Annotated in this window: 60 protein-coding genes (2 of these 60 only partly in view); 17 read left to right on the forward strand and 43 right to left on the reverse strand. The window is 42.6% G+C overall.

Annotation, left to right across the window (positions count from 1 at the left end; translation table 11 throughout):
- The 4 genes from I595_RS05765 to I595_RS05780 all read right to left on the reverse strand — a co-directional run.
- Positions 1 to 155, reverse strand: the 5' portion of a protein-coding gene (locus tag I595_RS05765) for a type II toxin-antitoxin system HigB family toxin (protein WP_054558697.1). Its footprint begins 139 nt before the window's first position; the window shows 155 of its 294 coding nt (coding positions 1-155); the start codon lies at positions 153 to 155; its stop codon lies beyond the left edge, outside the window.
- Between the two features lie 64 nt (positions 156 to 219).
- Positions 220 to 885 carry a leucyl/phenylalanyl-tRNA--protein transferase gene (aat, locus tag I595_RS05770; protein WP_245628231.1) on the reverse strand — a complete coding sequence of 222 codons (666 nt, stop codon included), beginning with the start codon at positions 883 to 885 and terminating at the stop codon, positions 220 to 222.
- A gap of 36 nt (positions 886 to 921) precedes the next feature.
- Positions 922 to 2,292 carry a short-chain fatty acid transporter gene (locus I595_RS05775; protein ID WP_054558427.1) on the reverse strand — a complete coding sequence of 457 codons (1,371 nt, stop codon included), beginning with the start codon at positions 2,290 to 2,292 and terminating at the stop codon, positions 922 to 924.
- A 3-nt stretch (positions 2,293 to 2,295) separates the two neighbouring features.
- On the reverse strand, positions 2,296 to 2,673 hold the full coding sequence (locus I595_RS05780) for a DUF3127 domain-containing protein (RefSeq protein ID WP_054558428.1): 378 nt from the start codon (positions 2,671 to 2,673) through the stop codon (positions 2,296 to 2,298).
- 126 nt (positions 2,674 to 2,799) lie between these two features.
- Between I595_RS05780 and I595_RS05785 the strand changes: the two genes are divergently transcribed.
- Both I595_RS05785 and I595_RS05790 read left to right on the forward strand, forming a co-directional pair.
- A complete protein-coding gene (locus I595_RS05785; RefSeq protein ID WP_054558429.1) occupies positions 2,800 to 3,948 on the forward strand; it encodes a sensor histidine kinase in 1,149 nt (382 codons plus the stop codon).
- A gap of 4 nt (positions 3,949 to 3,952) precedes the next feature.
- Entirely contained in the window at positions 3,953 to 4,315 is a 363-nt protein-coding gene (locus I595_RS05790; protein ID WP_054558430.1) for a hypothetical protein, read from the forward strand.
- Here the strand turns inward: I595_RS05790 and I595_RS05795 are convergent.
- Both I595_RS05795 and greA read right to left on the reverse strand, forming a co-directional pair.
- A complete protein-coding gene (locus I595_RS05795; RefSeq protein ID WP_054558699.1) occupies positions 4,296 to 4,688 on the reverse strand; it encodes an HIT family protein in 393 nt (130 codons plus the stop codon). The two genes, I595_RS05790 and I595_RS05795, sit on opposite strands and share 20 nt — an antisense overlap.
- A 552-nt stretch (positions 4,689 to 5,240) precedes the next feature.
- Entirely contained in the window at positions 5,241 to 5,717 is a 477-nt protein-coding gene (gene greA / locus I595_RS05810) for a transcription elongation factor GreA (protein WP_054558433.1), read from the reverse strand.
- 161 nt (positions 5,718 to 5,878) lie between these two features.
- Here greA and I595_RS05815 point away from each other — a divergent pair, with 161 nt between their 5' ends.
- A complete protein-coding gene (locus I595_RS05815; RefSeq protein WP_054558434.1) occupies positions 5,879 to 6,316 on the forward strand; it encodes a Rieske (2Fe-2S) protein in 438 nt (145 codons plus the stop codon).
- A 133-nt stretch (positions 6,317 to 6,449) separates the two neighbouring features.
- Here the strand turns inward: I595_RS05815 and I595_RS05820 are convergent, their stop codons facing one another.
- From I595_RS05820 to I595_RS05855, 8 genes are all read right to left on the reverse strand, one after another.
- Positions 6,450 to 7,358: an ABC transporter substrate-binding protein gene (locus I595_RS05820; RefSeq protein WP_054558435.1), complete on the reverse strand. Its 909-nt coding sequence runs from the start codon at positions 7,356 to 7,358 to the stop codon at positions 6,450 to 6,452.
- A gap of 2 nt (positions 7,359 to 7,360) precedes the next feature.
- Positions 7,361 to 9,520 (reverse strand): TonB-dependent receptor, encoded by a 2,160-nt coding sequence (locus tag I595_RS05825; RefSeq protein WP_054558436.1) that lies wholly within the window; start codon positions 9,518 to 9,520, stop codon positions 7,361 to 7,363.
- A 322-nt stretch (positions 9,521 to 9,842) separates the two neighbouring features.
- Complete coding sequence (locus tag I595_RS05830; RefSeq protein ID WP_157449654.1) at positions 9,843 to 10,145, reverse strand: hypothetical protein; 303 nt, start codon at positions 10,143 to 10,145, stop codon at positions 9,843 to 9,845.
- Between the two features lie 374 nt (positions 10,146 to 10,519).
- The gene (locus tag I595_RS05835; RefSeq protein ID WP_157449655.1) at positions 10,520 to 10,714 is read right to left on the reverse strand and encodes a hypothetical protein; all 195 of its coding nucleotides are present in this window, start codon (positions 10,712 to 10,714) and stop codon (positions 10,520 to 10,522) included.
- A 125-nt stretch (positions 10,715 to 10,839) separates the two neighbouring features.
- Positions 10,840 to 12,939, reverse strand: a complete 2,100-nt coding sequence (locus tag I595_RS05840; RefSeq protein ID WP_054558439.1) for a DUF4301 family protein — start codon at positions 12,937 to 12,939, stop codon at positions 10,840 to 10,842.
- A complete protein-coding gene (gene pnuC / locus I595_RS05845) occupies positions 12,894 to 13,628 on the reverse strand; it encodes a nicotinamide riboside transporter PnuC (protein WP_245628232.1) in 735 nt (244 codons plus the stop codon). The genes I595_RS05840 and pnuC overlap by 46 nt, the downstream gene beginning before the upstream one ends.
- Positions 13,612 to 13,872, reverse strand: coding sequence for a thiamine-binding protein (locus tag I595_RS05850; RefSeq protein WP_054558440.1), 261 nt, complete (start codon positions 13,870 to 13,872; stop codon positions 13,612 to 13,614). The genes pnuC and I595_RS05850 overlap by 17 nt, the downstream gene beginning before the upstream one ends.
- A gap of 127 nt (positions 13,873 to 13,999) precedes the next feature.
- Positions 14,000 to 14,632, reverse strand: a complete 633-nt coding sequence (locus I595_RS05855) for a 4'-phosphopantetheinyl transferase family protein (RefSeq protein WP_054558441.1) — start codon at positions 14,630 to 14,632, stop codon at positions 14,000 to 14,002.
- A gap of 62 nt (positions 14,633 to 14,694) precedes the next feature.
- Here I595_RS05855 and ahcY point away from each other — a divergent pair, with 62 nt between their 5' ends.
- Positions 14,695 to 16,011 carry an adenosylhomocysteinase gene (gene ahcY / locus I595_RS05860; protein ID WP_054558442.1) on the forward strand — a complete coding sequence of 439 codons (1,317 nt, stop codon included), beginning with the start codon at positions 14,695 to 14,697 and terminating at the stop codon, positions 16,009 to 16,011.
- 84 nt (positions 16,012 to 16,095) lie between these two features.
- Positions 16,096 to 17,199 (forward strand): SDR family oxidoreductase, encoded by a 1,104-nt coding sequence (locus I595_RS05865; protein ID WP_054558443.1) that lies wholly within the window; start codon positions 16,096 to 16,098, stop codon positions 17,197 to 17,199.
- Here the strand turns inward: I595_RS05865 and I595_RS05870 are convergent.
- From I595_RS05870 to I595_RS05890, 5 genes are all read right to left on the reverse strand, one after another.
- Complete coding sequence (locus I595_RS05870) at positions 17,171 to 18,214, reverse strand: phytase (protein WP_054558444.1); 1,044 nt, start codon at positions 18,212 to 18,214, stop codon at positions 17,171 to 17,173. The two genes, I595_RS05865 and I595_RS05870, sit on opposite strands and share 29 nt — an antisense overlap.
- A gap of 70 nt (positions 18,215 to 18,284) precedes the next feature.
- On the reverse strand, positions 18,285 to 21,128 hold the full coding sequence (locus tag I595_RS05875; protein WP_054558445.1) for a TonB-dependent receptor: 2,844 nt from the start codon (positions 21,126 to 21,128) through the stop codon (positions 18,285 to 18,287).
- Positions 21,129 to 21,316: 188 nt separating this feature from the next.
- The gene (rpmA, locus tag I595_RS05880; RefSeq protein ID WP_054558446.1) at positions 21,317 to 21,577 is read right to left on the reverse strand and encodes a 50S ribosomal protein L27; all 261 of its coding nucleotides are present in this window, start codon (positions 21,575 to 21,577) and stop codon (positions 21,317 to 21,319) included.
- A 39-nt stretch (positions 21,578 to 21,616) separates the two neighbouring features.
- Positions 21,617 to 22,276: a 50S ribosomal protein L21 gene (gene rplU, locus I595_RS05885; protein WP_054558701.1), complete on the reverse strand. Its 660-nt coding sequence runs from the start codon at positions 22,274 to 22,276 to the stop codon at positions 21,617 to 21,619.
- Between the two features lie 100 nt (positions 22,277 to 22,376).
- Entirely contained in the window at positions 22,377 to 22,823 is a 447-nt protein-coding gene (locus tag I595_RS05890) for a DUF4199 domain-containing protein (RefSeq protein WP_054558447.1), read from the reverse strand.
- A gap of 165 nt (positions 22,824 to 22,988) precedes the next feature.
- On the opposite strand from I595_RS05890, the gene I595_RS05895 reads away from it, so the two are divergent.
- Both I595_RS05895 and I595_RS05900 read left to right on the forward strand, forming a co-directional pair.
- On the forward strand, positions 22,989 to 24,311 hold the full coding sequence (locus I595_RS05895) for a M16 family metallopeptidase (protein WP_054558448.1): 1,323 nt from the start codon (positions 22,989 to 22,991) through the stop codon (positions 24,309 to 24,311).
- 1 nt (position 24,312) lies between these two features.
- On the forward strand, positions 24,313 to 26,391 hold the full coding sequence (locus tag I595_RS05900; RefSeq protein ID WP_054558449.1) for a M16 family metallopeptidase: 2,079 nt from the start codon (positions 24,313 to 24,315) through the stop codon (positions 26,389 to 26,391).
- Between the two features lie 23 nt (positions 26,392 to 26,414).
- On the opposite strand, the gene I595_RS05905 is transcribed toward I595_RS05900, so the two are convergent.
- Positions 26,415 to 27,308 carry a DMT family transporter gene (locus I595_RS05905; protein ID WP_054558450.1) on the reverse strand — a complete coding sequence of 298 codons (894 nt, stop codon included), beginning with the start codon at positions 27,306 to 27,308 and terminating at the stop codon, positions 26,415 to 26,417.
- Positions 27,309 to 27,746: 438 nt separating this feature from the next.
- On the opposite strand from I595_RS05905, the gene I595_RS05910 reads away from it, so the two are divergent.
- Positions 27,747 to 28,073, forward strand: coding sequence for a heavy-metal-associated domain-containing protein (locus I595_RS05910; protein WP_054558451.1), 327 nt, complete (start codon positions 27,747 to 27,749; stop codon positions 28,071 to 28,073).
- Between the two features lies 1 nt (position 28,074).
- Positions 28,075 to 28,503, forward strand: a complete 429-nt coding sequence (locus I595_RS05915; RefSeq protein WP_054558452.1) for a hypothetical protein — start codon at positions 28,075 to 28,077, stop codon at positions 28,501 to 28,503.
- A 197-nt stretch (positions 28,504 to 28,700) separates the two neighbouring features.
- Here I595_RS05915 and gldD read toward each other — a convergent pair whose 3' ends face one another.
- Genes gldD through mutY form a run of 4 tightly spaced genes read right to left on the reverse strand, consistent with a single transcriptional unit; the run spans position 28,701 to position 32,118 of the window.
- On the reverse strand, positions 28,701 to 29,261 hold the full coding sequence (gldD, locus tag I595_RS05920; protein WP_054558453.1) for a gliding motility lipoprotein GldD: 561 nt from the start codon (positions 29,259 to 29,261) through the stop codon (positions 28,701 to 28,703).
- The gene (locus I595_RS05925) at positions 29,254 to 30,582 is read right to left on the reverse strand and encodes a gliding motility-associated protein GldE (RefSeq protein WP_054558454.1); all 1,329 of its coding nucleotides are present in this window, start codon (positions 30,580 to 30,582) and stop codon (positions 29,254 to 29,256) included. Before I595_RS05925 ends, gldD begins: the two co-directional genes overlap by 8 nt.
- Before the next feature lie 24 nt (positions 30,583 to 30,606).
- Complete coding sequence (locus I595_RS05930; RefSeq protein WP_054558455.1) at positions 30,607 to 31,071, reverse strand: single-stranded DNA-binding protein; 465 nt, start codon at positions 31,069 to 31,071, stop codon at positions 30,607 to 30,609.
- A 15-nt stretch (positions 31,072 to 31,086) separates the two neighbouring features.
- On the reverse strand, positions 31,087 to 32,118 hold the full coding sequence (gene mutY, locus I595_RS05935; protein ID WP_054558456.1) for an A/G-specific adenine glycosylase: 1,032 nt from the start codon (positions 32,116 to 32,118) through the stop codon (positions 31,087 to 31,089).
- A gap of 112 nt (positions 32,119 to 32,230) precedes the next feature.
- On the opposite strand from mutY, the gene I595_RS05940 reads away from it, so the two are divergent.
- From I595_RS05940 to I595_RS05950, 3 genes are all read left to right on the forward strand, one after another.
- A complete protein-coding gene (locus I595_RS05940) occupies positions 32,231 to 32,521 on the forward strand; it encodes an HU family DNA-binding protein (protein WP_054558457.1) in 291 nt (96 codons plus the stop codon).
- 249 nt (positions 32,522 to 32,770) lie between these two features.
- The gene (locus I595_RS05945; RefSeq protein WP_054558458.1) at positions 32,771 to 34,321 is read left to right on the forward strand and encodes an Rne/Rng family ribonuclease; all 1,551 of its coding nucleotides are present in this window, start codon (positions 32,771 to 32,773) and stop codon (positions 34,319 to 34,321) included.
- Positions 34,322 to 34,853: 532 nt separating this feature from the next.
- Positions 34,854 to 35,336 (forward strand): regulatory protein RecX, encoded by a 483-nt coding sequence (locus tag I595_RS05950; protein ID WP_245628233.1) that lies wholly within the window; start codon positions 34,854 to 34,856, stop codon positions 35,334 to 35,336.
- Here the strand turns inward: I595_RS05950 and I595_RS05955 are convergent.
- The 6 genes from I595_RS05955 to I595_RS05980 form a co-directional block, all read right to left on the reverse strand.
- Positions 35,326 to 35,823, reverse strand: a complete 498-nt coding sequence (locus I595_RS05955) for a DUF6646 family protein (RefSeq protein WP_054558460.1) — start codon at positions 35,821 to 35,823, stop codon at positions 35,326 to 35,328. The genes I595_RS05950 and I595_RS05955 overlap by 11 nt on opposite strands.
- A 26-nt stretch (positions 35,824 to 35,849) precedes the next feature.
- On the reverse strand, positions 35,850 to 36,722 hold the full coding sequence (locus I595_RS05960; RefSeq protein ID WP_054558461.1) for a cupin-like domain-containing protein: 873 nt from the start codon (positions 36,720 to 36,722) through the stop codon (positions 35,850 to 35,852).
- Between the two features lie 36 nt (positions 36,723 to 36,758).
- Positions 36,759 to 37,862, reverse strand: coding sequence for a biotin synthase BioB (gene bioB / locus I595_RS05965; protein WP_054558462.1), 1,104 nt, complete (start codon positions 37,860 to 37,862; stop codon positions 36,759 to 36,761).
- Between the two features lie 180 nt (positions 37,863 to 38,042).
- Positions 38,043 to 39,473 carry a flotillin family protein gene (locus tag I595_RS05970; RefSeq protein ID WP_054558463.1) on the reverse strand — a complete coding sequence of 477 codons (1,431 nt, stop codon included), beginning with the start codon at positions 39,471 to 39,473 and terminating at the stop codon, positions 38,043 to 38,045.
- 4 nt (positions 39,474 to 39,477) lie between these two features.
- Positions 39,478 to 40,056 (reverse strand): hypothetical protein, encoded by a 579-nt coding sequence (locus I595_RS05975; RefSeq protein ID WP_054558464.1) that lies wholly within the window; start codon positions 40,054 to 40,056, stop codon positions 39,478 to 39,480.
- A 149-nt stretch (positions 40,057 to 40,205) separates the two neighbouring features.
- The gene (locus tag I595_RS05980; protein WP_316934160.1) at positions 40,206 to 41,423 is read right to left on the reverse strand and encodes a beta-ketoacyl synthase N-terminal-like domain-containing protein; all 1,218 of its coding nucleotides are present in this window, start codon (positions 41,421 to 41,423) and stop codon (positions 40,206 to 40,208) included.
- An 11-nt stretch (positions 41,424 to 41,434) separates the two neighbouring features.
- Here I595_RS05980 and I595_RS05985 point away from each other — a divergent pair, with 11 nt between their 5' ends.
- Positions 41,435 to 41,872: a cytochrome c oxidase assembly factor Coa1 family protein gene (locus tag I595_RS05985; RefSeq protein ID WP_054558465.1), complete on the forward strand. Its 438-nt coding sequence runs from the start codon at positions 41,435 to 41,437 to the stop codon at positions 41,870 to 41,872.
- A 273-nt stretch (positions 41,873 to 42,145) separates the two neighbouring features.
- On the opposite strand, the gene I595_RS05990 is transcribed toward I595_RS05985, so the two are convergent.
- Both I595_RS05990 and bioA read right to left on the reverse strand, forming a co-directional pair.
- Entirely contained in the window at positions 42,146 to 43,039 is an 894-nt protein-coding gene (locus tag I595_RS05990; protein ID WP_054558466.1) for an SMP-30/gluconolactonase/LRE family protein, read from the reverse strand.
- Between the two features lie 74 nt (positions 43,040 to 43,113).
- A complete protein-coding gene (bioA, locus tag I595_RS05995; RefSeq protein ID WP_054558467.1) occupies positions 43,114 to 44,409 on the reverse strand; it encodes an adenosylmethionine--8-amino-7-oxononanoate transaminase in 1,296 nt (431 codons plus the stop codon).
- A gap of 40 nt (positions 44,410 to 44,449) precedes the next feature.
- Between bioA and I595_RS06000 the strand changes: the two genes are divergently transcribed.
- Positions 44,450 to 45,952: an ArnT family glycosyltransferase gene (locus I595_RS06000; protein WP_245628234.1), complete on the forward strand. Its 1,503-nt coding sequence runs from the start codon at positions 44,450 to 44,452 to the stop codon at positions 45,950 to 45,952.
- Here I595_RS06000 and bioD read toward each other — a convergent pair.
- The 4 genes from bioD to I595_RS06020 are packed head-to-tail and all read right to left on the reverse strand — an operon-like array spanning position 45,938 to position 48,500.
- Complete coding sequence (gene bioD / locus I595_RS06005; RefSeq protein ID WP_054558468.1) at positions 45,938 to 46,555, reverse strand: dethiobiotin synthase; 618 nt, start codon at positions 46,553 to 46,555, stop codon at positions 45,938 to 45,940. The two genes, I595_RS06000 and bioD, sit on opposite strands and share 15 nt — an antisense overlap.
- Complete coding sequence (locus I595_RS06010; RefSeq protein ID WP_054558469.1) at positions 46,552 to 46,965, reverse strand: hypothetical protein; 414 nt, start codon at positions 46,963 to 46,965, stop codon at positions 46,552 to 46,554. Before I595_RS06010 ends, bioD begins: the two co-directional genes overlap by 4 nt.
- Positions 46,966 to 46,975: 10 nt before the next feature.
- Complete coding sequence (locus I595_RS06015; protein WP_054558470.1) at positions 46,976 to 47,359, reverse strand: putative signal transducing protein; 384 nt, start codon at positions 47,357 to 47,359, stop codon at positions 46,976 to 46,978.
- A complete protein-coding gene (locus I595_RS06020; RefSeq protein ID WP_054558471.1) occupies positions 47,352 to 48,500 on the reverse strand; it encodes an aminotransferase class I/II-fold pyridoxal phosphate-dependent enzyme in 1,149 nt (382 codons plus the stop codon). Before I595_RS06020 ends, I595_RS06015 begins: the two co-directional genes overlap by 8 nt.
- 370 nt (positions 48,501 to 48,870) lie before the next feature.
- Here I595_RS06020 and I595_RS06025 point away from each other — a divergent pair, with 370 nt between their 5' ends.
- Positions 48,871 to 49,386 carry a DUF2975 domain-containing protein gene (locus tag I595_RS06025; protein ID WP_054558472.1) on the forward strand — a complete coding sequence of 172 codons (516 nt, stop codon included), beginning with the start codon at positions 48,871 to 48,873 and terminating at the stop codon, positions 49,384 to 49,386.
- 2 nt (positions 49,387 to 49,388) lie between these two features.
- Entirely contained in the window at positions 49,389 to 49,592 is a 204-nt protein-coding gene (locus tag I595_RS06030; RefSeq protein WP_054558473.1) for a helix-turn-helix domain-containing protein, read from the forward strand.
- A 17-nt stretch (positions 49,593 to 49,609) separates the two neighbouring features.
- On the opposite strand, the gene I595_RS06035 is transcribed toward I595_RS06030, so the two are convergent.
- From I595_RS06035 to I595_RS06055, 5 genes are all read right to left on the reverse strand, one after another.
- Positions 49,610 to 50,155: a hypothetical protein gene (locus tag I595_RS06035; RefSeq protein WP_157449656.1), complete on the reverse strand. Its 546-nt coding sequence runs from the start codon at positions 50,153 to 50,155 to the stop codon at positions 49,610 to 49,612.
- Between the two features lie 141 nt (positions 50,156 to 50,296).
- Positions 50,297 to 51,628, reverse strand: coding sequence for a hypothetical protein (locus I595_RS06040; RefSeq protein WP_157449657.1), 1,332 nt, complete (start codon positions 51,626 to 51,628; stop codon positions 50,297 to 50,299).
- A 279-nt stretch (positions 51,629 to 51,907) separates the two neighbouring features.
- Complete coding sequence (locus tag I595_RS06045) at positions 51,908 to 52,552, reverse strand: response regulator (protein WP_054558476.1); 645 nt, start codon at positions 52,550 to 52,552, stop codon at positions 51,908 to 51,910.
- A gap of 52 nt (positions 52,553 to 52,604) precedes the next feature.
- Complete coding sequence (locus I595_RS06050) at positions 52,605 to 53,306, reverse strand: hypothetical protein (protein ID WP_157449658.1); 702 nt, start codon at positions 53,304 to 53,306, stop codon at positions 52,605 to 52,607.
- A 10-nt stretch (positions 53,307 to 53,316) separates the two neighbouring features.
- Complete coding sequence (locus I595_RS06055; RefSeq protein WP_054558478.1) at positions 53,317 to 53,670, reverse strand: hypothetical protein; 354 nt, start codon at positions 53,668 to 53,670, stop codon at positions 53,317 to 53,319.
- Positions 53,671 to 53,748: 78 nt separating this feature from the next.
- Between I595_RS06055 and I595_RS06060 the strand changes: the two genes are divergently transcribed.
- Complete coding sequence (locus I595_RS06060; RefSeq protein ID WP_172675910.1) at positions 53,749 to 55,821, forward strand: tetratricopeptide repeat-containing sensor histidine kinase; 2,073 nt, start codon at positions 53,749 to 53,751, stop codon at positions 55,819 to 55,821.
- Here the strand turns inward: I595_RS06060 and I595_RS17335 are convergent.
- Together I595_RS17335 and I595_RS06070 are read right to left on the reverse strand one after the other, a co-directional pair.
- On the reverse strand, positions 55,805 to 56,356 hold the full coding sequence (locus I595_RS17335; protein WP_157449659.1) for an HTTM domain-containing protein: 552 nt from the start codon (positions 56,354 to 56,356) through the stop codon (positions 55,805 to 55,807). The two genes, I595_RS06060 and I595_RS17335, sit on opposite strands and share 17 nt — an antisense overlap.
- 355 nt (positions 56,357 to 56,711) lie before the next feature.
- On the reverse strand, positions 56,712 to 57,105 hold the 3' portion of the coding sequence (locus I595_RS06070) for a hypothetical protein (protein ID WP_157449660.1). It continues 209 nt past the right edge of the window; only the last 394 of its 603 coding nucleotides appear in the window; its start codon lies beyond the right edge, outside the window — the gene reads right to left on this strand; the stop codon is at positions 56,712 to 56,714.

Here is a 57,105-nt window from a genome sequence, read left to right on the forward strand (position 1 = left end):
TTCAATATGCTTGCGCTTGGATACTCTAATTTAAGCTCATTTAAATTTTTAAACCCTGATTTCTCGGTTTCCCTATACCAAGCAGTCAATTGTTGTTCACAGTCGTTATGGTTTGTCCAAAAGTCTCTTAATGTCCCTGTCGCAATTACTCTCAATTCAAATTGATTTAAAACAAACATACAAAAAAAAGTTACCAAAACGGTAACTTTTATTATTTTTTCAGCTTGTGCTTAACAATTGAATAAATGTAGTTCTCGGAACCTCCTCTGCACCTAAGCTTTCCAAATGTTTGGTATGTACCTGGCAATCTATGGCTTTATAGCCGGATGCACCCAACTCCCGTACCATTTTAATAAACGCAAATTTGGAGGCATTGGATACTAAGGTAAACATACTTTCACCACAAAAGACATGACCCAAATCTATGCCGTAGAGGCCACCGACCAAGTCTGTCCCAGCCCAAACTTCATAAGATTTTGCAAAACCTTTTTGATGGAGCTGCAGGTAAGCCTCTTTTATCTTTGGTGTGATCCAAGTTCCTACTTGGTCTTTTCTTTTTTGCTTGGCACAATGATCTATCACACGTTCAAAACAAGTGTTCTTGGTTAGCCTAAATTGTTCCCTTTCCAAAACTTTTTGCATGCTTTTGGATACTTTCAATTTCTCGGGAAAAAGCACCATGCGCGGGTCTGGGCTCCACCACATGACCAAATCGTCTTCATTGAACCACGGAAATATGCCGTTTTGATACGCTAGCAACAGCCTTTCTGGTGAGAGATCACCACCAATAGCCAATAGACCTTCTTCATTGGATTCTTCAACGGAAGGAAATTCTAGCCTATCGCCTAAAAAGAACAAGGGCTTGTTTTTACCTTTGTTTTTCACGTAAGCAATTTTTTCTTAAAATTAGGGATTATTTGGTTACAAAACCAGTAGCCCAAAGAGATAGATAAGCGCCCCAACTACCATAAAAATCAAGGTATAGGGTAAAATTTCCTGAGCTTTGAGCTTGGTAATCCCCAACAGGGGCAGGGCCCAAAATGGCTGTAGCATATTGGTTATCTGGTCTCCATAGGCCAATGCAAGGACAACCTTAGCGTAAGGAACCCCCAAGGCTGCCGCAGATTGTAATACCAATGGCCCTTGAACCGCCCACTGACCACCGCCACTTGGTACAAAAATATTGACCAAGCCCGCACTAAAAAACGTAAATATGGGCAAGGTGGTAGGCGTGCTTACGGATACAAAATAGTCCGATATCTGACCTATCATCCCACTGCTGGACATCATACCCATAATACCAAAATAAAGCGGAAACTGAATAAGAATCCCAGAAACATCCCCAATAGCGGCTTCCACGGCGTTTAAAAAACTTTGGAAACTACCATGCAATAAAATGGCCATGCCCAACATAAAAAGATTCAAGGTATTTGGTGTAATGTGAAACTTTTGTACCGCGGGAAGGTACTGCACGGCAAAAGCCAAAAAAATGATGGTAGCAAAAAGGATACTGAGTCCTTGTGAATAGTTTAAACGATCCGCGCCTTTAGGCCGGACAGATGTATTGGGTTGAAAACGATAGGGAGCTAAGGTGAATTTGGTAGGCTTGGTTCTTTTGCCCAAAACAAACGCCACCACTCCTACCGTCACAAGGACCATGGCAAAGAGTACAAGATTGGAGGGACTAAAAATGGTTTCCGATGTTGATAGTACATCTGGCACCATAAATTGTTGCGCGGCACCGGCCGACATTAAGCTCTTAATATGGCCCGCCTCGGCTACCTTTAGGGGGGCAGAACCACTAATGCCCCCATGCCAGACCATAAGGCCTACATAACCACAAGCCCCGATCAATGGGTAATTTAAAGGCTGTTGATTGCTTTGGGCATGTTCCGCAATCTTACGGGCCAATAAAGCGCCAAAAATAAGGCCCAGTCCCCAATTGCAGAAAGAAACCAACATGGTGGACACCGCAACCAGTACTGCTGCAGTGGCCGTATTACTGGCAAACCGGGTCACTTTAACCATTAGCCGTTCCATGGGTCTGCTGAGTACCAGTACATGTCCCAAAACCAAGATGAGCATCATTTGGTAGGCAAAAACCAACAGGCCGGTGTTCCAGATACCCTGCTCCCAGTAAGAAAGGATGGTAAAGAAATAAGGGCTTTGGGAAGGATTGTCCGTAAAAAAGAAAACCATTGCCATGGTGAACAAAGTCAAAACCACGGCAATGGTGAACGGTGAAGGCAAAAACCTTTTAAAAAATAGGCTTATCGCTTTAGTGATATGCATTCCTTAGAACGGAAGGTCATCATGATCTTCATCATTAACATCATCTGCAGGCTCAAAAGCCTCCATGGGAGGCACTGGTGGCATCCCCTCAGCCGGTGCTTCCTGCTGTACGTTTTCAATCCTCCAACCTTGGATAGAGTTAAAGTACTTGGTTTCGCCTTGCGGATTTACCCATTCCCTGCCCCTTAGGTTGATGCTGATTTTAACAGTCTGCCCAACGCTATAGTTGTTTAACAAGTCGCATTTGTCTTGTACAAATTCCACCATAATATGCTGCGGGTACTGCTCTTCCGTGGTCACTACGACCTCTCTTTTTCTAAACCCATTGTTTCCATAGGTTTTGGTTTCATCAATGACTTTTATCTTACCCTGAACTTCCATTTGATTCGGTTTTGTTTAACGCTTCAAAAATACATAAAATCACTAGTGATATTTAGGATAAGTAGTCTGTGTTTTCAACAATTGGATTGATTTTGCGTTATCTTTAAAATACCGATTGTCACTATAATGAACTTCCATCCCAAACAACGGACACCTAAGCTAATTCTATTGGTCTCTGCCTTTGTTATCGTTAGCCTGATCCTCTGGAACACCAATATCTTTTTTGAAAAGTTCAAACAAGAGGAACGGTTAAAGATGGAAGTGTGGTCATCTGCCTATTCTGAACTTTCCAATGCGGAACTCGATCAAGAGCTTGGCACCTTGCCCCTCACCGTAATGGGGAACAACACCTCTACCCCTATGATATTGGTGAACTTGGATAGCACTATAAAGACCCATAATTTCCCCACGGGACTGGAAAACGATAGTTTGTACATCGCCAAGAAAATTAATCAGTTTTCCAATGAAAATGATCCTATATCCATAAGTTTTAAAGGGGAAAAACTGGCGACGCTCTATTACGGTAATTCAGAGGTGCTTAACAAACTTAAATATTACCCTATAGCCCTGCTCTTAATCATCCTATTGTTTGGTGCCGTCATCTTCTTTTTTTTTAAAACAAATAAAGCATCGGAACAGAACAAGCTCTGGGCGGGCATGGCCAAAGAGACGGCGCATCAAATTGGTACACCATTGACCTCCTTATTGGGCTGGAACGAGCTTTTAAAATCGGAAAACATCAACCCAGAAATCACCAGGGAAATTGAAAAGGATATCGATCGCTTGCAGACCATTACAGAACGGTTTTCCAAAGTAGGCTCCGTACCGGAACTAAAGGTGTACGACATTGTTTCAGAAACCCAAAAGGCTTTTGAATACCTAAAACGAAGAAGCTCCAAACTTATTCATTTCTCTTTTGATGCAGACACCCCACAACTTCCCGTGCCGTTAAACCTGCCCCTGTACAACTGGAGTATAGAAAACCTGGTAAAAAACGGGATAGACGCCATGAAGGGTAAGGGCAATATTGCCATTCAAATAGAAAAACATGGACAATATGTGCACGTCTTGGTCTCCGATACGGGACATGGCATACCCAAAGGGGATTTCCAAAATATTTTTAATCCAGGGGTAACCTCAAAAAAAAGAGGTTGGGGATTGGGGCTTTCCTTGGTGAAACGAATCATAGAAGAATACCATAACGGCAAGGTAAAAGTGCTCACCAGCAACAAGGCAGGCACCGTAATGCAGATTTCCCTAAAGACCAAAGCATAACCATATGGCAAAACAGCAAATGATGTTACTAAAAGAGGCAGAAATCACCAACAATTGCCCAGTATGTTTTAACCAAGAGCTAAAACTCTCTTTCTACCAAAAACACACCGAGGGTATTTTTGTAAAAAAAGTAACTAATCAGGTAGTTCATGAAATAAAATGTAAGACCTGTTTTTCCCTGATCTATCCCGTTAATTGGACTCCGGACATTGAACGTGTTTTTGACTACTACAACAAATTAGTGGTTCCAAAAAAGGCATCTACCCAGTTTAAGCCCTTGTTGTTTGTGGTTATCCTATTGGCGGTTGCCGCTGTAGGTGGTGTACTCTATGCCTTAATGAAAGGTATTATTCAAATGCCGCACTGATCGCTTTTGCGGTTACCTCAAACTCCGTACTGGACAAGGTCACTTTTTTTTGGAAGGTGGCATCTTCCATGTAGCTTAATGGAATAAGGTGTACGTGGACATGGGGCACCTCCAGGCCAATGACCGTTATCCCTACGCGTTTACAATCCACGGCCTTTTCTATGGCGATGGCCACCCTTCTGCTAAACGCCATTAACCCCAAATAGGTAGTTTCATCCAAATCCGTAATCTTGTCCACCTCTTTTTTGGGAATACAAAGCGTATGCCCCTTGGCGTTTGGACTGATATCCAAAAAGGCAAAAAAATCTTGGTCCTCTGCAATTTTATAACAGGGTATTTCCCCTGCCACGATCTTGGAAAAAATACTTGCCATATGGTGTTTGGTTATGCGTGGTTCTGTATTGCCCCAAATGTAAACAAACCCGTGGTGCATTTTGAATGCTTTTTAGATTTAAAACCGTCAGTTCGAGTTTTTTCTGGAAGAAAAAGTATCAAGAAGAAGGTTTCAATGCTAAAATTCTCATTCTCGATACTATTTTTCCGATACTTCGTATCAAAAAATCACTCGAATTGACGAATTTTCATCAGAATGCAAAATGGGTTAAACAAGTATTTTTAGTAATGGTCGTTAGCGGCTGTTGTTTACACGTGTAAACTGGCTTGGCCTTTGTTTTAAATAGTACCCTATACGTGCCATGCTACTGAAAATGCACCTACCCCTCAAAAAAACAACTATTTCCCCGGTGTTTTGGGGGTGTGTCCACCTAAATAACGATTTTCCAAGATTTGGCTTTTTTGCAGTAACACCTTGTGAATTTTTGTGCTGTTTACTTTTTGCACCTCTGGGCAATGGGGCTAGGGTACGCAATAAAAAATCCCGACTTGATCATAGCCGGGATTTCCTTTTTTCTGAAAGCGCTTTTGCTTAGGACCTTGTAATCTCTAGAACATCAAATTTAAGGGTACCGTTGGGGACGTTTATTTCTGCGGTATCCCCCACTTTTTTTCCAAGCAATCCTTTACCTATTGGAGAATTCACGGAAATTTTTCCGGCTTTTAAGTCCGCTTCGGATTCTGCCACCAAGGTATACTTCATTTCCATACCATTGGTTTGGTTTTTAAGCTTTACAGTAGACAAAATCAATACTTTTGAGGTGTCCAACTGGGATTCATCAATTAACCGGGCATTGGCCAAGGTCTCTTCCATTTTAGAGATTTTCATTTCCAACAACCCCTGTGCTTCCTTGGCGGCATCATATTCCGCATTTTCGGAAAGGTCTCCCTTATCACGTGCCTCGGCAATGGCCTCTGAGGCTTTTGGCCGCTCCACATCCCGTAAATGGTCCAATTCTTCCCTTAATTTTTTTAGTCCCTCCGGGGTATAATAAGATACTTTGCTCATTTTGTTTGCGTTTATGACATGGCCACTCTAGGTATACAACAACCTCTTGTGGACATTATTTAATGGAAAAATCCTCTACTAAGGCTTTTACACGGCCTTTTAGCGAGGATTTAACGCAAAGATAGCTAATTTTAAATGATTTTTGCTGCAAATTTTGCTTTATGAAAACACGTTTGTACTTGATTTTGATGGTGTTATGCCTTGCTTGTGATAGTGAAACCCAAGTACGGAACCCCTTTTTACAAGAAGTGAATTTTAGTTTTGACCTGAATTTAAACCTGCCCCTCTACAATAACCTCAATAATATTGGCAATCCGGTATACGTGGGCAATGACGGGGTTGGCACACGGGGCGTCTTTGTGATGCGCACCAGCCTAGATAGTTTTTTTGCCTTTGAGGCCAGCTGTCCCAACCACGCCCCAAATACATGCTCCACCATGACCATGGATGGGCAAGAGGTCACTTGTGCTTGCGAAGATTTTACCTACAGTTTGTTTACTGGACAGCTGTTAAACAGACCTGCCGATGGCAACCGCTATTACGACCTGCTATTTTACAACACTAGGGTAAGCGGCAATACTGTGGTGGTGTTTAATTAAGGCCCCACAGCCCCCAAAGGGGGTACTTATGCTAGTCCCCCAAAAAGCTATTCGCTACATACCATTAACTTGTTCTGCAAATTAGAATGTTCATTTAGCCATTCTCAGGGATGAAGAAACATACGGTAAATGGCTACGGCTGCGTAAAGTCAAAAACCAACTTTTGATATCCTAGTTGTGAATTCTCCAAACCATTCTTTCTTAACCACCCCAAAAATTCGTTCACATTGTCCTTTTCCAATACCCCCCAATTGTTAACATCGCCATAAAACGGATTGGTATACTCTTGACTCTTTAGAAGGTCGATACCATGGTCACCTATTGCGATATGTGGTTCAATACAGCTTACTGCCGCTTCAGGATGTTCTTGTGCGTATAGAAATCCCTTTTTGGTGGCTTCCAAAAAAGCCTTGTACTGTTTATGATTGCCTTCAACCTGGTTTTTATTGGCCATCAACACAGGGGAATAACTATAGGGAATATCATAATCCGCCATTTTAAATGAGCGCAATTTCACCCCTTTGGCTTCTGCATGGATTCCTTCCCAATTGGTAAATATCCAAGTGGCATCCTGTTTGCCCGACAGTAAGGTTTCCCAAATCCCTAATTTATTGGGATAGGTGATCTGTAAGTTGCCTTTGCCTCCATCATTTTTTATCATTTGCGCTACAATATGGTCTTCATAACGCGCCTTGTAAGAAGCATAACTTTTGCCATCCAGGTCTTTTGGGCTTTGGATGGTGCTGCTTTCCAAAACGGTTATAGCACTGATATCTTCCCTAAAGATGGCGGCAATGGCCACTGCATTAAATGGATTGGATTTAGTATGGTAACTAATGATACTTTCAAAAGGGCACAGAGCCACATCTGCCAGCCCCAACTCAACTTTTTTGGCTGGTGTTACGGCATAATTATCTTCATCTGGGGTAATCAAGGAAACCTCCAGCCCGGCTTTTGCATAAAATCCTTTGGCCTTTGCCACATAAAAACCCGTATGGTTGGTATTGGCGGTCCAGTCCAAGGCTACTTTAAATGTTTGCATACCTAAAAGTTTAAGGTTGCCCCAAGAAGGAAGTTAATTCCCGCTTGCGGATAGAAAAAAGATTCCTCAAAGAACACATATCCGTTATTTTCATACTCCAAATCAAAAATGTTATTTACCTGGGCGGTAAATACAACAGATTTCAATAAGGATAGCTTGTTAATAGTGTATTGCAAGTTAACATCGTTCACAAAATAAGCATCTATGGCATTACTATCCGTATTGGTCATAAACTGCTCACCAACATATTTGGAAAAGAAGCTGGCGTTAAAAGAATCCGTGAAAGCGTAAGTGATGACATTGCCCACCACAATATCCGGGGAAAATGAAATATTGGTGTTTCCTAAATTGGTAAAGCCCCCCTGTCCATCTTCCTGCAGAAAATCTATATTCCTGTTGGTACTCAAGGCGATGTTTGGTCTAAAATTCCATTTATTAAGATTAAGATTTGCATCAACTTCCAAACCAAACCTATAACTCTGTCCGCTGTTGGTACGTATGGGGAATCCTACCTCGTCCAATTCTCCCGTTAATACCAATTGGTTTTCAAAATCCAAATAGTAGAGGTTGGTGTTCAACTGAAAATTAGTGGAGACATAGCGCCAGCCCAACTCAAAATCATTGAGGCTTTCCGGTTCTGGATCGCCCGTTTCAAAATCTACCCGTGCCGGTTCCCTATTGGCACGGGCGTAAGAGAAATAAAGGCTATTCTGGTTGTTGGGCCTATAGGTAAGACCTGCCTTTGGGTTAAAGAAAGTAAAGTCTTGATTTACCGCCAAGGCTACGGATGGATCAAAAAGTGGTCCGTTGGCCTCATAACTGATATGGCGCAGTTGTAGGTCCCCAAAAAGGGATAGTTTATCATTCAGCTGGTAAGTGGCCTTCACATAGCTATTAAAATCCCGTTTATCACTTTCATTCTCATAGAACCGGAAAGGAAAACTGGGCAACGGGGCAAATTCCGTTGCGGTCACTTCACCAAACTGTTCACCATCATACCTATTGAAACCACCGCCTATGACTGCGTTCCAATTAGCATCCGTATAATTTAAACTAAAAACAGTACCATAAAAATCGCTGTTCAAGTGCCTACGGGTAGTTAAATCCGATCGTTCTATGGTTTGCCCGTTGGCCTCAAAAGGCTGCAAACGGTAAAAGGCCAGATCGCCATTGAAAAAACTGGGGTCAGACTCAATGTACTGCTCAAAAAACCCACGGCTATTGGTGTAGTGAAATGAGACGTTGCCCACCCAATGATCACTAAAGCGCTGGGTAAGGTGCAATTGGTAATGGTCTTGTTTGTAATTGTCCGTCTGGCGATCGTAGAACTGTGGGTTCCCGTCCGCATCCAAGTACAGTCCGTCATCATTAAAGGTGCGATCAATGTTCAACCTTTCCCTGTTCAATCCAAAAAAGGAAAGCCCGGCAATTTCCTCACCCCCAAATACAACGGCCTTGATCAAGGTATTGTCATCCTTATAGATGCCATCAAAAAAATAGGAGCGCAGGTCAGAAAAGGCGCGGTCCACAAAACCATCGGATTTAATTCTTGAAAGCCTACCGGAAAAGGCAAAGTGATCGTTAAGCATACCGGTTCCAAAACGCAGGGTATGCTTTCTGGCTCCAAAACTACCAATGCTATTGGCTATTTGGGTAAAGGGCTCCTCCGTATGGGTATCCGTCAGAATATTGACAGAGGCTGCAAAGGCACCCGCCCCGTTGGTTGATGTACCCACGCCACGCTGTACTTGGATATTTTCTATGGAAGATGCAAAATCCTGAAGGTTTATAAAGAACGATGTCTGGCTATCGGCATCATTATAGGGTATACCATTGATGGTGACATTGATGCGGGAATTATCGGAACCACGAATCCAAAAATCGGTGTAACCGATGCCCGTACCATCAAAACTGGTGGTCACTACGTTTGGAAGGTAATTTAACAATATGGGAATATCCTGCCCTAAGTTAACCTTCTGAATCTGTTCCTTTTTAAGATTGGTAAAGGTGACCGGAATTTTGGTAGTTGCCCTGGATGCGGACACTACCACTTCATCCAAGGTAACTTTTTTGTTTTGAACGGTATCCTGCTGTTGGTTTTGTGCAGTTACCGATAACGCAAGCCCAAAAAGGGCTAAAATAGAGAACATAGAGTGTTTCATTCGTAAGAAATTATTACGAATAAAAGGGGCTATTATTCAAGGTTAACAATTAATTTTTGTCAGCTATCTGACAACCCGGATTGAAGTTGATGCCAAAACCAGCGCACCGTCTCACTCCTCATAAAAAGACCTACCGGACCTTTTTACTCGTCTGTCCCTTGGCGGCATTACCCGCCCAGGTTCTTTGGGTATAATCTCAGCTTTATCCTGGTGGTTGACCAAAACTCCGCACCCCTTTGAGATGGGACAAATGTAATGTTGTTTTTATAATACCGCAATGCTTTTTTTAAGTTTGCGGAAAATAAAAATTTAGGCGTTTGGTTTAGTGGCTCTTAGGTTTAAACCAACGACCATATTGATCAATATACACCGTTCTCCTAGTCCCGCTTTGCAAGACCATAATAAGCTTAAATTGATTCTTTGAGTTTTTATAGACAGCCGCCAACTTAGAGGTAGGGTACTGTTTTAGAATTTCCTCGACTACTGGGGGCGTAAGTTCACTGGAATCTACCTTTTTAAATTCTTCTGTGGTTATCTTAAAATTAACCCCATCTCCTTTATTGGGAGTCATTTCCACATTGGTAAAGGATGTTAACAAGACAAGTGCTAAGAGTTTAAACGTCATTTTTATGTTTTTTTCTTCTCTATGTACGGGCAAGAGTGGGTCTTTAGTTGTTGTATGTACCAAAAAAAAAGACTGCTTTCGCAGTCTTTTCAAAATCCGTTGTAACCCTAGTATTCGGGGGGAACTAAAAGTTACAAGGGGTTTAGATAGCTAATGGTTATTGTAAAGTACTACCTATGGCTTTGTTTTAGTTTACCTACTTTATAAAGGGTAATGACACTTATGGCATACCCAAAACTTAAAATTGCGATGAGCACCATGGCCCACATTATATTTGACAACATTATTTTTTTCTTTTTTTAAAAAAGGGCCGTAATCAAGAAAACGGCCCTTTCAACCAAATCAACCAACCAAAGGTCTTTCTACAAAGTAGTTTAAGACCTATTCTTCTGTTTTGTAATATCTTTTTTATCGGTATCAACAATATTGTCATTTACGGAAATCTGCTTTTTGATGTTTAGCGACTTTTCCAAAGCGGTTTCCTCACTTTCACTTACCACATGTGCTCCAACAAGTAGCATGGTGATCGTTGCTATTCCGTAGATTGATGTTTTTACTATATCGTTCATCCTATAATTTGTTTTCATAAGTAAGACACCAGTGTTTTTACAAAGTCACTTTTGGGCACAAAAAAACCGTTACCTGCTCTTATAAAAAGCTTAGATAACGGTTTTATTTATTGAATTTCAATACCTTACGGCTGATGAGATTTTTTTAGTAAATCGTTGACTGTTTTAACGGGATTAAAGGTCACTAAGGGTACTTCCACGAAAATAGTGTTCCAAAATGCCATGGCCCCGTTCCAAAGACCAGGCAGTTCCAAAGCTTTTAAGGATTTACCCTCTTTTGTTTTTTCCGTGATAAAACCTTGTTTGCTGTCCACAAACTCCAATAAATTATATTTTTCCCCTTTATGGTTGCGAACGGCACATACCAAATCTACCGGGTTAAAGTGCGTGGAGTTCTTTAAAATGGATTGCTGTTCCGCATTCTCCATGTCTATTTGGGCAGATTCTATGATCTGCAAGGAAACCTTGTCCTGCGAATTCCTGATATAGAAAGGACCACCTCCAGGTTCACCTTCGTTTTTAACCATTCCGCAGACACGTATGGGTCTGTTCAGTAGATTTTGTAACTGCGAGATACGATCATTATGGTTTAGACCATCAAAATCCGTGGAAAAACTGGCATTCAACTCATTTTCCAAAAAGCTTTTGACCACATTCACTTCATTTTCCGTAATACTGGCAGACTCTAACTTTGTTGCATATTCAAAAGCCTTTGCCTGTACCTTTAATAAGAGGCCAGCCAACATTTTTTTGCTGTTGGCCACCGCAGGCAGGTTGTCATCCACCACTACATTATCAATATTCTTGATAAAAATGATATCTGCGTCTTGATCGTTCAGGTTTTCTATAAGGGCACCATGGCCGCCAGGCCTAAACAATAACGTACCATCATTATTTTTAAAAGGGGAATTGTCCATATTCACCGCAATGGTGTCTGTAGATGGCTTTTGGTTGGAGTATGAAATATGAAAATTGGTATGGGTACTTTCTCCTATTTTTGGAACCGTTCTTTGTGCTTCGGCCTTGAACATGGCATCATGTTGTTCAGAAATGGTAAAGTGCAACTTTGCGTCACCACCGCTCTTGGCATACAGTGCCGCTTCCTTTAAATGCTCTTCAAAAGGGGTGGCGGCACCATTGGCATAATTATGGAAGGGAAGCAATCCTTTTGGGAAAAACCCATAGTTAAGCCCCGCCTCAGTTAGCATCTCCGTTACAAACATATGCGCTTTTTCTCCCTCAGTCTTAAATTGACCTCCGATTCTTTCCATTATTTGCTGGTAGAATGGTAAATTTTGTAGGCCGGCAACAAATTGTTGTACTGCGCTGTCACCGGTGCGCTCACAGTAGGCCTGTAATGTCTCCGTAGATGGATCATAGGCGTCCATAAAATTGAACATGGCTTTGAACATACGGGAAGCCGCGCCAGAGGCAGGAATAAATTTTAAAAGTGATACATGTTCACGGTTCAACTCAAAATGCTCAATCAAGTCTTGCTGTTCTTGCTCGGTAAACTTAGAGATTCCTCTGCCTACTACTGCAGCTTTTTCAAGATTTACAAAGGGAATTCCTGCCTTAAATGTTTCTATCTGATGCAGCACCTTTTCCTTTGGGATTCCTTTGGATGCAAGCTGTTCCATATCTTGTTTGGTCAAATCCATATTCATTCTTCTTAACTTATCTATCTGTTCTACGGCTTTTCTAAAGCGTGTTTGCTTATCTCCGCTTAAAGTAATAAAATTCTTATGATATTTCTCAAGGGCTTCTTTGAAATATGCGAACATCTTTTGGCGTTCATTTGGCTTGTCCCGCAGATCGTCTGCCTCCCAGGGAATATCAATATTGGTCAACAAATACAGGTCATAGGTGTTCTGTAGCGCATATTTTTCTAAAATAGGATCGCAATGTCCAACATAATAAGCCTCTGAATATACCTTGGTCTCCAATAGATCCGTATCACAGATCAACAACTCATGGGCCGTTTGGCCCAGTTTGTTTTCCAGTTGAATTTGCCCTACAGCTATGGGCAGCAGATCCTGGGGTTCACAGGTTTTTTGGCAGGCATCCCACTTCTTCTGCAAATATTCGCGGGCATATTCTGGCACCCAGTGCGTTTTGTAATGTGCAGCCAACTGTTGGGCCAATGTGGTCTTCCCAGTGGATTCCGGACCAAAGAGTACTATTTTAATAAGGTCTGAGGGCTCTTGTCTAAGTTTTTCTTCCATGCTTGGTAGCCATAAAAGGCAATTACGGTAAACAATACATATTGGACGGATGAAAACACCAATCCTTTATAAAGATACAGCGGTACGGATATGATATCCCCTATAATCCAGAAAACCCAATTCTCCAATTTCTTTTTGGCCATGAGCCACATGCCCACAAAAAAGATGGCGGTGGTAAACGTGTCTATATAAGAGGTCCAAGAATTAAACTTACCAAAACCCAAATAGACCGCAACCACCAGTGCCATACTCGCCAAAAACAGGAGTACTGCCCGTTTATTTTCCGTAGCGTCCATTTTAGTGATGGGTATAAAATGGTTAGCGTCTACCTTACGTGTCCAAAAGTACCATCCGTAAATGCTCATCATAAAATAATAGGCATTAATGAGCATATCGCCCAAGAGGCCATAAACCCACAAAATATATACAAAAATTGCGGTGCTTATGATACCTGTGGGATACACCAAAATATTCTCCCGTTTTGAAAACCAAACGCTCAAAAAACCAAAAAACACCGCAATGGTCTCCAAAGCTATCAAGTGGGTTGGCACCCCATCGTATTGTGAAAACAGCCAATGTCCTACATCAGTATAAGACCAAAGGGTATGGAAAGCATGTTCCGTGTTTAACTGCACCACAAACGACAAAGCATCAATAAGCGCTATCATCCTGTCAAAAATGAGGCTCATACCCACTGCGGTCAGATTTTACTATTTTCATGTACAACAATCCTTTGTCCATAAGGGCAAACGCCGTTTCAATCTCTGTGTTCAAAACGGCCATTACCTGTTTATACTCCCCAAAAACCTGGGTACTCAACGGGTTTTCCAAGATGGCAAGTCCGGACTCCCGTAATTTTTTAATAAAGTTGATGATGTGTTGTTCAAAATCGTCCTGTAAGGGAGAAAACGTAAGTTCTACTGATATTTCCATATGCTGTTGGCTTTGGGTCCTTGGTTCTTAAATTGGTCTTTTATTGTTTCTCGTTTCTTATTTTTTCGTTTCTTCTTTCAGCTGCTTTCTAATATTGCTCACCTGCACCAGTCGCGTACAGTTTGTGTTACTTTCCAAGCGCGTACACGCAAGTGAACCCTTCAAATTCCAGAAAAAAAATGGTATAGCTGGTCTTTTGTCCTTGGTAGTGTATGTCTGCCTCCGTACTTCCATCTTCAAAGACAAAATCCTGTACATCAATATGCTTTAAGAAGCTTAAACCAGGTTGTGCATATATTTTGTAGAGCGATTCCTTTGCTCCCCAGACAATGGTGAGCTTTCTTATGATTGCCTCTGTATTTGCCAAGGTTCTATACGCTGCCAAGGGGGTAAATTTATGGGCAATGCGTAAAATTTTGTCGCGCTGTTTTTCAATATCTACCCCAACCTCTTGAGCACTGCTTACGATGATTGCGGTAAACTCATTGGAATGGGTAATGGAAATATGCCTTCCATCGTACAAAAATGGCTTTCCATGATCATTATAATACACATCCTTATCCTCAAAACCAGCGGCATGGAATAAATGCCGTATACTTAAAAACGCCCTGCGGTGGAGTGCAGATTTCATGGCAAAAAGCCGCTCTTGGCAGTGCTTGGTGAGTATTACCCCTGTATTAAGCCATGCTTCTGCCTCAGTGACTTGCCAAATGTAAAGCACTGTGGTTTTGGATACTGTTATGGTTTTGTAAATTGGCACGCCCGAAAGTTATGTAATTTGTACCTTTGCACTTCAAAATTGCTAGAAATAAATAAAAAAACATGAGCGTTAAAACCATTCCGTTTGTACCATTTAAGGTGAAAGATATTGCCCTGGCAGACTGGGGAAGAAAAGAAATAGAACTTGCAGAAGCAGAAATGCCGGGTTTAATGGCCCTAAGGGAAGAGTACAAAAAGGAACAACCTTTAAAGGGTGCCAGAATTGCGGGATGCCTGCATATGACCATACAGACTGCGGTATTGATAGAGACCTTGGTAGATTTGGGCGCGGATGTCACCTGGAGCTCCTGTAATATCTTCTCTACCCAAGACCATGCTGCCGCTGCCATTGCCGCTGCGGGAATACCTGTGTACGCTTGGAAAGGCATGAACGAAGAAGAATTTGATTGGTGTATAGAACAGACGTTGTTCTTTGGTGAGGACAGACAACCGTTAAATATGATTTTGGATGATGGAGGAGATTTGACCAATATGGTGCTGGACCAATATCCTGAATTGGCCGCTGGAATCAAAGGCCTATCTGAAGAAACCACTACCGGGGTGCACCGTTTGTACGAACGTGTAAAAAATGGGACGCTTCCCATGCCGGCCATCAATGTAAACGATTCTGTGACCAAATCTAAATTTGACAATAAATATGGCTGTAAAGAAAGTGCGGTAGACGCCATAAGAAGAGCTACTGACACCATGCTTGCCGGAAAACGGGTAACCGTATGTGGGTATGGAGACGTAGGTAAGGGAACGGCTGCTTCGTTTAGGGGTGCGGGTGCCATTGTAACGGTTACGGAGATTGATCCCATCTGTGCGCTCCAAGCATGTATGGATGGTTTTGAGGTGAAAAAATTAGAAACCGTCGTGGGCAATGCGGATATCGTAATTACCACCACAGGAAACAAAGATATCATTCGTGAAGAGCATTTTAGGGCATTAAAGGACAAAGCAATCGTCTGTAATATCGGGCATTTTGATAACGAGATCGATATGGCTTGGTTGAATGGGGAATATGGCCACACCAAAGATGAGATCAAACCTCAGGTAGACAAGTATACCATAGAAGGCAAGGATGTGATAATTTTGGCCGAAGGCCGATTGGTGAACCTTGGCTGTGCTACAGGTCACCCTAGTTTTGTGATGAGCAACTCCTTTACCAACCAAACCTTGGCACAGATAGAGCTTTGGAAAAACAGTGCCAACTATGAAAATGAGGTGTACATGCTGCCCAAGCATTTAGATGAAAAAGTGGCTAAACTGCACCTAGCGCGCTTAGGTGCTGAATTGACCGAATTAAAGCCAGACCAAGCCCAATATATTGGCGTAACCGTTGAAGGTCCTTACAAACCGGAATATTACCGGTACTAAACCCAAAACATTAAAAACATAGACCCTTGGCAAACGTCAGGGGTTTATTTTTTAACCGATATTTGCCACAACAATCCATTAGGTATGCACATTATTCTCACTGGTGCCACGGGAACATTGGGTTCCCAGGTTCTTTTTTCCTTATTGGAAACCCGGTTTAGCGAAATTGAACAACTGGTATTGATTGTAAGGAAAAAGCAACGAATAAGCCCAATAAATAGGGTTAAAAACATGCTGGAAAGCCCTATGGCACCACTTTTCATCAAAGAAAACCTAGCGGCCGTACACCATAAGCTAATGGTAGTAGATGCAGATCAGGTGCTACAGCCCCAAAACTTTCTACGGACAAACATCCCCTATTATCTTATCCATTCTGCCGGATACGTTAACCTTTCCATTGACCCCAACAGTAGGGAGGAAATCTTTAGGGAAAACCTGACCTTTACCCAACATATTTTTAAAGCGTACACCCCTTACCTTAGAAAATTTATCTATATAAGCACGGCCTTCTCCGCGGGCAAGTTAGAGGGTCTTTTAAACGATGATTATGTGGGGCTGGAACAACAAGAGTATCGTAATTTCTACGAAGCGTCCAAACACGCTGCCGAAAAGTTCTTGGTAAGCGCTGGAAAGTCCTCGCATATAGACGTTCAGGTATTAAGGCCAAGTGTATTGGGCGGAAACATTTTGGACAAACCCACGTTCTTTATCTCCAAATACATGGTGTTCTACCTATTTGCCAAATTTTTTCACCGTAGCAACTCCAAGGATTCCGTGCGCATTCAGGCCAATGCAGATAGCAAGCTCAATATTATTCCCACAGATTACGCTGCCAAGGTCATCACCAAAGTTTTTGATACTGCCGTGGAACAGCTCAATATTGTCAATTCCAAAGGCACTGAAATCTTTACCGGAATCTCCAAGATTTTGGAAACCGTTAATTTTAAAAATTTTAACCTCACCCAAGAGTTGTTGGAGACCGCCACAGAATTTGAAAGTACACTGGAACGGTTTTACTATGAAACCATTGGGATTCACTTAACCCCTTACCTAACCGCCAAACCATACGAATGGGATACCACCCTCTTGGAAAGTATTTTACCCATACCCCAGTATAACTTGGAAGACTATCTCGTAAACACCATAGAATACGCTAAAATCAACGGGTTTCGCAATCAGCGTTGGTGAGACAGTCTGGCAAAACTTTCTTCAGGTCATAGAAATAGAAGTTCTTTTCATCGTTCATTGCCACGAACAACCCAGATGAAAAGGTATCGTTTAAAGGCACAGTGACCACCTCACAGCCATCAGTCTCCATTGTGGAAAGATTAACGGCCTTTAGGAACTCGTTGGACTCTCTGGAGAAAATATTGAATTCCCCTTTTTGTTGATTGGAAACGATGATGTGTCCTTTTCCATTATTGTAAGTTGCTATGGCAATACCTTCGATATCTTCAAGGAAGTATTCTCCCCCAAAACAGGATACTTCACTATTGCCCATGCTAGGCTCTGCATAATATTTTCGAATACAAACCCCCTCGTCTGCATAGTAGACCCATCCAAGTGCGTCATCCACCGCAATAGCTTCAATTTCTTTTTGGCCACTAAAGGTGCCAAACGTACGAACCAGTTGCGCCTTAACCCCAACGCTGTCAGACCTAAGTGCATATTGATGAATGTAATCTGTTTGCGGTCCACTTTTACGGCCTACGATGGCATATACGGTACTATCCTTTGGCGATTTATAAAGACTGATACCCATGGGCAGGTCATGACCTGTGGCAGTCGCATCTTGAAAAACCGGAAAACCCCCACCATCCAGTGCCTTCATATCAGGTACTGAAAACAGCCGTATTTGCTTTCTTTCCCGTTCCGTGAAAACCAAAATATCAGTGGTAGTGGAATCATTCAATTGAAACCCATATTCAATATCGACATTATTTGGTCTTTTGATATTCCGAATGGTCTTATCGCCAATAATTTTGCCGTTTAAATCAAACGCATAAATTGCCCCGTTGGTTTCTTTATCCGTGCCAAAAACGATACTCTGTGCAGGGTTTTTGGCATTCACCCAGATGGCTGGGTCATCCGTATCATTTACGGTAGATTCAGTCACCACCTCAGGAGGAATCGGAGGTAGCTTGCTGCGATGGCAAGAAAACAATAAGCTTGACGCTACAAAAATCAATACGAAATATCTCATGGTAATCAAATGAAAACAAAACCGCCTTTTGTCACAAAAGGACGGTCTTGAACGTTAAACGGACTCAAACTTATTTTCTAAACAAATCGTACTTCAGGCCAAAAGTAAGTCGTAAACCATAATATTCCGCTTGTTGCGTACGCTCACTAACCCCTTGAAAAAATCGCAAGGGCTGGTCGGTAATGTTATTAAGGTCGGCATAAATCCGTAGCTTGTTATTGATGGCGTAACTTGAATTGAAATCAAGAAAAAACTGTTGATCGTAGTACCTATCCTCAAAGGCATTACCGCCAAGTTCGTCAATGTAAGCATCTGAAAAATTGGCCGACAATCTGGCACTGAACCGCTTGCCCGCGTAACCTAAGGAAGCGTTGAACATATTTGGCGCTGTGTTTGGCAGTGCCAAATCATCGGCACGTTCATCTCCATCTTCATTTCTGATACCATTGGCGGTTGAGGTCAAGAAGGTATAGTTCAAAAAGACGCTAAAATTCCTCGCAAATCCCGGTAAAAAATCAAGCTGTCTTTGAAAAGAAAACTCCGCCCCGAATATAGAGGCATCGTCACCGTTCAATGGTTGAAATACATCAAAGCCTGCGGTGCCGGGTGCAAAAGAATCATCAGGGGCCTCAGAAATAAAGGTGTAAATAAAATCGTTGATTCGCTTGTAAAACAGCCCACCCGATACGAGGCCAATGCTCTCAAGATAATGTTCACCCATCACATCAAAGTTCATTGATGTTGTTGGGTCTAATTGTGCGTTTCCTAAGATAATCTCGTCGTCGGCATTTACAATTTCTGCCCTTGGAATCAAATCTTCATAATTAGGCCTGGCCAAGGTGTTGGTCCATGCAAAACGAAGAATCGTTCTATCCGTGATATCATACTTGAAGTGCACTCCAGGCAGCACATTGGTGTACGAGGTTTCATCACTCACCTCTTCAACGACCACATCATCCTCGCCAAAATTTAAGCTAAAGCCTTCAGATTGTAGTTGGGTATTTTCTACGCGCACCCCGGCCAAAACACTTAGCTTATCAGACAGTTTTTGATTGAACATCAGGTATGCAGCTAGCACATCTTCGCGTATGTCAAAATTTCCGGGCAAAAACTCCTCTAACACAGGTTCACCATTATTTTCGTTCAAATCTAGGCCGCCCAACCAGCTTGGGGATGGATAGAACCCAGCGGCATATTGGCTACCCGCCAAAAAATTGGGGTCGGTCGAATCTATGGTTGGAATACCATCCATTGCTGGAAAGGTATCTTCCAAATCGTATTCAAAGAAATCATTTTCTCGAAATTTGCCCTTAAACCTGCCCCGGGCACCAAATTGTATGGTACCATCTTCTTGACCGAACAAGTTTGCTGGCAACTCAACATTGAGGAAGATATTGATATCCTCTTCATCGGTAAATTGGGTCTCATTGGTGATCTCATCAAATTCAAAGGAACCTAAATCGTTGGTGTTTGCTGGATTTTCAGCCGTCATGATAGGAAACCTTGGGTTGCTATTGTCATTATTAACAATGTACTCCGCCGTATATTGGGCATACCGCTCATCCAAGCGTTCTTCGGATGCGATGGCATAAGAAGCCAGCCAATCAACCTTCGCCTTGCCCCACAAGTGATCGCCCCCTAAGGTGTAATTCTGCATCCGTTGGTCTTCCAAGCGGGTATTTTGATTCCGATTGTTATCGATTCCCGCTTTGGTTTCGCGCGCTATCTCAGCCGGAAAACGGGTGGGCCGACCATCGGTAATCGTAAAATCACCCTCTTGAATATCTTCTGCGTCCAACACCTCTTGGGCAAGCACATATCTGTTTTCACGGTCATCCCGCCAATTGTACATTGTTTTTAGGTAAATGGAGTTGTTGGCATCAAATTGATAATCAAAATTGGCAGAAAAACTGCGTCTAACCCGCTGCACCAAATACGTACGCTGTTCAAAGACATCGGTATATGGATCAACATCCAAATCTTCTTCCTCCCCGGCGGCATTGGTGAACGAAAATTCGTCGTTCCACTCCGCTTCAATGTTGTCAGAGCCAAAATCATTGTCTTGTACCACTGCCCCCAACATCCATCCAAATTTTCCATCTTTTGTGCGATCACCCAATAAAAACGAGGCATTAAGGTTCCTTCTATCGGTTATAAAATTGATTCCCGAACCTAGGTTGGCCGAAAGTCGAAATCCCTGCGGGGCCGTTCTGGTCACCAAATTAACCGATCCACCAAGGGCATCAGCATCCATATCTGGGGTAACGGCCTTGTTCACCTCGATGGTTTGGATCATATCTGACGGAATCAAGTCCATCTGAATGTTTCGGTTATCGCCTTCAGCAGACGGTATTCGACTGCCGTTCAAGGTAACTGAATTCAATTGCGGTGAAAGCCCTCTAATGATGACGTTACGGGCCTCACCTTGATCTACCTGCATGGTAATACCGGGAATTCGCTTTACCGCATCGCCAATATTGGCATCAGGAAACTTTCCGATTTGGTCCGTGGATACCACATTGGTAATATTTAAATTGGTACGTTGGGTATTTAATGCCTTTGCTTGGCCACTTAATCCCTGTGCTGCTACCTCCACCTCGTCTAGCTGGTAATTAGAAGGCGAGAGTTCAATAACAATACTTGTGGTTTGGCCTTCTGTCACGGAAACTTCTTGGGCAACGTTTCCATAACCAATGTAGGTAATTTCCAGTGTATACTTGCCTTCTGGTACGCCCACCAAAGAGAAGCGACCATCAAAATTAGATATCGTTCCCCGGTTTAAGCTTTTAATAAAAACATTGGCTCCCGAAACATAAATTCCGTTTTCATCAGATATGGTACCTTGAACATTTCCTGCCTGCGCAAAGATGTAGAAAGGGCTAAACAGGATAAAACATCGAATTAAAAATTTCATTTTCTAGTGGTTGAATTAGTTTCCACAAAGAAATTTGATGTTTTTCAGAAAGGCTGTTTCTAAATTTTTAAGATAAATTTAAGTTTGTTTGTTTTTTAATGCTATTTAATAGGGAGTTAACTTTTAGATAACAAAAAACCCCCACCGAGGAAGGTGAGGGTTTTATTTTGTTAGGATGAAGGGCTTTGTTAAGCCTGAAACGGCTCAATGGAAACATATGATTTTCCACCGGCTTTCTTTTCAAACTTTACCAAGCCATCTACCCTTGCATGCAAAGTATGATCTTTACCCGCATAAACATTCTCTCCTGGGTTGTGTTTGGTTCCGCGCTGTCTAACGATGATGTTACCAGCAATTGCGGCTTGGCCACCAAAAATCTTTACCCCTAAACGTTTAGATTCTGATTCCCTACCGTTCTTGGAACTACCTACACCTTTTTTATGTGCCATTTTTCTACGGTTTTATTGTTTTATGATTAATGGTGCAGCTTATGCCTTACCACCGTCTAATTCGTCTTGCCATTTTTTAAGCTCGTCCCATTTACCATCGGCAGCCATTTGTGCTTGCTGTGGCCAAGTATCGGTAACATGGTTGCCACGCACCTCCGCAATGATTTCCGAAATCTTTTCCGGAGTTGCTTTTGCTAATGCTGCAAAGGTAGTGATACCTGCATCGGCTAAAGTAGAAGCTATTTTTGGTCCAATACCCTCTATCTTTTTTAAATCATCTGCCTTTGCCTTAGCTGGGGCTTTGTTTGGCGTTGGGGCCGCTTTTGGAGCCGCTTCCTTTTTGGGAGCAGCTGCCTTTGCTTTTGCAGGGGCTGCCTTCTTGGCGCCTTTAGCTACAATGCTTTCTACCACAATCTCTGTTAAAGATTGTCTGTGGCCATTTTTTTTACGGTATCCTTTTCTCCTTTTCTTATGGAAAACGATAACCTTGTCACCCCTTAGGTGTTTTACGACTTTGGCCTCTACGGCCGCTCCGTCTATGACTGGGGCGCCTACAGTAACGTTGCCGTTATCGTCCAAAAGAAAAACCTTGTCAAATGTGACTTTTTTCCCTTCCTCGGTCTGTAAACGGTGAACGTACACTTTTTGGTCTTTTGCAACTTTAAACTGCTGCCCTGCCATCTCTACAATTGCGTACATAATTACATATTTGTTTTGTTCCATCGCCATTTTCTCAAATAGCGGGTGCAAATATACTGCTAAATCCCTAAACTACAAGTAATTTTAAACAATTGCAGGGCTATTTTTTTAAGTTATTGGAATCCTTAAATAGTTGCATAAAAGTTAAGGTAAGTACAATGGTAGTCGCAAATCCCATAATGGCCACCGTAAAAAAGACGATTCCTTGAAAATTGGAATAGGCGTTTGCCCATTTTTTAGATAGTTGGACCAAAAAATCAGGGTTCAGCTCCGTACTATAAATGGCAAAAAATATGGTAAATAACAAAGTAGCTACAAAACCCGTAATGACGCCATTGGTAAAACCCTTGGAATAGGTAAAGGAATCCGCTAACTGAATCTTAGTGTATTTTATGACTTCATAAATGGCAAAACCAGTAATTACCCCATTAAAAAGACTAAAGAAAATATTGGTGTGTTTATTGACCAAGGCCAATAAAAGGAAATACGCAATTAATCCACCTGTGGCGGCAATTCCAAATCTAAATGGCAACGTAATGTTTTTCATTTTTATCGATTTTTTTGTTCTCTCTTAAAATACACTTTTATTACATAAAATCTTGTTAAAGCGATAAGCCTTTTCCATCGCAGTATACAAATCTTTTATATTCGTGTAACAGATGTGTTAAAAACACTACTTATTGCCGTAAGATTAATTTAAACACTAAAGAACATGAAAAAATTGCTTGGCTTTATGAGCCTATTAATGGTCTCATCGGGCATTATTTTTGCCCAGGAAGTTGAATTTGAGGAATATAAACTGGACAACGGTATGCACGTTATCCTGCACCAGGACAATAATGTACCCGTGGTAACGGTTGCCGTTTCCTATCATGTCGGGTCCAAAAACGAAAATCCTGAAAAAACGGGATTTGCACATTTCTTTGAACATTTATTATTTGAGGGTACCAAAAACATTGAACGTGGTGAGTGGTTTAAACTGGTGTCATCCAACGGAGGCAGCAATAATGCCACCACTAATTATGATAGGACGTATTACTATGAAAACTTTCCTTCCAATAACCTAGAGTTGGGGCTTTGGATGGAATCTGAACGCTTAATGCACCCCATTATCAATCAAATTGGGGTAGACACCCAAAAAGAGGTGGTACAGGAAGAAAGAAGACTTCGTGTGGACAATCAACCCTATGGTAGATGGCAAGAGCAGATGTTCAAAAACCTGTTCAGCAAGCATCCGTATCGCTGGACGGTCATTGGCTCTTTAGAACACTTGGCCAGTGCTTCCTTGGAAGACTTCCAAAATTTTAACAAGAAATTCTATGTGCCCAACAACGCTGTTTTGGTGGTAGCGGGAGACTTTGAGAAAGGCGAGGCCAAGAGAATGATACAAGATTATTTTGGTCCCATTCCAAAAGGACCGGACGTAGTGCAGCCCACTTATGTGGAAGACCCCATCCAAGGCCCCATAAAAGTGCAATATGAAGATCCCAATATTCAAATACCATTGATTATGATGGGCTATCGTACTCCCGGACAGACAGAAAGGGATGCTTATGTTTTGGATATGATCTCTACCTATTTAAGTGATGGGAAAAGTTCCAAATTGTACAAAAAACTGGTGGACGAAAAGAAAATGGCACTACAGGTATTTGCCTTTAACGGTTCCCAAGAAGATTATGGAGCCTACATTGTTGGTGGCCTACCTGTTGGGGAAACCTCCCTTGAGGATATCATGAAGGAAATCGATGAAGAAATCCTGAAGCTACAAACGGAGCTGATTTCGGAAAACGACTATCAGAAACTCCAAAACAAGGCAGAGAATAATTTTGTGAATTCCAACAGCAGCATTGCCGGTATCGCAGGCTCCTTGGCCAATTATTATTTGCTTTATGACGACACCAACCTCATTAACACCCAGATTGATATTTACAGGAGCATCACCCGTGAAGAAATTCGTGATGTGGCTGCCAAGTACCTAAAAACCGATCAACGTGTGGAACTAGAATATTTACCAGAACAAAAAAACGCTAACTAAGATGAAGAAGACCTTATTATTTACCATACTGTCGTTGTTTTTGACCGTATCCTACGCACAGATAGACAGAACCCAGCCCCCAAAACCGGGTCCGGCACCAAAAATTAATTTAGAGGAACCTAACACCTTTGAGCTTAAAAACGGTCTTAAGGTAATGGTGGTGGAAAACCGAAAGCTGCCCCGGGTTTCCATTCAATTGGATATTGACAACCCACCAGTTCTTGAAGGGGATAAGGCAGGCGTATCTTCCTTAATGGCCAGTATGCTGGGAAATGGTTCTTCCAATATCCCCAAAGATGAGTTTAACGAAGAAGTGGACTTTTTAGGGGCACGGCTAAGCTTTGGTGCGTCAAGTGCCTTTGCCAGTTCCTTATCCAAATACTTCCCAAGGATTCTGGAATTAATGGCGGATGCCGCTATAAATCCCAATTTTACGGCCGAAGAATTTGAAAAGGAAAAGGCAAAATTGATTACCGGTCTAAAAACGGAAGAAAACGATGTTTCTGCCATAGCCGATAAGGTCCAAAGGGCGCTTGCCTACGGGACAAAGCATCCTTATGGAGAAATCACTTCCGAGGAGACCGTAAACAATGTCACCCTTTTTGATGTGGAACAGTTTTACAGAAAGAACTTTGTGCCCGCCAATGCCTACTTGGTAATCATAGGTGATGTTGATTTTAAAACCGCGAAGGACCTGGTGACCAAAGCTTTTACCCCATGGACAAGGGCGGTACCCCCAACCTACTCCTACAGCAAGCCCATGGACGCCCAGTACACCCAAATTAATTTTGTGGATATGCCCAACGCCGTACAGTCAGAGGTAGCGGTCCAAAACCTAGTGGACCTTAAAATGAAGGATGATGATTATCTGCCCGCCCTAATTGCCAACCAAATTCTTGGCGGTGGTGGAGAAGGACGTCTTTTCCTCAATCTTAGGGAAGACAAGGGTTACACCTACGGTTCTTATTCCAGCATTGGCAACGATAGATTTTCACCGGTTAGGTTCACCGCGGAAGCACAGGTCAGAAACATGGTGACCGATAGTTCCGTAGTCCAAATTCTGGAGGAAATTGACCGGATTACCAAGGAGCCCGTTACGGCAGAGGAGCTCAAAAACACCAAGGCAAAATATGCAGGACGGTTTGTTATGGCCTTGGAACAACCACAGACCATTGCCCGTTACGCCCTTAACATAGAGAAAGAGGGACTGCCCAAAGATTTTTACAAAAACTACTTACAGAACATCAACGCCATTAGCGTTGCCGATGTGCAAAATGCGGCAAAAAAATACTTTTCTACGGATAAGGCACGTGTGGTGGTCGCTGGAAAAGGGAGTGAGGTTTTGGAGAATTTAGAAAAGGTGAGCTTTAATGGAAAGGCCGTGCCCGTTCTCTATTTTGACAAAAACGCCAACAAGACGGAAAAACCCGATTATAATGCCGGTATTCCAGAGGGGATAACTGCCAATGATGTTTTAAACAAGTATATAGAGGCCATTGGTGGTGCAGAAAAGGTAAATGCCATTACCTCCTTAAAATTGGTGTATGAAGGCGAGGCCATGGGAAGTAAAATAAAGGTGGAGGAAAAAAGAACGGCAGATAAGCTTGCACAAACCACCTATATGAACGAAAACCCAATGATGGGCGTTGTCGCAAAGGGGGATGAATTGTTTATGAAACAAGGGGGCAATAAAATGCCTTTGCCAGAAGATATGAAGGCAGATATGATGAACACCATGGGGATATTCGTGGAACAAGCCTTATTGGCCAATGGCACCGCAAAACTTGCCGGTATTGAGCAAGTAGACGGTAAGGATGCCTATAAACTGGAAGTTCCCGGTAAAATTACACAGACCTCACTTTTCTATGACGTAGAAACTGGACTAAAAGTAAAGGAAGCGGCGGTTATCACCATGAACGGCCAAAGCCAAAACCAATCTGGCATGCTTAAGGAATACAAGGAAATAGACGGTATTATGTTCCCTTCCATTAAGACCCAGAGCATGGGGCCACAAGAAATTGAAGTAACCCTACTGGAAGCCGTGATCAACCAAGGAGTGACCGATGCTGATTTTGAATAATCCCGAAAAAAAATGGTTTAATCTTAAGACGCCTTTAGGGGCGTCTTTTTTTTGTTTACCAAGTACACCCCAAAAAGAATCAACATGGCGGCAAAAAACTGAGGTAACGTAAATTTTTCCCCATCCAAGGTACCCCAAAATATACCCACAATAGGTATCAAATAGGTCACGGAAACAGAGAACACGGCAGAGGAAATTTGCACCAAACGATTAAACATCACTTTGGCAATGCACGTACCAATGACACAAAGCACCACAATATAACCCAAGGAACTCCAAAAAGCTTCTCCAGAAATTACGTCAGTTTTAAAAAAACCAGAAAGCGGAAGGACAATTACAGCAGGTAAGACTATGGCCGTAAAATTACCGACGGCTATGCCCATTGGGGTCACATCTTGCAATTTGCTTTTAATGAGGTTGGCGTTGCAGGCGTAGCAAATGGTGGCCAGGACCACAAAGCCCGCGTACCAATAGTTTTGGCTAGGATTAACGCCTTTTCCAAAATAGATAAGAAAGGCTGCTCCCACCAATCCTACCAAAACCCCAACCAACTGGTTTTTGGTAAAGCCAATTCCAAAGGCAAACAACCCCACAAATAAGGTAAACAGGGGCACCAAGGAATTTAAAATGGCCGCAACACTGCTATCAATCTCAGTCTGGGCAAAAGCAAATAAAAACATGGGTACAAAACTGCCCACAAAACCAGAAAGCACTATCCATTTCCAATCTTTGCTCGTAATACTTCTTAAGGATTTAAATCCTATTATCCATAATAAGACGGTAGCAATTATGGCCCTTAGCGCTCCCAATTGTATGGGCGTAAAGCCTTGCAACCCTTTTTTAATGAGGATATATGAAGTCCCCCAAATAATGGATAATACAAAAAGATAAATCCATTTCCGATTTTGTTCCGTCAACCTTAACTTTTAAAGTAGTGTTTTAAAACGCTATGGATACAAAGGTATTGCTTCTAGAAGTATTGCCGTATTCCTAATGATAATATACACCCATTGTGCATTTTGATGAAAATTCGTCAATTCGAGTGATTTTTTGATACGAAGTATTGGAAAATAGTATCGAGAAACAGAATTTTAGCAATGAAACCTTGTTCCCGATACTTTTTCTTCCAGAAAAAACTCGAACTGACGGTATTAAATCTAAAAAGCATTCAAAATGCACGACGGGTACTATAAATCATCCTAAAGACTAGGTTCTAATGGTACTTCTTTATAATTTTCCATTTCATATTGAAGGATGGTCCGGTGGGAGTCCCTAGGTAAAAGAGAAATGAATTACACGGCCAATCCTTGGGTAATGCCTTAACTTTTGGAATAGCCCACAAAATGTATAATTATATGAAAAATAAGTTGTGTATTCTAGTTGTGGCCAGTATCTTTTTTTGCACGTTGCTTTCAGCGCAGGAAAACCAATCCGGCCTCTTAAAGCAAGTGGAGATTACCATTGAAGGTATGGCATGCCAGGCTGGATGTGCGGATGCCATAAACAAGAATTTGGAAAAAATCCAAGGGGTTACCGGCAGCAGTGTTAGCTTTGCAAATGGTAAAGCGTTGGTAAGTTATGATCCAAAAACCGTGAAGCTCGATGCCATAAAGGCAGCTATTATGGGCACAAAGGTCAAAGAATATAGATACACGATTACCCATATCATAAAAAAGGAATAAAATGAAAAAAAGCACCCTACTCCCCTTCTTTTTAATCTTTGTATTGCTATGTACCGCTTGTAAGACCAATACGGAAAAGAACCAAGATTCCACCCAAATGGAAGAGGTGATGAAGATACATGATGAGGTGATGCCCAAAATGGGAACCTTATCAAAACTGGTGGCAGAGCTCAAGGAAAAAGTGGATACTACGGCAGTGGGCCAACAATATGGAACAGCAATGAAAGACCTACAAGATGCCAACAAAGCCATGATGGACTGGATGCGCGGTTTTGGAGACCGTTTTGATTCCGATGAGATATTGAACGGGAAGGCCCTATCCGCTCAAAAACAAAAGTGGCTTAACGAGGAAGAGGAAAAAGTACAGGCCCTAAAAGAGCAAATCAACACGAGTATAGAAAAGGCGGAAGCGTTACTGAACAAGGGCTGATCATCACAAATCCATTTACTTTATAATTAAGACAAATTAATTGCTACGGAAGGACATCCTCCTGCTTTTCCGAGTCCAGACCCCAGGGAATGTAGCATCTAAAGCGCACAACTGCTAGCAAAATCACCATATTTCCGAAAAACACGCCAATGAGCAGGAAAACTTTAAATATAGCACAACATGGCCAAGGTTTTGAACTACTGCTTCCACTCCAAACTCTCCATGATTTTCCGGATATCATTCTGTAGATAGATAGCCGCGGGCAAGATGGAATCGTAATTGGGCTTTGCGTAAAAGTAAAGGGATCCGGTCACAAAATGGTCGGTGCTATCCGTGACGTAAAACTGGGACTGTGAGGCGGCATTTCCAGAAACCTCATAAAACATCCCATACACCTTTTTTTCTTGGTTTATAAAAGGTTGCTCGGCAATATTGTCTGCCTTCACCACATGCTCATAAGAAAGTTTCTGGGCATCTGTCAAAAGGGTATTTAAGTTGCCGTCTACCTTTTTATAGGTCAAATAAATGGAACCCTTCATATTGGGGTAATCCAAAACCATGGCACAACTGGGGTTAACCTCTAATTTGGAATCTAGGTTTTTATCAAAGGTATAATTGCAATCCCCGGTGCTCGTCCTCGTATACTCCCCAGCTTTATACTGTAAGCGCAGCATTGCCTTGGGCTTGGGTAGGATTTCTTCCTTACAGGAAAACACTACCAACACACCAACCATAAAACCCCATATCCATCTATTCATTTTTTGGTAATTTAACCTTGATTTGTTTTAACCGTTTTTTGTCCAGGCTCTCCACAGTAAATACATGGTCCTTGAACACCACTTGTTCCCCCCTTTTTGGGAAACTTCCCGAAATCTCCAAAACAAAACCTGCAATGGTCTCTGATTCCCCTTTATTATCTTCAAAATCCGCGTCATTCTCCAATTGTACCACCTTGTAAAAATCCTTTAAGGTTGTTTTGCCCTCAAAAACATAGGTATACTCGTCTAGTTTTGAAAAAATAAGGTCTTCATCATCAAACTCATCACTGATATCGCCAACGATCTCTTCAATAATATCCTCCAAGGTAACAATGCCAGAGGTACCACCGTACTCATCTACAACTATGGCCAGGTGTTTTTTCTGTTCTTGAAATTCCAATAAGAGGTCGTCCAACTTTTTATTTTCGGGCACAAAATAAGGGTCTCGTATAAGGGACATCCAATTAAAGGACTTTTTGTCTATATGGGGCAATAGATCCTTTACATAGAGTACCCCAAGGACGTTGTCCATATTCTCAGCAAAAACGGGGATTCTGGAATATCCGTTCTTTTTGATCTCTGCCAGCACTTCCAGAAATTTCATCTCCTCGTTGAGGGCAAAAATATCTATCCTAGGGCGCATCACCTGTTTGGTGTCCGTATTGCCAAAAGACACAATTCCCTCTAAAATCTTTTGTTCTTCTTTGGTTGTATCCCCTTCTGAGGTAAGCTCCAGGGCCTGTGATAAATGATCTACGCCAAAATTCGTTTTTTTCCTGCCCAGTTTATCCTGTAAAAACAGCGTCCCCGCCCGCATGGGCATGCTAAAAGGTGTAAATATGACATCTAAAACCCGGATTGGCACCGCCATGAACTGGGAAAACTCTACCCGATTTCTATTGGCGTAAATTTTTGGTAAAATCTCACCAAACATGAGAATCATAAAGGTCACCAGCACTACTTCCAATAGAAACCGTACCGAGATAAAGCCCAACCAGGTTTGGTTAATGTTGGCAAAAAGCGTGTTTCCCAAGTCACTAAAAAGTAAAACAATACCAATATTTATGGCATTGTTACCTATGAGGATCGTGGCAAGTAACTTCTTGGGGCGTTCCAACAAATAAATCACTTTTTTTCCCTTGGGGGTATCTTCCTCGGCAATTTCCTTGACTTGGGTCTGGGAAAGCCCAAATAGCGCCACCTCAGCACCGGAAATTAGTGCAGAGCATAACAACAGGACCAAAAGCAGTACCAATTTTATCGTAAAAACACCTTCAAAAGCAAAGGCCAGTTGTACGGTACTAAAAGGGTCAGGGTCCAACGCAAATTTTATTTATGGTACTGGTTAAAACGGTAGATCATCCTCTTCCCCTATTGGATTGGAAGGTTCCTGGGCAGCAGGTGTGGCTGTCTGTTGTGGAGCAGTTTTTTGGGAGGTATTGCCTTGGGTAGACATTCCCCCACCAGGCTCATTTTTATTGGTCAAAAAAGTAAAGTCCTGCACCTGTACTTCCGTAGTGTAGCGCATATTGCCATCTTCACCCTGCCACTGCCTATTCTTTAAACGGCCCTCCACATAGATTTTATCCCCTTTGCTCAGATACTTTTCACAAATTTCCGCCGCTTTGTTGCGCACAACTACATTATGCCAATCCGTATTGCTCACTTTTTCGCCGGTTTGTTTATTGGTATACGTCTCATTGGTTGCAATGGGAAAACGGCCAATACAACCGCCACCTTCAAAATAGTGCATCTTAACCTCATCTCCTAAGTGGCCTATTAAAATTACCTTATTTACTGTTCCGCTCATAATACATCAAAAGTACTAAAATTTAAACCTTTTTATAAAATCCGCAATCAAAACTGGTACGGGAAAATCTGGTAGTTTCTCCCATGGAATTGCCTTGGCCACAACCTTATCCGTCCTTAGGATCCAAAATTTGGTATACAAGTGCTGGTGGGATAGTTTGTGAACCATTGGCCGCTCATTGTACAGTAAAATGGACGGATGGTCCCCCAACCCCAAATCTTTAAGTTGACCAAGGGAAATAGCTGCCATCTCTTCTTTGGTCTCCAACAGTGGAAATTGATAAAGGTTCTGCCATATTCCCTTTCCCTTGCGCTGTTCCAGTATGGTTTGGCCATTGGCGTCCACCACCACCAAATAATTAAAATGCTTAAGTTTAACCTTGCTTTTTTTGAGTTTAACCGGTAATTCCGCAATCCTATTTGTGGCCAAGGCAACGCAGCTTTTATTCAATGGGCAATGGAGGCAATACGGTTTTCTTGGAGCACATTGTATGGCACCAAACTCCATGATACCCTGGTTGTAATCCCTAATATTGGTAGTGGACATGACTTTTTTGGCAAGTTCTTTAAACTGTTTTATTCCGGCTGTTGAGTTAATGGCCAAGTCAATTCCAAAGTACCTGGACAATAACCGGTAAACGTTCCCATCCACAACAGGCTGCAGTTCATCAAAGCAAAATGATGCAATGGCGCTTGCCGTATAGTCACCTATACCTTTAAGTTTTAAAAGACCTTCATAAGTTTCCGGAAATTTTCCATTGAGCTTGGAGACTACTGTTTTAGCCGTGGCGTGCATATTCCTCGCTCGGGAATAATACCCTAGGCCCTGCCAAAGTTTGAGCACCTCTTCTTCCCTTGCCCTCGCCATATCGGATACCGTGGGATACTGGGCAACAAAACGTTGGTAATAGGGCATTCCCTGCGCCACACGGGTCTGTTGGAGTATGATTTCGGAAATCCAGACTTTATAAGGGTCTCTGGTATCCCGCCAGGGTAACTGGCGTTTATTTTCACGGTACCATTTTAAAATTTCTTCAGAAAAAATCATGTCAGAAAATACTAACGATTCAAAGTAACAGTTTATATACTTAAATTTTAGGGCTTTATACAAAACATTTATATATTTGCAACCCTTTAAAAAACGAAAATAGAAATACGAAATGACGAAAGCGGATATTGTATCTAAAATCTCAGAAAAACTGGGTATTGAAAAAGGTGACGTACAGGCAACGGTTGAATCTTTTATGGAAGAGGTAAAAGCTTCCTTGGAAAATGGAGACAACGTTTATTTAAGAGGTTTTGGAAGCTTTATCATCAAAACTAGGGCCGAAAAAACAGGAAGGAACATTTCTAAGAATACTACCATTAAGATTCCTGCGCACAACATTCCCGCCTTTAAACCCGCAAAGGTTTTTGTAGAAGGTGTGAAAAGCAATGTACAGGTTAAATAAATTACTAACGATAAAGCAACGCTAATATGCCGAGTGGAAAGAAAAGAAAAAGACATAAGGTAGCTACCCACAAGCGTAAGAAACGCCGGAGAGCTAACCGACACAAGAAAAAGTAGTCTAATGACTACTTTTTCATTTTAATACGTTCATTGACATACCGGAATACAAAGTAATATTTGATCGGTTAAAAGACCGACCAACATATAATGTTTAATCATTTCCGCCTAGGCGGAATAAAAATCGAAACAGGTGAACAGAGAATTAATCGTAAGATCTAGTTCTGATGCCGTCGATTTTGCCTTACTAAAAGATGGAAAACTTATTGAACTTCACAAAGAAGAAGATAACAATAGCTTTTCGGTTGGGGACATTTTCCTCGCCAAAATCAGAAAACCCGTTACGGGCCTAAATGCAGCCTTCGTAAATGTTGGTTATGAAAAAGATGCCTTTCTGCACTATCATGACCTTGGCCCACAGCTAGCTTCTATGCTAAAGTTCATTAAGCAAGCGCGCATAGGAAAACTCAAAGATTTTTCCTTAAAAGATTTTCCATTTGAAAAAGATATTGATAAGAATGGCTCGATAAACGAAGTTATTAAGGCCAATCAATCCTTATTGGTACAGATTGTCAAAGAACCCATTTCCACCAAGGGTCCAAGAATTAGCTCAGAGCTTTCCATAGCCGGGCGTTTTTTGGTCATGGTGCCTTTTTCCGATCGCGTTTCAGTTTCACAGAAAATTGAGAGCAATGAAGAAAAAAGTAGGCTTAAAAGACTCGTTAGGAGCATTAAGCCAAAAGGGTTTGGCGTCATCATACGTACCGTTGCAGAAGGCAAAAAAGTAGCAGAACTGGACAAAGATCTCCAAAACTTGCTGGATAAATGGACAGCAATGTGCAAAACCCTGCACAAAGCGGAACACCCATCAAAAGTATTGGTAGAACTCAATAGGGCTTCTTCCATCCTAAGGGATGTTTTTAACGATAGCTTTACAGGGATACATGTTGATGATGAAGGATTGTTTGAAAACATCAAAGACTATGTGCACGAAATAGCTCCTGACAAGGAGTCCATTGTAAAACATTACACGGGAGCAGCCCCAATTTTTGAAAAATTTGGGATTGACCGCCAAATCAAAACATCTTTTGGCCGTACGGCCTCAATGAGCAAAGGTGCATACCTTATCATTGAGCATACGGAAGCACTTCACGTTATTGACGTAAACAGTGGTAACCGCTCTAATAAAGCAAAAAACCAGGAAGACACGGCTTTAGAAGTGAATATGCTTGCCGCCTCTGAAATTGCTAGGCAATTACGGCTACGTGATATGGGCGGTATCATCGTCGTTGATTTTATTGATATGACACGGGGTGACCATAGAAGGAAACTTTTTGACCACCTACGTGACGAAATGAAAGATGATCGTGCCAAACATAAAATTCTTCCACCAAGTAAATTTGGGCTGGTGCAGATTACACGGCAACGTGTGCGCCCAGAAATGAATATAAAAACCACGGAAGAGAACCCAAATGGTTCTGGCAAGGAAGTGGAAGCACCCATTGTGCTGCTGGAGAAAATAAATTTTGATTTAGAAAAGATATTAAAAAAAGAAGCGAATAAAAATACGTCGGTGACCTTGAACATTCACCCATTTATTGCGGCCTACCTTACCAAAGGGATGCCATCAATTCGTCAAAAATGGTTTTTAGAGTATAAAAAGTGGATTAAAATACAGCCACGTGATGCTTATACCTATTTAGAATATCGATTCAAAGATAAAGAGGGGAAAACCCTTAGATAACAAAAGCGACCTCAGTCATGGGGTCGCTTTTTTTATGCCCTAAACCCAACACCACCAAACCTTTGGTTTTATGGTCGATTTTGGCTTATGCTTTCTAAAAACCAAACAACAATCATGGTTAATGCCCCAGAAGTGTAGCATTCTAACAGCATAGGGGTGTTTGTCTTAACGGTAAGTGGGCAGGGCACGTATGAAGGTGATGTTGCCATTTGATCCATGTTCAAAAAACCGATTTCTCCTTCCACCCGATCAATCCTTTTAATCTTGCCAAAGGAACGACCAAAACAATGAAGGTGGATATGGTTTTGGAAAAAGTCTTGTAAACGGGCCGCAAAAATGAAGTTACCAAAGACTTAAATTCTGTTTATGCCGCATAAAACATGCCTTCTGGCAATAGCAATGGTCTTGCCGCATTAACCAAGAAGGTATACCTTTGATGCGCTCAAAAGAAATTATCGGTCACTGTTGGGGAGTGCCTACCTGGGTCAAATAAGCAGCTTAGCTATCTATTGGAATCCCTTAAATCACGCTTGTGCTTTACGATAAAAAAATAAAAAGCTACACCCTTTCGGAAGCCTTAAAAAAGTTAGAGGGCTACTGCGCCTACCAAGACCGTTGCCACAAGGATGTGCGGGAAAAACTAATGGAGATGCGCATGATACCGCAAGCCATTGACCAAATCGTAGATCATTTGATACGGGAAAACTTCCTTAACGAAGAGCGTTTCTCCAAGAACTTTGCCAGGGGAAAATTCCGAATTAAAAAATGGGGTCGAAACCGGATTACACTGGAACTCAAAAAACGCCAGATTTCAAGGTTCAACATTGCCGCTGCCTTAAAGGAAATAAATGATGACGACTACCTGAACACCCTTGATGAACTGGCCCAAAAAAGGCTGAAACAAATCACGGAGACCCATCTGCAAAAGCGAAAAAAGAAACTGGCAGATTATTTATTGTACCGCGGCTGGGAAAGCCATTTGGTTTACGCTAAAATCAACGAGCTTATAAATTAAAGCTCGCTCCAAAGGAGAACACAAACTGGTTGTTCAATTCCTCTGCTGGTGTTAATGCGTCCGTATTGTATTTAGCGATAGGAATGCCAGCTTCGGCAAAAATCCCAAAACCATCGGTAAAGAAATACCGTGCCCCTAAATGGCCTCCAAAATTCTTTAGGCCTAAACTTAATCCAGGATACACATCAAAATGATCGCCTATCTCCAAGACATTCCCCAAGTTGGCATTAAATCTGGCCCTTAGGTCTACACGATCACCAAAATCTGCGTCAATAGCTTCATCTACACCTAATAAATAGGTCCCCACAAGCCCAATGGAAATATTTTCACCAACCCCGTGATCAAAATTCAGGGTAATCCCAGACGCATTACTTTGTAGATTGGCACCCACCTGGAACTTTACATCGCCCTTACCTATAAAGGCGGTCTGTGCAAATAAGGTTCCGGCAAATAATAGGGCAAGGATGGTTGTAATGCTAGATTTCATAAGTCTGTAATTTTGAACAAAGTTATTTAATTTAAATTACCCAACAACGCTTTTGTATTGGCCACTGCTTTTTCATTCTTATAATCGATCCAGCTTTGTCCTTTAATGCGCCTCATCATATTATCAAAATACCGCATGATAAGCACATTGTAAATGGCCCTTGAAAAATTTTTTGGCCTTCTGGCGATGGCTCGCAAACTCATGGAAAAGCCTGGGCTTATGTATTTCATATAGTGCCAGTAGCCTTCTGGCATATAAAGCATTTCACCGTGGTTCAGTTCTGTACTATAGCCTTTGGCATATGTTAGGGCAGGCCATTTTTTTAAATCGGGATGGGAGAAATCAATATCCTCCCTAACAATCAATGAGTGGGGTACTTTATATAAGTACTTACTTTCTGACTGTGGAAAAAGGATACATTTCTTTTTTCCCTCAAAATGAAAATGGAAGATATTGGCCAAATCAATATCATAATGCATAAACGTATGTGAGTCCGTACCCCCAAAAAAAAGCATCGGCAAGCCTTTCATTAGACGGATACCAAAATCTGGGTAGCTGTAATCCTTTTGCAAGACCGGAACCTCTTTTAAGACATTCCATAAAAAAATACGGTACTTCGTTGGGCCACTTTTCAATAAATCGATATAATCCGCCATTCTCATCGTAGCATGTGGCTGATTAAAACCTTCGTCATGGGCTACCGGCCTATCATCATATAGAGGCACTTGTTTATCCCCGGCAACCTGCTTGATGTACCCTAAATTCCATTTTTGATAAGCCGGCCAATCCACAATTGCCTGTTCTATGACCACCGGCAGTTGTGGTTTAAAGTAGTTATTGATGAAGGCTTCCTTGGTAAGGGATTTCACCCTTGGTATTTGCGTTAGGTTAAGTTGCACGCTATTGTGGTTGTTAGGGGTAACGGAAAAACGGGGTTATGCTTTATTTACCGTTGCCTTGGCCTTTGCTTTGGCCTGTTCGTTACGTTCAATTTTATGACCTGGCCTAGACCATTTTGGCTTTTCGCCCAAGGGTTGGTACTGAGATGCCTCAGCTTCCACCGTTTTTGGCTGCGATACCTTGGTAAATGGCTTTTGGGGGTTTAAGCCCAATAATTTAAACATCTCCATATCCTCATTGACATCTGGGTTGGGCGTGGTCAACAATTTATCACCCGCAAAAATGGAATTGGCCCCGGCAAAGAAGCACATGGCCTGTCCTTCCCTGCTCATCTGTGTTCTCCCTGCGGATAAACGCACTTGGGTCTGTGGCATTACTATCCGGGTAGTGGCCACCATGCGTACCATTTCCCAGATGGAAATGGGTTCAATAGCCTCCATGGGTGTCCCTTCTACGGGGACCAAGGCATTAATAGGCACCGATTCTGGCTGTGGACTTAAAGACGCCAATGCTACCAACATCCCTGCACGGTCTTCCAACTTTTCTCCCATCCCGATGATTCCACCACTACATACCGTAACATTGGTTTTTCTTACGTTTTCAATGGTATCCAAACGGTCTTCAAAAGCCCTTGTGGAAATCACATCTTTGTAATAATCTTCCGAGGTATCCAAATTATGGTTGTAAGCATATAATCCCGCTTCTGCCAAACGTTTGGCCTGATTTTCCGTAATCATGCCCAAGGTACAGCACACTTCCATATCCAACTTATTAATGGTACGCACCATCTCCAGCACTTGATCAAACTCGGGGCCATCTTTGACATTGCGCCAAGCTGCACCCATACATACCCTGGAACTTCCAGATTCCTTTGCACGTAGGGCCTGTGCCTTTACTTGAGGAACGGACATAAGGTCGTTGCCCTCAATATTGGTATGGTACCTGGCCGCCTGTGGGCAATAGCCGCAGTCTTCTGGGCATCCCCCTGTTTTAATGGACAATAAGGTAGAGACCTGAACCGTATTGGGATCATGGTGCATTCTATGGATGGTGGCTGCATCATACAGCAGTTCCATCAATGGTTTGTTATAAATAGACAGGATTTCCTGTTTGGTCCAGTTGTGTCTTATTTCACTCATAACCCAAAAATAGGAATTTCATAATTAGTGCAAACGAGTTAAAATCATATTTCAACAAAAAGGAAACAAGCCCAAGAGGCATCCAAAAAATTAGGATGGGTTTTAACGCGAGCGTGGGAGCAACACGTTCCAGACGGTAGCCAGTTTCAAATCTGGGTTTTTCTTAGGCAGCGCAAAAAACTACTCCTCCTTTTTTTCAGAAGTACTGGACGTATCAGTCTTGGTATGAGTATCCTCTTCGGTTAGGTTCTTGCCTTTTAAATACTCTGGCAACTGCATGCCTGCCATATTGAACATGTCTTGCAATGGGGGTACCGATTTATACATGCCTGAAATAAAGTTGGCGGTTGAATTTTTACCATCCTCCGTTTTCTGGCCAGAATCCCACACAGTGACCTTATCTATTTTAATGTTCTTAATGGCCTCTGCCTGCGTCTTTACCAGCTCTGGCAACTTATCTGCCACCAATAACAAGACCGCGTCCTTGGGATTGTCACCGGCAGCCTTTACAATTTGGTCCAAACCTTCGGCCTGTTTGGTGAGCACTTCCAAGATTCCTTGGGCCTCTGCCTGTGCCTTAAAGAGGATTGCATCGGCCTCACCCTTGGCCTTTCTACGAATCATTTCCGCTTCTGCCTCGGCATCTATCTCCACTTTCTTTTTATCTATTTCGGCCGGTACCACAATATCCGCCATTTGGGAACTGCGTTCTCTTTCCGCTCTCGCCAATTCGGCATCGCGCTCAGCGGCATAGGATTCCTCAAGGGCTTTTGCAGATTGCACTTTTTCTGCCGCTATGGCCGTACGCTCCGCCTCCGCTTCACGCTGGCGTCTCAAGGAATCTGAGTTGGCCACATTAATTTTCGCAATGTTTTCCCCTTCTACCGCCTTGGCGTTTGCCGCAGCTACCTGCGTTCTTTCATCTTGTAGGGCGTTGGCCTCACCAATGGAACCATCCCTGTTTTTTTCTGCAACGGATTTACGGGCAGCGTTAATGGCATGTGCGGCCGCTTCTTTACCCAAGGCCTCAATATAGCCAGATTCATCAACGATATCCGTAATATTTACGTTGATGAGCTTAAGGCCCACCTTTTTAAGCTCTGACTCCACACTTTGTGAAATGTTAGTCAAAAACTTGTCCCGATCAGAGTTGATTTCTTCGATATCCATGGAAGCCACCACTAGACGGAGCTGGCCAAAAATGATTTCTTTAGCCAAATCCTGCACTTCCTGCATGCCCAATCCCAATAACCGTTCGGCAGCATTTTGCATGACGCCTGGCTCTGTGGAGACACCAATGGTAAAGCGTGACGGTACATTTACCCTTATATTCTGCTTACTCAATGCATTTGCCAAATCTACCTCTATGGAAATTGGGGTCAGATCCAAATACTCATAATCCTGTATCACTGGCCAGATAAAGGCAGCACCCCCATGAATACACTTAGCGGAATTGCCGGTACCTACCTTACCGTAGACCACCAAAATACGGTCTGATGGACAACGTTTGTACCTTCTAATAAATGATATGATGATGATGAAGAAAAATAGGATGGCAAAGCCAATGGCGAGCAAAGATGCGCCGCCGCCCAATTGTAATGGTAAAAGCATATGGTTATTTATTTAATGATTCAACAATCAAGATTCCGTTATCGGTCACTTCTTTAACTTTGATGACATTGCCCTGTACCAAGTCCTTGGTGTTGTCCGTCAACGCCTCCATTTCCCGCAAGGTGCCTTGTACCCTAATACTCACTTTGCCAATGCTACTGCGTTTGGCGCCAACGGTCAAATATACCTCGCCTATTTGGTTGAGCGCGTTGTGCAGTTTTAAGGTACCGCTATGCTGCAATTTGGCCAGGTAATAAAATAGGGCGGCCATGGCCGTCATCATGGCCAAACCACAGATTACGGATATCACCACGGTTAGCCCCGTAGATAAACCATTATCCAGACAAGAAATACCGGACCAGCCAAAAATGGTTAAAAAGCCCATTAGATTTTTAAAGGAAAGGAACTGAAAGCCAATGCCGGTATCCCCGTCGATTTCGGCATCAACATCACCCCCCATATCATCGGCATCACCACCAACCAAAGTCAATATCATCAAGACCAAAAAAATGGCGGATGATACCAAGGCGGTAATCCAATAAATTTTTTCAAAAAGCGATAAGGCGGCAAACCAGTTTTCCATGGTGGTTAGGTGTTGGTTAGTATTTTACCTCGGTACCTGCCAAGGTATGCTTCATAACAAAATTCTAGTTTCTAGGCCAAACTTGGTTGGCATACCCGTTGGCGACTAAATTAAAGGTTTAAGATAAGACTTTACTTAAAATCTAAGGTCTATTTAGAAAGTAAAACACTTACGGCATTGCCCCCAAAACCCACGGCATTTACCATGACATAATTTAAGGAAGTTGGTGGTTCTTGGGGTTTGGTATATGGCACATGGATCGTTTTTTGGTGTTGTAACATCAACACTGCCAATTCTACGCTCAACATACCGGAGGTTCCAAAGGTGTGGCCCACTTTCCATTTATTGGTAGTTAAAAATGGGATTTTGTTACAAAACACCTTTTCAATGGCATGCATTTCCGATACATCGCCCTTTATGGTACCTGGGGCATGCATCACAATTACATCTATTTCCCCAGGTGAAATTCCCTTTAAGGCCATCTTCATGGAATCCTGAAAACATTGGGCATCGGCAGAAATGGAAACATTATGGCGCAAGGGCTCCGTGGCATACCCTATTCCTACAATACTGGCCATGCGGTTGGTTACCTGCCCTACTTCCAAACAGGCCATAGCGGCACCTTCACCAAGCACCATCGTGTTGGTGGACTTCTCCAAATCAAGGGCACGACAGGGAAATGGAACCCCATTTTGAGGTTTCGCATAAATTTTTAATGCCTGCATTTGGGCAATGGTAAAGGGAGTCAAAGGAGCTTCCGAGCCACCTACCAAAAATTGTTGCGCCAAACCGCTTTGCAACCATGCTACCCCATTTAACAAAGCGTGGAGTGCCGTGGAACAGGTAATGGAATGGGAGATGGTGGGGCCATGGGTCTGTAGGTCATGTGCCAACCAAGAGGAAATATTGCCCAAAGTAGTGGTTGGGGATGCCAACACAGCTGTTTTGCCGTCTTCCAAGAATTGGGCATGGTGTTGCTCAAATAGTGCTGTTGCCCCGCGGGAAGAACCTATATTTATTCCATACTCCTTCCTAACTTCTTTCCAGTTGGCCATTTCCACCGCTCTTCTTGCGGCAAAAAGTGCAAAAAGTACCGTACGGTCCAAATGCTGGTATTTGGGCTCATGCCCACTAAGCGATATAATGCGCTGGTTATCTTGGGATGACAACCTGCCCGCCCAAACAGATTGCTTTTGGTAGGGCATCTTTGACAACAGGTGCTTATTTGTAAGGTACTGTTCCCAAACATCACCCAAGGAGCACCCCAGAGGGGATATGGATGCCAAGGCAGTTATGGATATGGGTTGGTTCAGCATATTAAATTCGCCACAAAAGTAAAAGTTCTTACCTTCATATCTCCAAACCAAAACTAAAAAGGATGAACAACGAGTTGGTGCCACAACCCAGTTGGTGGAAAAGAAATTGGAAATGGGCATTGCCCGTGGGCGGTTGCCTGGGCATTATCATTTTTGCGGTAGTTTTATTTACGTCCATCTACTTTGGGGTTACAAAGATCATGGAGGAGTCCGAGCCCTATGTGGAGGCCTTTGCGCTAATCCATGAAGATGAAGCCCTGTTGCAGGTCATGGGGTCTCCCATTACCCGTGATGGTGCCGTTCAGGGTTCCATTAACAACAAAAACGGAAATAAAACCGCCCAGATGACCATTCCCATAGCCGGCCCTGATGCCTCGGGCACGCTTTACGTAGATGCCTATGGACGCGGGGAAATTTGGAAATATCATGAAATCACGGTACAGGTTGGGAATCAAGAGTTTGACTTTACGGATAGGCTGAAGAACTTGAAAAAGAACTGACCTGTAGGTCTGCGCTTTGCGCTGCACGCCGATTGATATGGAATAAAGTACCGTTTTTATTTGGCAGCCTTTTTCAAGGCAGTCTTGTCAACGAACAACCCAACCACTTTGTGTTGCAATGCATGCATGCCTGCTTCAGGAAGGGTTTCAACCAATGATTGTGACCAATGAGCGCTACAGATGCAACATATATTGACATTCTTAATTCAGGATAAGCTAGCCCTTACTGCTACAAAAGGGGCGTTTATTGCATAATGCTTCTAAGTCCGAACATCATCGTATGCCCTGTACCGCCATTTTCAGGGTATATATAGCATCCATGGCCGTAATAAAGAGTACATCTTGATTGGGTCCACCGAAAGTGACGTTTGCCGTCCATTTTTTAGGGACGGGAATATGATGCACACGGGTGCCCTGAGCATTGAATATGGTTACACCATCACCCGTGAGATACAAGTTGCCCTGGTTGTCGAGGGTCATACCATCTGAACCCAATTCACAGAAAAGCTGGCGTTTACCCAGACTCCCATCGTCGTTTATTGGATAGACATAGGTCTTCTTATCTCCAATATCCGCCACGTAGAGGGTCTTGCCGTCGGCAGTACCGATGATTCCATTGGGCATTACAAAGTCTTGCGCCACAATTTTTAGGTCAAGCATATCAGGGGTAAGGTAATAGACACGGCGTTCATCAATCTCGGGTTCAGTATGGTTCCACCAAGGCCTTTTGTAGAAAGGATCGGTAAAATAGATACCTCCTTTGGGATCTACCCAAAGATCATTGGGTCCACCCAGTTTTTTCCCTTCAAAGCCAGATACCAGTACGGTCACGTTTTTTTCGGTATCGATACGCCATAGCTCATTCTTCTCATCGGCACAGGAAAACAGATTGCCGTTATGGTCAAAGTAAAGTCCATTGGAACGTCCTGAAGGTTGTAAATAGGTACTGACCGAATTACTGGCCGCATCCCATTTTAAGATACGGTCGTTGGGTTGGTCGGTAAAATAGACATCACCATTTTGGTGCATTGCAGGGCCTTCGGTGAAGTCATATCCCTCGGCGACCAAATAAAGTGCTGCACCCTCGGCAACGATACCCTGGGCGGTACAGGAGGTACCGCAAAACCCACAAACGGCAACAATAAAAAATAGGCTACTGATTTTCATATTCCAAGGTGCGAAAGTTAATCATTATTGCCTTCTTTAGACTTTTTGTTTTTGACCGAAAATGTACTCTTGATTTAAAAAACTTCAAGCAATTCTTTAATAGCACTATAGATTTTTTTTAACTGTGCATCGGTAATAACGTAAGGCGGAAGCACATAAATGGTATTGCCCAAAGGACGAAGGTTGATGCCCCGCTGCATAAAAAATGCGTACAAACGGTCTCTTAATTTGCCATAACGGTCCGTGTTCAGCTTTAGGTCAATGGCCAAAATCACACCAAGACTACGGGCGTTCTGGACCTTTGGGTGAACATGTACGTTACGGACAAACGCACGGTGTTGCCTTTGGATGTCCACTCTACGTTCTAGGAGTTGTGCTGATTGTAATAGGTCCAAGCCCGCCAACGCAGCGGCACAACCAATAGGGTGGGCGCTGTAGGTATGTGCATGAAAGAATCCTTTGGCGACCTCATCGCTTAAAAAGGCATCAAATACGTTCTGCGTACAACTGGTAATGCTCAAGGGAAACATACCAGCAGTCAAGGCCTTGCTCAAACAGATGATATCTGGCTGGTGGTCAAGGTAATCACAAGCAAAGTTTTTTCCGGTCTTGCCAAACCCGGTCATGATCTCATCGGCCACACAAAGCACATTCGCTTTTTTACAGCTTGTAATCAGGGCATCCAAGCCTTTGGCGGAATGGAACTTCATTCCCGCTGCTCCCTGCACCAGCGGTTCAAAAACAAAAGCGGCGCAGTGGTTGTTCTCCAAGATGGTTTCCAACCGTGCCAGAACCTGTTCCAAATTTGTATCCGTGGGAGCCGGAATTCGTTCCACCTTTAACAAAAAGTCCTCAAAAGGGCCGTTGTAGGAAGACAATCCAGAGGCGCTCATGGCACCAAAGGTATCGCCGTGAAATCCATCTTCAAAAGCTATGAGGGTGTCCCGCTTTTTGCCTTGATTATGGTAATACTGTAAGGCCATTTTTATGGCAGCTTCCACAGCCGTGGAACCATTATCGTTAAAAAAGATCTTGGCTTGGTTATTAGGCAAAATTTGCATTAGCCGCTCAGACAGTTCAATGGCCGGCCTATGGGTAAACCCACTGAACATCACAAAATCCAACTCCTGCATTTGTTTGGTCATGGCCGCGGTAATATGGGGATTGCCGTGGCCGTACATGGCCGTGTACCACGAGGCAATACCATCAATATAGGTCTTGCCCATATCATCTTGGAACAAGGCCCCTTTTGCCTTAACAATGGCCAATGGCTTGGCCGCCGTATGGTGCTGGGTCAACGGGTGCCAGAGGTGCTTGCCATCCCTTTGGGCCAAGTTTGGCCCTTGTATCAAATCGTTAAAATCACTCATTTTGCCTACCTTGCAAAGATGGTGATAAAACCAAAAAAATGTGAGTCCCTTGTTTAAAAAACCTATTGCTTTTTTTCAGTCGTTTTATCATGATCTGCGAGAACCGCAGCTATTTTTGCTATTATTTGGCATAGCTTACCTTATCCGCTTTCCCTTCTTTTTCCGTGATTATATTGATCGTGACGAAAGCACTTTTATAGTCATGGCGCAATCTTGGGTAGATGGTCATTTACCCTACACTGAGCTTTGGGATTTAAAACCGCCCGTGGCCTTTCTTTTCTTTGCTGCCATCATTTATCTGTTTGGGAAGAGTTTTATTGCCATACGGATAGGAGGGGTAATCCTTGTGGCCATTACGGCTATTTTTACCTATAAGGTTGGAAAACGCAGCGGCTATAAGAAGGCAGGATTTTACAGCGCGTTTTTGGCAGTGGTTTTGCAAAGCCTTTTTGGTAGTTTGCAGGGGGTGATGTCAGAACATATCTGTATGGCCTTTTTTATGGTTGGGCTATATTACTTTATGTTTTATACAACGCACTGGGGAGCGCTGGTTTCCGGCTTGTTTATGGGCTTGGCACTCATGTCCAAACTTAATTTAGGCTATGCCCTGATATTCTTGTTTGGACTGTCATTTTTTATTGGATTGCGCAAAAAAACAGTTCCTGCCACCCTTGCAAGACTGGCTATCTCTGGCACGGGAATTTTAACGGTGGTTGGGTTCACCGCACTGCCCTATGCTTTACAGGGGCAAACTGCCCTTTGGTTCGCTTCCGTTTTTAAAGCTCCAATGGCCTACGTGGCAGCCTCGGATGCCAGCTTCATTAAGGTGCTGCCCTACGTACTTCCAACACTGTTGTTTCTAGGGTTGAGTTTAAAAAAACGGTGGCTAGACCCAAAATCTAGTCCTATATGGATGCTCATTGCCGTTACCCTTGGTGTCCTTTTTTCATTCTTACAAACTGGAAAGGCAAATGGACACTATCTCATCCAATTATACCCTAGCTTACTCATCCTTGTTGGAGCGGCCTTGACGAAAATGAAAGTGTCCTTACCCAAAAACTACAAGGCTGCACTTCTTGTTCTTTGCGTATTTGTTCCCATGGAAACCTACCTGGAAATGGGGGCCGTGGTAAAACACAAATTAGAGGAAGGGACCTTTTTTAATGGCGAGGGCATCAGGGTTCCACACTATTTTAAGACCAACGCAATGGAAACGGACCGTGTGCTTTTTTTAGAATACCATATTGGTTATTGGTTACTGGATAGCAAACCGCCGAGCAAGCCCGCAACACATCCCAGTAACATTTTACGGGACCAATTATTTCCATTTATGGAAAATCCCAGAAAAACATCAGGACTAGAACTACAGTTCTTATTGGAAGAACAACCACCGGAATATGTGATCACACGGAAAAATCGTCGGACCTTTGACAAAAAGGAATACCGCGCCAATTTTTATATTACCCTTACTCTTGCAAATAACTACCAACCGTTGGATACCGTTGATCAGGCCATCATTTACCAAAGGCTACCAGGCCAGTAGCGCTTCACGAAATAAGGCAGCGTATTTTTTTATGGTAGGTTGGTCAAATTTAGTCTCTTCATTGATCCTTCCAAAAAATCTTGCCCCTGTTTTCTTTAAAATGATGCTTTCTGTAGTTTGATGCTCATCCCCGCTAAAAATAATGCCAGGTTCAAATCCCTTGGACTGCAAGGCCCCGAGCGTCAATAAGGTATGGTTGATGCTCCCCAAATAGTGCCGGGAAACCACAATAACCCTGTACTCCGGTAAGATAAGATCAAAAATGGTATCGGTATCGTTCAATGGTACCAATAGCCCACCGGCACCCTCTATGACCAAATGGTTGTCCGTTTTAGGGGGTTGTATCTGCTTAACATCTATAGTAAGCCCATCTATCTCTGCCGCGCCATGCGGACTCATTGGTGTCCGCAGGGCGTAACTATTTGGATGGATTACGGTCTTAGTATTGGAAATGAGCCGTTGTACTTTATGGCTGTCAGAATTGTCCAGGTCACCTGCTTGTACCGGCTTCCAATAATCCGCCTGCAAAGCCTCCGTAACAATGGCAGAGGCTACGGTCTTTCCAACCTCAGTGGAAATGCCTGTGATAAAAATGTGTTTCATGCTGTATTGAAATTATGATGGCAAGATGTGCAGCGATATTCATATTTGGTATGCCAAGGCAAGGCACCTAGAACCAACCCTACAAACCAAGCTACAAAGGCCTTAAATGAGTTGACCGTAGTGGTAAATACCGTTTTTTCCGCATGGCATTGTGGACATGTGACAAGCGTTCCGTTATCAGTCAACGAATACTCAGAGATAGCATTTAAAATAGATATGGCCTGTGGCACATCCTTTTGTTTTACTACCAGTTTTACGCCTCCAATGGCATTGCTCAACAGTGGGTCTGTGTTTATGGTATGATAATCCAGCATATTTACCACTATACCTTCGGATTCTAGTTTTCCCTTGATGACAATGGCTTCCGCTGGATACGTAGACCTGGCTATTACTTTATAATCGTTCTCCATGAACCTAAATCTATTGCGCTTTTGTAATAAATTCACAATGCGTACAACGATACTTTTTAGGTTCTAAAAAAGGAAACAATTTATGCATAAGCGTTTTTCTCAGATAAACTACTTCGGACTTCTGCGCTTTACAATTGGGACAGCTGATCAATTCCCCATTATCATCTACCGCAAAATTACGGACCTCATCAAAAATGGCTTTGGCCCGTTCACTATCCTCACGATATACTTGCAGTTTTATGCCACCAAGCGCGTTACTGGCAAAGGGCTCTACACCAACTATATTGGCATCCTTTAAAGTGACCTCAATCCCTTCGGATTCCAGTCTACCCTTAATAATTTGCACATCTGCCAAGAACTCAAAACTCCCCAATGTCACCAAATCCTTACCCATATACTTTTGCCATTAACGCCACAATCCCCTTTAACTGTTCTTTTGTATTAAACGCATGCAAACAAATCCGTATCCGCTCCTTGCCCTTTGCCACTGTAGGTGCTAAAATGGGTTTTGCCCCAAAGCCATTTTGTTGAACGGCCGTAGCAATGGCCTTGGTTTTTGTATTTCCACCGATTACGGCAATCTGTATGGCAGAACTACTAGGTAAAAATACATGCTCCAAGCCATATTGCACCACCGTATCTTGAAAAAACTTGATATGATCTCTTAGTACATTTTGCCGCTCTAGCCCATCCTTGGTATACAACCATTGAAACGATGCCAAGACCATGGCCGCGCTAGGTGGTGCCAGAGCTGTGGTATACATAAAACTGCGGGCAAAATTAATGAGGTAGGTCTTTAAGTCCTTGGCGCCCAAAACTGCCGCCCCATGGCAACCCATGGCCTTTCCAAAGGTGATGATACGGGCAAAGACCGCATTTTCCAACTCCGTACCTGCTACCAATCCCTTCCCAAAAACGCCAAGGGCATGGGCCTCATCCACCACCAAATACAACTTGTTGTCCGTACAGTAGGTTGCAAGCGCTGATAAATCCGGAATATCCCCGTCCATGGAAAAAACGGATTCTGTTACCACATATATTTCGGCCGTGTTTGGTTCTGTTTTTTTAACTCGATGAAGCACTTGGCGTAAATCCTGCAGATCGTTGTGTTTAAACTTATAGGCTTTGGCCTTGCCCATTTGAATGCCGTCGCGTATGCTGGCATGTACCAGTTGGTCATACAAGACCACATCACCCCGCTGCGGCACGGATGAAAAAAACCCGATATTGGCGTCATAGCCCGAGTTAAACAGCAAGGCACCCTCCACATTAAACTTTGATTGCAAATACGTTTCAAGCTCTTCATGGATGGCATGGTTTCCCGAAAGTAATCGTGAACCCGTTGCCCCGTGGAAGGTTTTATAAGCTTGTAAAATACGGGCTGCACCAGCCTGAATTTCGGGGATTCCGGCAAAACCGAGATAGTCATTGGAAGAAAAATCCACCAGATCTGATGCTTTGTCCAAACGGCGAAGGGCATCTTCCGCTTTGCGAGACGCTAATTTATCCGATAGTTTTACTGGGAACTTGGGCATGAATCAAAAATACGATCTTTATACATATGCCGTAGCTTGGATTTTTCCGGCAGAGGCAAAATAAGAAATTGATTGGTACGCTGAATACGTTGAGATGATTACGGATTCAAAACATCCATATTTCCCAGTTAAAGTTCACCTCCGCTAGCAGGCAGCCACTATGCCGATCATGGAATCATATTAAAAATAGATAATGAAGGGACGCATTTGGGAATCATGGAATTATGGAAAATCGAACAATAAACCTTAGCTGTGCAGGCAGTAGCGTGACGCTCGCGCTAGTTGGGGCATCGCTTGAAGCTGAAGGTGCAACTATTTATTATTGTTTATCAATAATTTTTTTATATTTGTTATCGTAAAACAATAATAAATGAAATTATTTGGACCAAAATCTTTGTCTTATTATCTCTTTTTTGCAAGCCGCATTGCTGCGATAGGCAGTATCCTTCTCGTTGCCTATATCTTACTCTCGTTGGGCCTTGGAAATTATACCTTAGTAAAGGGCCAATTTCAAATTCCTTTACCACCTTTTGGCAAGACCTATATCAAAGGTTTTTATGAAACGGACGTTATTGTTACGATTAGTTTGTTGATGGTATTTTTTACCGTTTTCTTTTACTTGCTCTCCAATATTCTAAAAACATTTAAAGCAGAAAAACTGTTTACGTCAAAAGCCATTGCCCAGCTTCATTATTTTGCCCTATTGAATTTAGTGGTGGGACCTCTACTTTACCTTATCATCCACGTTGCCATCATGCAAAAAGCAAATTTCAATGATATCCACAACCTATTTTTAGGGTTGATCTTGGGTACTTTTGCACTTTTTACCGCCGCCGTTTTTAAGCGTGGCTACGAAGTACAGGATGAAAACGATTTAACCATTTAACCATGGGTATTATTGTAAACTTGGATGTGATGCTCGCCAAACGCAAAATGAAGAGCTACGAACTGGCGGAAGCGGTGGGCATCACCACGGCCAATCTGTCCATACTAAAAACGGGCAAGGCCAAAGCCATACGCTTTTCCACTTTGGAAGCCATTTGCAGAACGCTGGATTGCCAACCGGGCGATATTTTGGAATATCATTTATAAAGATCCCTTTTAAATCTCTAAAGTGTTACCTTTTTCTGCTCGTGGGGATTAGTGGCATCCCAAAGGTCTACCTTAAGAAAACGGGCAATTTCTTTTCCCATTTGTAGGGATACCGTAGCGTTATAATTAAAATAAACCCGCTTTCTCCCTCCCTTCTTAAGCCACAGGTTTACCTCGTACCGGACGGGGGCACGGGTATTAAAATTTACAGAATAGGATTTGTGGGCCTTAAATACGGAAACGTAAGCTACGGGAGATAGTTTTTTCCATTGTCCAAATCCAAACATTCCCAACTGCCACTGACTTTTAATCCTACCCAACTTCCTATCGATTAAAATGCTATTGTTCTTGGCTAAGAGCACACCAATACCTGCCAAGACTATGGCCATATAAAGGGGAGAAACTTGAAATTTTTCGTACTCATATTCAGGTCTTAACATATTATATCCCGTAAAAAACAGGAGCAGGAAAAAAATGCTCAGGGAAAACGCCAAGGTAGATAGCAATAATTTTAACAAAGGTGGCCTACCTTCAGAAATCACGATATGCTCTTGATTTTTCATCCCTACAAAAAAAAGAAAAAAGAGGGTGCCAAAAAAAACCGAATTTAGTTGCTGATAAAAGCAAGCCCCCACCAGTGAATACGCGGGGGCTTAAAGTCCATACATTGGAGACCTAGTTAAGATAGGGACATGGCCATACTATCAATTCCATTTTGGTATGGTACACCCCTTGCCATCCCAAGGATATTGCCCCGCCGGCAATGCCTCTTCCACAGTGATCAATGGTAAAAAAATCTCTGCATCCATGGCCACTTCACCAGCTTGCAGGTTAAGGCCAAATATGCTTCTAAGTTGATTGGCTCCTGTATTGGGCACGGTTACGGCAGCATCTACCACCTCACGGCTCAATTCTTGCCTGCCTGCATAAATTTTGGCCCAACGTTCTGCCACCGGAATTTTAATGAGCATCCCTTGGTTACCATCACTGGTTGGGGTCACGTGCATGGCTTCGTCTAGGATATCCGTTACGGCCATTTTGTCGTTAATCTCCTTATAGTCATAGGTTCCGTTTCCCGCAAACAAGTTATTTATTAAAGTTAGTTTGGCCCCTTTGTTATAAATGCCGCCCATATGGCCGTACCCCAAGGTATTGTTCTGTACGGTGGCCACCAAGTTTTGGTCAAACGCCAACGCATCCCCACCGTAAGAAGCAATGGCATCATGTTTCCAGGTAAATAAGGAGGTATTGTTCTTAATTTCAAAAACTGGGAGTTTTGTCTCGTCCGTGCCCACATAGCCGGTCCTGGCATGGATGCCATAACCGGTATTGTTAATGCTAAGGTTATTTTGCACTACCCCCTTGCCGCCTTGGAAGACCCTGACCGAAATAGCGCCTTCCGAAGGAGCGGTATTCATGACCACACAGTTCATTACGGCAATATTGGTAAAGTTACTGCCCACAATTACAATACCGCCAGACTCTGGGGAAGGATTTTGTAAGGTCTTGGGGCTTGCCTTTCTTCTAATGGCCAGATTTTTGTCTTGATGGTATCTATTTCTGGGTCCGTTGTCTACGATGATTCCGTCTACGATAATAACCCCACCCGTAGATTTTTGCCCATTGCTTTCGCGTTGTTGATCTGTTCTTATATAGATTCTTGGCGTGGTCAACTTTTTATACTCATTGGTGCCCGTGAAAATGGATTTATGGGCACCCCATGGGTCTCTCTTGCTAAATGTGGTATCATATCCACCAATAATGGTGACTGGGACATTGATTTCATCGGAGCCCCTAGATCCTTTGCTCATATATACTCCTTCCGCAACATGGATACGGTCATTGGGTTTTAAGTGATGTAAGATGTTCCCCAAATCCTTGGCAGGCCTTTCTTGGGTACCCAATTGCCCAGAACCGGTGTTTTTGCTTACGTACCAGTCCCTGCCCCCATTGGAAAAATTAGTAGAGGTGTGTTGTGCCAGTGTTGCGCCAATGGTACAAAAAAAGACCATGGCAACTGCTTGTATTTTTTTCATTACAGTAAAGTTTAAAATGATTTTAAATGTTACAGCAAGGTAATTGACCTGCAAATGGTTTTTATCCGTGAAATCATTACCTTAAAAAAATCCATGAAATCATAGAGGCCCCTTTTTGTAGGGAACGTCTTATTGGGACATAGGAAAGCATGTACTTTGTACTTGGGATGCGATGTTTAAGATACCTTGATCATCCCATTCTTTTTTGCCTGTGTTCCCAAACCCTAAAATCCGTCCGAAGGGAAATGGCGTACCAGTCCAAATACCGTAGGCAGGACCCTATTTATGAAGCTCGTACTCCAAAACTACCTTAACCAGGCCAGCGGTATTTCTGGTTCCGGTTTTAATGAGCATGTTACGCCTATGGGTTTCTACCGTACCAAAACTTATAAAGAGCTTATCCGCTATCTCTTGTGTGGTGTGTTCTTCTAAAATGAGTTCCAAGACTTCCTTTTCCCGTCTGGATAGTTTGGGAAACAAGCCTTCTGGGGAATGCTTCTTTTTATGGCTCCCCATGGTCGTAAGAATGATTTCGTTGGATGCCGCATCTAGGTACATTTTGCCCTGATAAACCGTTTCAATGGCATGGACCAGTTCATCTTGGCCCGCATTTTTAAGGACATATCCTTTGGCCCCATTGCCCAGCATCATTTTGATAAGGCTACTTTCCTTGTGCATGGTAATGGCAATGATTTTTAGGTCTGGGTATTCTTTTACCATTTTCTTACAGGCCTCAATCCCGTTCATTCCTGGCATATTAATGTCCAATAGCAGCACATCTGGTTGTAATTGTGGGAGCAGTTCAAAGGCTTCCTTGGCATCTAGGGCATGGCCAATAACTTCAATACCATCCTTGTGCCCTAGTAAAAGTCTAAACCCATCTATTACCATCTTATGGTCATCCACTATCAGTACTTTAATCATAAGGGATAGGTTTTGGTTGGTCTCCTAAAGATAGTAAAACTCAAAACTACCCTCATAACCGTATCCCTTCTTCCAAAAGAAAACCGGTAATTTCATCATCTTCACTATGTACCGATCCATTTACGAAATAGGGCCGGTGATAGCCATCCTTAAATGTCATAAAACCGGAATACTGATAATGTCTAGTGTTGTCTTTGGCCGTAATTACGCCAATACCGGTAAGCTTATAGTTCTGTAATGTACCGTGGGCATCGGTAAGGTTCACCATATAATTGGCAATGCCGTCTGCCAAGGTGGGTGTGTAATACTCTGGTAACATCGCTTCTGCGATATCATCAAAATCCTTGGCCAAAAGGGCTTGTGAAAACCCATGAAATATTTTGGCCTGATCATAACAGGTTTGGACTATGTGCCCATCATATTTAAATTTTTCGCTTTTTCCGGATGCTGAATTAATGATTTCCACGGTTATGACCTCACAAGCGGCCTGTTCCTCCTTTGGCAGGCCCCCAAAAAACATACTCGCGATGTTGGTAGACGTCTGGCCCGTACTTAGGGTATCCAACATTTTACTGTTTTTTACAATAATGTTGAACGCACTTTGCCCACTGGCATTTGCTGTTTTATTGAGGCTCTTGGTATATGTGACCGTGGCACCGTAATGTGCGGCTATCTTATCCATGGCGTTCTGTTGATTCTCTGAAGCACAGCCTACACACAGAACAACTAGGAGGCAACAAAATATTGTTTTCATAAGTTGATATTTATAAGGTTTCATATTGATTTTTAAGATAATTGGACACCTCTTCTTCCAAAGCTTTTATCTCCGCTTTTTTGGTATACCAGAGGATGCCGTAAAACAGCAGTCCGCCAACAAGGGTAAAAAAGAGCAACAAAACAAAGGTGATAAACATCCAAGAATGCATGATGTTGATGTTGCCAATGACCCTGAGCTCATCGCCTTTGGGAATAACGACCACCATGGCCGCTTTATCAACGACATTCAACGCCTTTTTGTTCAAAAAAGCTTGTTTAACCTTGTAATTTGGAAATTTCTTTTGGAGTTGTTCCTTGGCCCCAAAAGCATCAAAAGGTGAGGGTAATGTAAACGCTGTCATACTTTTATTTTGATAAGCGCAAATTAAGAACGCTCAGCTGGGTAGGCATCCCCCTATTCATCTATGGGCAAAAAATCTATGAATTCATGGATTTTTGAACAGCGCTGCTTCTATATCTTTGATTTCAAAATTATTGGCTACATTACTTTCCCAAAGTTTAACCATAGAAACCTATTGCCAATGCGCCCTTGGACCACAACATTCCTTTTTACCCTTGTATTTGCCCTAGCGGCCATTGGCCATGCACAAAAAAGCCCGGACCAAGAGCTTGATAGCCTTCTGCAGTTGCCCTTGACCCCTATTGAAAAAGTAAAAAACCTGCATTTATTGGCATCTAAGTACCGCTATACCCCACCCACAAAAAAAATCTTGGACACCGCCTTGTTCCTGTCACAAAGGATAGGGGACAATTGGATGCGTTCCAATAGTTATTACGCCTTGGGCAACTATTATTTTTACCGGAGCCAACTAGATTCCTGCCTAAGTGCCCTAGACTTGGCAGAGGAGCATCTCAGCTTTGGGGACCATATGTTAAAGGCCTCCATTTTATCCACACGCTCCGGAGTATACAGTCGTTCTGGCGACGTGCTACTTTCCATCGATGCGGCCATAGCCGCAAAAGGACTTTTGGAACAGCTAGATACCATTCCATTGGATTCCACCGACCGCATTAAAAGAAAGGGGAAATTACTGACCGTCAACAACAGTCTGGCCAATCTATACCTAAAAATAGAGGATATGGACCTTGCCTTGACCACCTATGAAGAAGCGTTTAGTTTGGCAAGCAAACTGGACAATCCGCCGGGCATGGCCATCATATTAAGTAATAAGGGGGAACTTTTGCACCGGATGGAACGCTACACGGAAGCCCTTAAGGTCTCCAAAGAAGCTAAAAAGCTCAAAGAAGACGCCAAACTTCCATTGCGGTACATAGCCCTATCAAACTATAATATGGGCAAGACCTACCACGCCATGGACAGTATAGCACTGGCCCTTGCACTGTTAAACAAGGCATTGGATCAAAGCCAACAGGCATCCTATGAACGGGGGCAAATGTTGGCACTTGCGGAGCGCGGTTCGCTATACCTTGCCCAAGACCGCATAGAAGAGGCTAAGAACGACTGTAAGACGGCCTATGAACTTGCGGAAAAAACCAAGGAGGTAGATGCAAAGATTAGCAGTTGCAACTGCCTTTACCAAGTGGAAGAGCAACTGGGAAATACAGAAAGCGCCCTTGGCTACCATAAAAATTACACCAAACTAAAGGACTCCCTCTTCAGTGAGAAAAACGTTAGGAACCTTACGCGGGTTACCATGCAGTACGAGTTTGACAAAAAACAAGAAGCGCAAGCACTAGCGGCCAAGGCAAGGGATCGCAAACGAAACCTATTACTCGCCGCCTCTGGCCTTTTGGTCATTTTTGCCTTGATACTCGCCTCCTTTTTTAAAAAACGATTACAATACAGGCAGACCATATCACAACAGGAACAAAGCCTAAAAAACCAAGAAATAGCGCGGCTGGAACAACAACAAAGAATTACGGCAATACACGCCATGGTCAACGGCCAGGAAAAAGAACGCGCAAGAATAGCCAAAGATCTGCATGATGGTCTAGGAGGGTTGTTAAGTTCCGTAAAATCCCATTTTATCGCCACACACCAAAAGATCAAAGAGCCAAATATCATTGAAAAAACTACGGCATTGATTGATGAAGCCTGTACCGAGGTACGCCGCATCTCCCACAATATGATGCCCCATGCCCTAGCCATTTCCGGTCTGGAGGATAGTGTGCGGGATATTGCAGAGCGCCTGGAAGTGGAAAGCTATGAAGTAACTTTGGAGATACAAAACCTGCCTAAAATGGACCACACCCAAGAGGTGATGGTTTACCGCCTAATCCAAGAAATCATTGCCAACATTAAAAAACATGCGGAGGCCAAACATATCCTAATCCAGTTATATAGCCAGGAGAATAGGGTCTACCTTACCATTGAGGACGACGGCAAGGGCTTTAATGTTGCAAAAGCCAGGAAAACCAAAGGATTGGGCTTGGAAAATATGGAAAGTAGGGCCGCCTATTTAAACGGAAGTTTGGATTGGGATTCCAAAATGGGTTCAGGAACTACCGTGAACCTTAGCTTTGGGGTTTGAGTTCACTACTTTTACCAAAGGTTTGGAAACCTTTGAGCTTACCTTCAAAGTCATAATATGTCGTGAGGTTTAAAATGATCATGATTGCTGAAAAAAAGTAAAGATTTAATATCAGAGCGATACCTAAGTGCATGCATACAATGCCAATTAACCAGAATCTACGAAGTGGTTTGTGATTAATCAAGAAATAAAATATTTCCTGCAATATCACAAACCAGCCCATGCCAATCATCACCCATGGATAATCTGCCAACCATTCTAGTTGTAGATTAAAATCTAAATTGGAATAGGGCAATGTAAATGTTTTCCAGATTGATTCACCATTGCGCCAATTATAACCCAGGAGCTTATCAAAACCGGAAAAAAAGTAGGCAATGCACATAAATATGCCCATGTATTTTCTAATAATAGGAAAATCTAACCTAGCCCTTAAACCATCTATTTTCTTATGGAACAAGATTGCATCCAAAGAAAATGAAACATTACTAGGAAGAAAACAAAGCAGAAACAAACAAATACTAGCAAAATAATCCATCCCGTAATTAAAAAACGTATTGGTCTTCACTATGGAAATATGCAAAACCAATAGAAGGAAAGCAGATGGCTGGGTAAAAAGCCCAACCAATAAAAATAGCACAAATAGGATAAAAAGTAATAGTGTAAGTTGAAACGTGAAATCAATATCCCAACCAAAGTACTGAGACCATCTTAAAAGGCTCATATCATAAGATCCTAGATAAAAGTTGGTGACCTGGTTTGGAATGAGGGAACCACTACCGAACAAGTAATCAAAATCGGCATAAATAGCACTAATATGCGCTATTAAGAACAGTGCGATGGCTATCCTGAAAAAAACCAGATAAAGGGTTTCTCCAGTGCTTTTGGAATTATTATTTGTAAAGATGGCCCCAAACTTCATTTCTGCTATAGGTTTTAGATTGTATCATTGTATAAATGGGCTTCATATCAGCATCCGCTTTTAATTGACTTAACAGTGGATGATGGTATAGATAAACGTTAGAGGTTACGTAAGCACTTCTCTCAGTATCCAAGAGCACCCGCGTTGAGAGACCTTTAAGAAAAATATCGCATTTCTTGATATCCATGGAATCTGGCCTTTGATTAAGGTAGGCTTCAAACATTAGATAGGCACTTTTAACCCTGGTGCCGGTCTCCTTAACCCTAAACAACGGGAAATTTGTTTTTTGCAGCAAAATACTGTCTTTAGAAAACACCTTAAATTCAGTAATGTATTCACTCGCGACATTAGGTGCAAAAAACCCA

The organism is Croceitalea dokdonensis DOKDO 023, assembly GCF_001306415.1.
Taxonomy (GTDB): domain Bacteria; phylum Bacteroidota; class Bacteroidia; order Flavobacteriales; family Flavobacteriaceae; genus Croceitalea; species Croceitalea dokdonensis.

Excerpts from the sequence above, each read along its gene's own strand:
- I595_RS05775 (WP_054558427.1), bottom strand. The coding sequence starts at position 2,292 with ATGCATATCACTAAAGCGATAAGCCTATTTTTTAAAAGGTTTTTGCCT.
- I595_RS05780 (WP_054558428.1), bottom strand. The coding sequence starts at position 2,673 with ATGGAAGTTCAGGGTAAGATAAAAGTCATTGATGAAACCAAAACCTAT.
- I595_RS05785 (WP_054558429.1), top strand. The coding sequence starts at position 2,800 with ATGAACTTCCATCCCAAACAACGGACACCTAAGCTAATTCTATTGGTC.
- I595_RS05790 (WP_054558430.1), top strand. The coding sequence starts at position 3,953 with ATGGCAAAACAGCAAATGATGTTACTAAAAGAGGCAGAAATCACCAAC.
- I595_RS05795 (WP_054558699.1), bottom strand. The coding sequence starts at position 4,688 with ATGGCAAGTATTTTTTCCAAGATCGTGGCAGGGGAAATACCCTGTTAT.
- greA (WP_054558433.1), bottom strand. The coding sequence starts at position 5,717 with ATGAGCAAAGTATCTTATTATACCCCGGAGGGACTAAAAAAATTAAGG.
- I595_RS05815 (WP_054558434.1), top strand. The coding sequence starts at position 5,879 with ATGAAAACACGTTTGTACTTGATTTTGATGGTGTTATGCCTTGCTTGT.
- I595_RS05820 (WP_054558435.1), bottom strand. The coding sequence starts at position 7,358 with ATGCAAACATTTAAAGTAGCCTTGGACTGGACCGCCAATACCAACCAT.
- I595_RS05825 (WP_054558436.1), bottom strand. The coding sequence starts at position 9,520 with ATGAAACACTCTATGTTCTCTATTTTAGCCCTTTTTGGGCTTGCGTTA.
- I595_RS05830 (WP_157449654.1), bottom strand. The coding sequence starts at position 10,145 with ATGACGTTTAAACTCTTAGCACTTGTCTTGTTAACATCCTTTACCAAT.
- I595_RS05835 (WP_157449655.1), bottom strand. The coding sequence starts at position 10,714 with ATGAACGATATAGTAAAAACATCAATCTACGGAATAGCAACGATCACC.
- I595_RS05840 (WP_054558439.1), bottom strand. The coding sequence starts at position 12,939 with ATGGAAGAAAAACTTAGACAAGAGCCCTCAGACCTTATTAAAATAGTA.
- pnuC (WP_245628232.1), bottom strand. The coding sequence starts at position 13,628 with ATGAGCCTCATTTTTGACAGGATGATAGCGCTTATTGATGCTTTGTCG.
- I595_RS05850 (WP_054558440.1), bottom strand. The coding sequence starts at position 13,872 with ATGGAAATATCAGTAGAACTTACGTTTTCTCCCTTACAGGACGATTTT.
- ahcY (WP_054558442.1), top strand. The coding sequence starts at position 14,695 with ATGAGCGTTAAAACCATTCCGTTTGTACCATTTAAGGTGAAAGATATT.
- I595_RS05865 (WP_054558443.1), top strand. The coding sequence starts at position 16,096 with ATGCACATTATTCTCACTGGTGCCACGGGAACATTGGGTTCCCAGGTT.
- I595_RS05870 (WP_054558444.1), bottom strand. The coding sequence starts at position 18,214 with ATGAGATATTTCGTATTGATTTTTGTAGCGTCAAGCTTATTGTTTTCT.
- I595_RS05875 (WP_054558445.1), bottom strand. The coding sequence starts at position 21,128 with ATGAAATTTTTAATTCGATGTTTTATCCTGTTTAGCCCTTTCTACATC.
- rpmA (WP_054558446.1), bottom strand. The coding sequence starts at position 21,577 with ATGGCACATAAAAAAGGTGTAGGTAGTTCCAAGAACGGTAGGGAATCA.
- rplU (WP_054558701.1), bottom strand. The coding sequence starts at position 22,276 with ATGTACGCAATTGTAGAGATGGCAGGGCAGCAGTTTAAAGTTGCAAAA.
- I595_RS05890 (WP_054558447.1), bottom strand. The coding sequence starts at position 22,823 with ATGAAAAACATTACGTTGCCATTTAGATTTGGAATTGCCGCCACAGGT.
- I595_RS05895 (WP_054558448.1), top strand. The coding sequence starts at position 22,989 with ATGAAAAAATTGCTTGGCTTTATGAGCCTATTAATGGTCTCATCGGGC.
- I595_RS05900 (WP_054558449.1), top strand. The coding sequence starts at position 24,313 with ATGAAGAAGACCTTATTATTTACCATACTGTCGTTGTTTTTGACCGTA.
- I595_RS05910 (WP_054558451.1), top strand. The coding sequence starts at position 27,747 with ATGAAAAATAAGTTGTGTATTCTAGTTGTGGCCAGTATCTTTTTTTGC.
- I595_RS05915 (WP_054558452.1), top strand. The coding sequence starts at position 28,075 with ATGAAAAAAAGCACCCTACTCCCCTTCTTTTTAATCTTTGTATTGCTA.
- gldD (WP_054558453.1), bottom strand. The coding sequence starts at position 29,261 with ATGAATAGATGGATATGGGGTTTTATGGTTGGTGTGTTGGTAGTGTTT.
- I595_RS05930 (WP_054558455.1), bottom strand. The coding sequence starts at position 31,071 with ATGAGCGGAACAGTAAATAAGGTAATTTTAATAGGCCACTTAGGAGAT.
- mutY (WP_054558456.1), bottom strand. The coding sequence starts at position 32,118 with ATGATTTTTTCTGAAGAAATTTTAAAATGGTACCGTGAAAATAAACGC.
- I595_RS05940 (WP_054558457.1), top strand. The coding sequence starts at position 32,231 with ATGACGAAAGCGGATATTGTATCTAAAATCTCAGAAAAACTGGGTATT.
- I595_RS05955 (WP_054558460.1), bottom strand. The coding sequence starts at position 35,823 with ATGAAATCTAGCATTACAACCATCCTTGCCCTATTATTTGCCGGAACC.
- bioB (WP_054558462.1), bottom strand. The coding sequence starts at position 37,862 with ATGAGTGAAATAAGACACAACTGGACCAAACAGGAAATCCTGTCTATT.
- I595_RS05970 (WP_054558463.1), bottom strand. The coding sequence starts at position 39,473 with ATGCTTTTACCATTACAATTGGGCGGCGGCGCATCTTTGCTCGCCATT.
- I595_RS05975 (WP_054558464.1), bottom strand. The coding sequence starts at position 40,056 with ATGGAAAACTGGTTTGCCGCCTTATCGCTTTTTGAAAAAATTTATTGG.
- I595_RS05985 (WP_054558465.1), top strand. The coding sequence starts at position 41,435 with ATGAACAACGAGTTGGTGCCACAACCCAGTTGGTGGAAAAGAAATTGG.
- I595_RS05990 (WP_054558466.1), bottom strand. The coding sequence starts at position 43,039 with ATGAAAATCAGTAGCCTATTTTTTATTGTTGCCGTTTGTGGGTTTTGC.
- bioA (WP_054558467.1), bottom strand. The coding sequence starts at position 44,409 with ATGAGTGATTTTAACGATTTGATACAAGGGCCAAACTTGGCCCAAAGG.
- bioD (WP_054558468.1), bottom strand. The coding sequence starts at position 46,555 with ATGAAACACATTTTTATCACAGGCATTTCCACTGAGGTTGGAAAGACC.
- I595_RS06010 (WP_054558469.1), bottom strand. The coding sequence starts at position 46,965 with ATGGAGAACGATTATAAAGTAATAGCCAGGTCTACGTATCCAGCGGAA.
- I595_RS06015 (WP_054558470.1), bottom strand. The coding sequence starts at position 47,359 with ATGGGTAAGGATTTGGTGACATTGGGGAGTTTTGAGTTCTTGGCAGAT.
- I595_RS06020 (WP_054558471.1), bottom strand. The coding sequence starts at position 48,500 with ATGCCCAAGTTCCCAGTAAAACTATCGGATAAATTAGCGTCTCGCAAA.
- I595_RS06025 (WP_054558472.1), top strand. The coding sequence starts at position 48,871 with ATGAAATTATTTGGACCAAAATCTTTGTCTTATTATCTCTTTTTTGCA.
- I595_RS06030 (WP_054558473.1), top strand. The coding sequence starts at position 49,389 with ATGGGTATTATTGTAAACTTGGATGTGATGCTCGCCAAACGCAAAATG.
- I595_RS06035 (WP_157449656.1), bottom strand. The coding sequence starts at position 50,155 with ATGAAAAATCAAGAGCATATCGTGATTTCTGAAGGTAGGCCACCTTTG.
- I595_RS06040 (WP_157449657.1), bottom strand. The coding sequence starts at position 51,628 with ATGAAAAAAATACAAGCAGTTGCCATGGTCTTTTTTTGTACCATTGGC.
- I595_RS06045 (WP_054558476.1), bottom strand. The coding sequence starts at position 52,552 with ATGATTAAAGTACTGATAGTGGATGACCATAAGATGGTAATAGATGGG.
- I595_RS06050 (WP_157449658.1), bottom strand. The coding sequence starts at position 53,306 with ATGAAAACAATATTTTGTTGCCTCCTAGTTGTTCTGTGTGTAGGCTGT.
- I595_RS06055 (WP_054558478.1), bottom strand. The coding sequence starts at position 53,670 with ATGACAGCGTTTACATTACCCTCACCTTTTGATGCTTTTGGGGCCAAG.
- I595_RS06060 (WP_172675910.1), top strand. The coding sequence starts at position 53,749 with ATGAATTCATGGATTTTTGAACAGCGCTGCTTCTATATCTTTGATTTC.
- I595_RS17335 (WP_157449659.1), bottom strand. The coding sequence starts at position 56,356 with ATGGATTATTTTGCTAGTATTTGTTTGTTTCTGCTTTGTTTTCTTCCT.